Here is a 45,300-nt window from a genome sequence, read left to right as displayed (position 1 = left end):
AGCTTGATGCCGATATCTTCGGAAATGACCTGGCCATTCGTCAGGATGGCGACGTCCTCGAGCATGGCCTTGCGGCGGTCGCCGAAGCCCGGCGCCTTGACGGCGGCGATTTTCAGGCCGCCGCGCAGCTTGTTGACGACGAGCGTCGCCAGGACCTCGCCCTCGACATCCTCCGAGACGATCACCAGCGGCTTGCCGGTCTGGACGACGGCTTCGAGCACCGGCAGGATCGCCTGCAGCGAAGACAATTTCTTTTCGTGAATAAGGATGTAGGGCTCGTCGAACTCGGCGATCATCTTCTCGGCGTTGGTGACGAAATAGGGCGAGAGATAGCCGCGGTCGAACTGCATGCCCTCGACGACGTCGAGTTCGGTATCGAGGCTTTTCGCCTCTTCCACGGTGATGACGCCTTCGTTGCCGACTTTTTGCATCGCCTTGGCGATCATGTCGCCGATCGATTTGTCGCCGTTCGCCGATATGGCGCCAACCTGGGCGATCTCGTCGTTCGAGGTGACCTTCTTCGAATTCTTCTTGAGATCGACGACAACGGCTTCGACGGCCAGATCGATGCCGCGCTTGAGATCCATCGGGTTGAGACCGGCGGCGACCGCCTTGGCGCCTTCGCGCGCAATGGCCGCGGCGAGGACGGTGGCCGTGGTGGTTCCATCGCCCGCGGCGTCATGCTGCTTGTTGGCGACTTCGCGCACGAGCTGGGCGCCGAGGTTTTCGAACCGGTCGGCGAGTTCGATCTCCTTGGCGACGGTGACGCCGTCCTTGGTGATGCGCGGCGCGCCATAGGATTTTTCGATGACGACGTTGCGGCCCTTCGGACCCAAAGTGACTTTCACTGCATTGGTGAGGATTTCGACGCCGCGCAGGATGCGATCGCGCGCGTCGGTGGAGAAACGAATGTCTTTGGCGGCCATGTTGTTTCAACTCCGAAAGAAAACAGGTGCAGGAAAAGCCGGCCGGGTCAGCCAACCACGCCGAGAATGTCGCTTTCCTTCATGATCAGCAGTTCCTGACCGTCGATCTTGACCTCGGTCCCCGACCATTTGCCGAACAGGACGCGATCGCCTGCATTCACGCCGAGCGGAACGAGATTGCCGGCCTCGTCGCGGGCGCCAGGGCCGACGGCGACGACTTCGCCTTCCTGCGGCTTTTCCTTGGCGGTGTCGGGGATGATGATGCCCCCCTTGGACTTTTCTTCGCCATCGAGGCGCCTGAGCACAACCCGGTCATGAAGGGGACGGAACGACATGTTGTTTTCCTCGATAGGGCCCCGGGGGCGCGCTTTCAGCAGGAAGGCGCGCCGGTGGCCAAAGTGTCCGCTGTTAAGCAGTCAAGATTTCTTGACGCTGTGCTGCGCCGCTTCGATCTGCTTTTTCAAGGGATCGAAAGCGGCGGTGAATACGGCGGTCGTCAATTCGGCGATACGGCGGCTATCGCTGACCGCGGTGTCTACGCCGTCCTTGATCAGCTTTTGCTGCAATGCCAAGAACTCTTGGGGGCTTTTCACGGCGGAGAGCGCCTCCAGGGCGGCGGTCAGGTTCTTGACATTGTTTGACGCAAATTCCTGATACGCATCGGTCAAATCCTTGATGGCCGCAGCAGAGCCTTTTCCGCTTTCGGCCAGAGTGTGGGAACTGTCCTTCGCGATCTTTTTCGCAGCCTCGGCGCTCCTGGACAGGGTATCGGCGCCATTTTTGGCGATCTGCTCTACGGTCGGGTTTGCCATGACTCGAAATCCTCGGTTATTGACGCCTGGTTGGGTTTTGTACCGTAACCGTCGGCGAAATGGTCGCGAGGATCGGAAAGTACTCATTTAGGATTGAATTTGGGGCGGTGTCGCGCCGCCCTCGGTCCCGGCGCCGCTCCTGTCACGCGGCTTCGCCAATCGGCTTCTTTGCGAGCGGGAACATGATCGGTCCAAGTAATGAGGGCGCCACGACGGGACCGCGTCATGGCAAGACGAGGCCCGAGTTCGCCCGCAACTGGAGTTCTGAGGCGGGTTTGGCGTCTTCGAGGCCGAGGGCGATCAAGCGTTGCGCCATCGGATGTTGGCTGTCCGAAACCTCCAGGCGCATCAAGCCGGGCAGGCAGAACTGGCCCTTGCCGCGCGTATTGACCAGCGTGCGCAGCATCATTCCCTTGTGCGCGGAGTAGAAAATCAAATACAGCAAGGGGGCTCGGACGCCAGGACCGGCCTGACATGAAAAAGTCAGGATTTTCCTTGTTTCATCGGGATAGGCGACGTCGCCGGCGAAGGCGCCATTGCGCAGGTCGAACCCGATTGGCGTCACGAATCTGGGATAACTCCAGATTTCCCGTCGGGCCGCGCAAGCTGCCGCCGTGGTGACCGGGAGGTCAATGACGTTGAAACCGACGACGCCTTTGTCCAGGCTTCCGAACAAGGAGAAGAGAGCCCACGCAGGCAGAGTGACGCCTTTTGGAGCGCATGCAATAGCGACGCCGACCTCCCGATAAGCCGCGATCGAGGTTTTCCTGTATTCGTAAAGCGAAACAACCGCTAAAGCCTTCCTGCCAAACCGAACGGGCTCCAGGCCACCCTGAATGACGGACCCGGCTTTTTGCGGATCCACCCGGAAGCACGCCATGACGTTGGAATTGTCATATTACCGAAGGGCATTTCGACGTCGCCCTCGCTGGTGGCGACGACGTTGCGCGGATATTGAAAAAAAGGGTCGTTCTGCCTGGGAACGTCATGCCGGAACTGGCGCTCAAGGCGCCTCAGGGCGTGATGCAGACGATCCGCCGCTTTTATTTCGATACGGCGTTGTCGCCTTCGCCTTACGCGCTGGCGGCGCTGCGCGAACTGGTCGACGCCGATCACATATTGTTTGGCAGCGATTTCCCCTTCGCGCCGGCTGTGGTCACCGGCATGGAGACCCGGGCGCTCGATGAGTCCGCCATTTTCGACGCGATGAGGAAAGAGAAAATCAACAGGGGCAACGCGTTGGCGCTTTTTCCGCATTTGGCCAAGGCCACGGCGGGCGAAGCACACGGGTTGGGCAGGATCAGACAGGCGTCGCATGAGGCGGCCGAATTGCTGGCAGGGAAGGTGCGCCAGCGCTGAAACCTGAAAATCACCTGGCCCAAGAAACTGGCCCAAGAAACTGGCCCAAGACTCGATCATTTTGATCGGCTTCATCACGCCGCAGGCGACACCAAGTGCGGGTGTAAAGGGTCATGCCGGCGATTCAAGCACTTGGCGAACGGCTGCTTTGTGTCAATGTTGGTGTGGCTTCGGTGGGGACGGCAAGGTCCGTTGATGGCGCATTGCTGCCGCCAATGAGGTGTCTCGTCGCGTCTATATATAGTGGGTCTTCGTCTTTGCCGGGTAGCGATGGATCAAACCACGCGCAGACTGCTTTCATTCGATTCCGGCAAACCTCGCTCGCCCACCAGCCACTCCCGAAGCTTCGTCCACCGCCGCTTCGCCCCATGGCTACGGACGGCGATCGCCAGCGCCTTGCGCTGCCCGACGATGACGACCAAGCGCTTGCCTCGGGTGACAGCCGTATAAACGAGATTCCTCGCCAGCATGGTGTAATGCTGCTTGGCCAAGGTGATCACCACTGCGGGATATTCCGAGCCCTGCGACTTGTGGATCGTCGTCGCGTAGGCTGGGACGAGCGCGTCGAGTTCGCCGAACGGATATTCGACCTCGCGCCCTTCGAAATCGACGATCAGAACTCCGTCAGTTTGGTCGATGCGCTTGACCCTGCCGAGATCGCCGTTGAACACCTCGCGGTCGTAGTCGTTTTCGGTCTGCATGACCTTGTCGCCGGGAGCGAAGGCCGAGCCGAAACGCTCGATTTTCAGGGCCATGTTCGGATTGAGCGCGTTCTGGAGATCGACGTTGAGCGCACGCGCGCCGAGGGCTCCACGCTGCATCGGGCACAGCACCTGAATGTCGCGGACCGGATCGAGGCCGAAGCGCCGGGGAATTCTGTCGCGTACGATCTGGACCACCTTGGCCGCGCCATCCTCGGGATCGTCGGCCTCGACGAAAAAAAAGTCGGAATCCTCGCCCGCCCTGGTCCACTCCGGCATTTCGCCCTGATTGATGCGATGCGCGTTGACGACGATCCGACTTTCAGCGGCTTGCCGGAAAACTTCGGTCAGCCGTGCGACCGGGATGGCGCCGGAATTGATGATGTCGGCGAGAACCTGGCCGGGACCGACGGATGGAAGCTGGTCGACGTCGCCGACCAAAAGCAACGCCGCCTTGGAGGGAATGGCCTTCACCAGCGCGAACATCAGGGAGGTGTCGAGCATGCTGGTCTCGTCGATGACGAGGAGATCGCATTCAAGCCGGTATTCGGTGTTGCGTTTGAAGCCGCCGTTTTTCGGGTCGGTCTCAAGCAGCCGGTGGATGGTCTTCGCCTCGATGCCGGTCTGCTCGGCCATGCGCTTGGCGGCGCGGCCGGTGGGCGCCGCGAGCAGGATTTTCGTGCCCTTGGCCGCGACGATGCGCAGGATGGCGTCGAGCAGGGTCGTTTTGCCGACGCCGGGACCGCCGGTGACGACCGCAACCTTTGACCGCAGGACCGTCGCGATCACGGCGCGCTGCGACGGCGCCAGCGTCTTGGCAGTCTTTTTTTCGACCCAAGGAATTGCCTTGTCGGCGTCGATCGCCGGCCATGGCGGCTCGCTCCGCCCCAACGCGAGCAGACGTTCGGCGATCCCGCGCTCGCTGAGATACAGCCCCCGCAGGAAGACGCAGGGTCGCCCTTCGATTGTATCCGCCATGACCTCGCCGCCAGCAATCTCATGGGTCAGGGCCACGCCGACGATGCCGGCGTCGACTTCGAGCAGGGTCGTTGCGAGCTTGATGAGCTCCTCCACAGGCAGAGCGCAATGGCCCTCGTCGGTGGCTTCCTGCAACGCGAAGGAGATGCCGGCCCGCACCCTCTGCGGCGCCTCGCGCGTCATGCCGAGTTTCATGGCGATGGCGTCCGCCGTCCGAAACCCGATGCCGCGGATGTCGCGCGCGAGCCGGTAGGGGTCCTCGGTCATCACCTGGATCGCGTCATATCCATAGGTTTTGAAGATGCGGACCGCGCGCGACGTGCCAACTCCATTGGAGTGCAGGAAGAGCATGACGTCGCGGATGGCCTTCTGCTCGGCCCAGCCGGCGGCGATTTTCGCCGCACGGAATTCGCCGATACCGGATACATCCCTGAGCTTCTCCGGGTTGGCTTCAATGATTTCAAACGTGGCCGCGCCGAAGACGGAGACGATCCGCTCCGCGAGCTTCGGGCCGATGCCGCGCACCATCCCGGAACCCAGATATTTCTCGATGCCTTCGGGCGTTGTCGGCGGCGTGGTCTTGAGGAAATCCGCCTTGAATTGAAGACCGTGGGTTCGGTCCGTGATCCAGACACCCACCGCGTGGATAAACTCGCCGGCCGAGATCGACGCCACGTGGCCGACGACCGGCACGAGGTCGCGCTGGCCCCGAGCTTTCGCCTTCAGGACGACGAAGCCGCTGTCCTCGTTGTGGAACGTCACCCGCTCGACCGAGCCGACGAGCGTGTCTCTCGGCGGCGTTGCGTCGGAGGATGGCTTCACGGGAATTGACCGAAATCGGGATGACCAGCGATCAGTGTACCACGAGCTTCCGAAGAGCAACCATTCCCAGGACTTCAACGAGACCGAAGCACGCAGGATTCGGGGTTCTCCACAGCTTGGGTGATCGGGTTAACATCTTGGTGACCTTTTCGGCCCTAGCCTCTGATTGCGCCAACCAAGGGAGGTCATGTATGACAGACGTCGTGGGTATTGCAGGTGACCGGATTCGCTCAATCGTCAAGCGCATCGAGCACATAGAGGAAGAAATCAAGGCACTGAACGAGGGCAAGAAGGAAGTTTTCCAGGAAGCCAAGGGCGAAGGCTTCGACCTTAAAGTTATCAAGGAAATCATCCGCCTGCGTAAGCAGGACAAGGACGAAAGAGATGAGCATGAGTCGCTGCTCGATCTATATCTCAGCGCTATGGCGTCTCCTGAGACCGAACGATCGAAGGCCGCATAGAATTTAGGCTGTCAATCAGCGCGAGGGCGCTCGCGCTGATCGGCGTCCAAACCAAGTTTCGGGTCCTGGCGCAATGCTGCCGCCGCCACGCGAGCACTCTCGCCGCCTTTATATCAGCGGGTGGTGTTTATCTTTGCCGGATAGGCGCGGATCAAACCACCCAACACCAACATTCGCATTTCAGTTTCCCTTCACGTTCAAATTCGGCGCCAGACCCAGGCCGGCCGCCTGGAGCTTCTTCACCAATTCGCCTTCACCGTATGAAAACCGCGCCTTAACGCGCACCAGGGACAATCCAGCCTCAGCGCAGACGCGATCGACCAGAGCGTCGCGCCGCCGCCGGTCCGCTGCCTCGTGCGAGCGGTCGTCGACCTCGATGACCATCACGGGATCCAATGTCGTCCGATGGCAGATCACGAAATCGACGCTCTTGCCGAACACCTGGCTCAATGATTTCCAACGAGCCCTCCGATTTCCAGCGGCCTCGACGCCGATAAGATCAGCCAGACGGACCTGGACGAAGACACGATAACGCGCGCCAACAACGCGATCGAGCTTCCCGAGAAATTCCTTCTCGTTCTGGCTCAAAAACCGCCCACGGCAATATCGAACCGAGCCAGAACCGCCGTAGATGAACTCCAGGCACGCCGCCCCCAAAAAGGCGACGAAAACCAAAAAGACCATCCCTTCAGTCATATCTGGACTCCAAATCACGGCGTCAGGCTAGCGGATCGAGCGACTGGATGTTCTTCCGCATATTCGTTCAGCACCCCATTCAGCTCTCGATCGGCGGCGACGAATTCGCTCCGAAGAATTATTACATCCTCCTTCCCCACCGGCGCGCCCGGCGCGCGGAATCCACCAGCCTTCGCCGCCGCCACAAGCCTGCGAGCCCCCTCGCGCCCGGCTTCAACATCGCCGTCCATGATCGCCTCGACAGCCCCCAGCCTGTTGATCGTCTCCAGATCCGCCGCCTCGATCAGCTCGTCGCCGCCTCGCGGTTCGGCATATCCTCTCTCGTTCGACGTCCTTTCGAACATCGCGGCAAAAATCGTTTCGAACGATTCGTTCGGCGCCGGCGCTTCTTTCGCCCGCTCTCCGACCGCCTGCAGCGCCCCGGCGATACATGCCTCAGCGCTCCGTCCCGCGACCGCCGAACGCGCAAAAGCCTGTATCATCGCATCCAAAGCCGGCGACCGCTCGGCTCGACGGCTGTCGGACGCGAGACCTCTTTCAATTCGGCCAACGAGCGCATCGACCTTCGCCGCATTCGCCTTGATCTTTTTCACATCCGGCGCCGGTAAAGCGAGGCAGCGATTCAACCGCATCGGTCCCTTCACCTTCACGTCTGAATGGAACAGCTTTGCGTGAATACGGCGACCGCCAAAAAGCACGATCGCCTCGCCTTCGATCAACCCTTGCAAATCACGCCAATCGATCCGCGAAGTTTCCCTGAGCTCGGCCGACCGGCCACTCGCGAATTCACCGAAATCATCGGCCTGGAAATTCGAGACCTGCGAGACTGTCGTCCGGCCCGCCGTCCCTTCAATCCATTCTCGCGTGCGGTTCGCATCCTGCAGGCGCATGGCGACCGTCAAATTGGCGTTGCCGAGAAGCGACGCCGTTTTCTCGCCCAGGCGCGCCCAGATGCCCGAAACCTCCTGAAGACCAAGCCAGAACATGAAATTCAGGCCACGCCCCATGGCCAGCATGCGGTCCATGCCCGATGTCGCGTAGCTGGCGACCTCATCGAGGACGACATGAAAAGGCGCGGCTCCCATGCCGGGCTTGTTGGCGACGATCGCGTCATAGTCGCCTTCGAGCCGCGACCCAAGCATCTGCGCCATCATGCCGCGCAGCGATGCGACCACGATCTTGCCGAGCGCGGCAAGCCTGTCGTCCGAGCTTTCGAGCGCCGGCAAGTTCACCACGAGAATCCGCCGGTTCAAGACCACATCGCGCATGTCCACTTCGGACTGCTGCACCTTGAAAATGTGGCCAAGCGAGACGCCCAAAAGCTCGAACGTGCGCGTAAAATAAAAAACCGCGAAACCGTGCTGCTTCGACGGCTCCTCGGTTTTTTGCTTGTTCCAATCCAACGCCATGTCATAGGCCGGCAATTCGCCGAGGTAGGCGCGTAGCGGGTAGATGACGTCCTCGGGAATGTCCGACACGTCGATGTCCAGCGAGTGACCCGTAGCTGGATCGCGCACCTCGAACAGCTTCTTGACCGCGATTTTCCAGATGCAGCGCAGTTCAAAACTGAAACGAATCGTCTCGATATTGAGCGACACGCCCTTGTTGTCCCGCATCCAGACCAGCACCGGCGCCATGGTGCCGACCAACGCGACCGCGCGGTCGCGAAACACCTGGTTTGAGTCTCCCGAGACCGTCTCGCCCAACTGGCTCGAAAGCATTTCGCCAATGGCGTCGGCGTTGCCGACCGCGAAGGGGTTAAAGGTGTTCGATTCCTTTTCGCCCGACGCGGTCATGAAGTTGAGGCACAGAACGTCATCCTCTCGCCCAAACCGCCGCGCCAAGGCGAGCACTTCGCCAAAGAGCTTATTGTCGGCCTTGCCGTCGACCAGCACAAAGCCGCTTCCATGCGCCAGCGCATTGGTCAAAAACCCGACGAGCGCGGTCGTCTTGCCCGCGCCCGTCGTTCCGGGAACCGTCGCATGCTGCCGTCCGTCGTCGGACGAGAGCCAAAGCTCCCGGCCTTTAAGATCGCGTCCAAGATAAATCGTCCCAGCCGCGCGCCTCGGCCGGCGGTCGGCTGGCGACGGATAATTATAATCCTTCATCCGTGCGCTCATCGGCAGGCGCAAAGGCAACGTCACATGCTGGCTGAGGACGATCGCGGCATAAATCACCGAGGCCGGAACAAGGAGATTGACGAGCGCGGGTTCGATCGCCATGGCGACGCCGGCGACGCCCAGCACCAGGCCCGACGCCTCGCTCAGCAAGAATTCCGAGAGCCTGGCCGTCAGAGGCCGCACGTCGCGGCGAAGGCGGCCGCTCGAAACCTCGAACCGATCCTGCGGCCCCACAATTTCACGCTCAAGCACGTTCGTTCCTCCTCTGGTCCCGCGCCTCAGCGAAGACCAAAGGCGGCAGTCCCGCGACTATGGACTCTGGCAGTGCCCTGAGGTGCTTCGGCCTCCACCGCCGGATTCTCAGGACCCGCTCCGTCGACGGCGACCGGCGGCGGCAAACGCGGATGCGGGGCCAACGCCGACACGAGCTCAGCCCGATTGTCCCTGCCCTCACTCAACCGATGGACAAAGCTCGCGCCAACGACCGCCATGGAAACCAGGGCCAAAACCCCAAAGGATTTTGCGACCCATCTGCTTTTTCCCGTCGGCTCGCTGGAGAATCGGGGCGCATTCGGATCGCCGCTCGTCCACGCCGTCCAATCGGGCCGCGACGGCGCGGCAAGCGAAACATGAAAGTGCAACTCCACCTTCACACTCGGCTCGTTCGTCTCAAATTCATTGCTCATGCACATCCTCCGGGATTGGAGCTTCACGATCCGATTGAAAGGCGCGAATTCCAGACGTCGAAATCATCCTCGCAGCCCAATTTTCAGCGCCATCACCGCGCAAGAAAATTCCGGCGCGGCCAAGGCGCGCCCCGCGCCTCTTTCCGCCTCCCAGTGGCTGCGCGCGCCGATCGCTTCAACCCTCGGACAAGGGTGCGGGTGATCGCGCCGCCCCTCGCTCTCGAAACCGAGCGAATGAAGCGCAAACCACAATTCTCGGTCGACGAGTTTCAGGAACGCGAATTGCGCGGGCGCCAGAGCGCCGGCGCGCGCCCGCGCCTCGCACAGGACCGTCATCAAACCCGTCGTCGTGTAAAAATGACGCGCCATGCCATCGAGCGCTTTCCGCACGATCGCGGCGTCATTCAGAACGCGATCGGCAAGCTCGATGATCTCCTTCGAGAAACAGAGCGGGTTTTCCGGTCCAGCCACGCCATCGCGCTTGTTGAAAGGAAGCGAGGACGACAACAGCCCGAGAAGCTCCAACGCTTCCTCGCGTTCGCATTCCCCGTGCAGCGCAAACACCGCCAGCATGCACTTCACGGCCCCCGACGCAGCCTTTACGCCTCGCCAGGGCTCGCCAAGCTGCCGGACAAGCGCCTCGCGCGCCTTCAGCTCATCGAACGCGCCTTCCTTCCCGTCAGCCCAGAGGGCAACCCATTCCGCTGGCCGCAACGCCGGATCTCCAGGACGCGGATTTTTGTCCCGCACGCCCGCAAGCCCGAGCTTCCTGCCGACAGTCCACGAAATGAAAGGAAAACTCGTGGCCTGCTCGCGCATCAGGCCTTCGAGATCGAGCCGCCGCGAAAAGCGCCGATTGCCCGCCCGCGCGAAGCACACAAGCCCGAGAAGCCCCACGATCCCGACGGCCGGATACAGAAAAAACGCGCCAATGTTCCGATACAGCCGGACGAGTTGATCGAACCGCACCAGTTCCCGATTGGCTTTCAGCACCTGGGAGTCGGCAAGCTGGAAGCGATCCGACAGATAACCGATCGCCTGCATTTCCCAATGGGCGAGCCACATCGCAATCGTGCTGATTTCGCCATGATAGACTTGCCACGACGACCAGAGAAGAAAACCCGCGCCCACGATAATGATGACCAAAAAAATCGCGGACGATTCGCCGCCGCGAGCGGAATATCCGGGTTGCGGCGTCATGGCGCCGGCCTCTCTAGCCCCGCGATCGCCCGCTGGCGCAGCCGCATCGCGTGCTCGCGCAGATTCTTGAGATAGATGAGCTTGTACTTGGTGTTATGGGAATGATAGATCGCCACTCCTTCCCAAAAATTGCCCGGCGCTTCGTCCAGCGCCTGCCTCAAAATCCAGGCGCCGGCCTCGACATTGGCGCAAAAATTATCCCGCAACGCCAGATACGCCGCATCCTTCGACGCCTTCCAGCGTTGCGCGATCTTGTCGACCCATATCTCGTTGACCTGCATCGGCCCAATGTCGACCGTTTTATTGCTGTTTGGGCTCACCGCGCCCAGGCGTCCACGCTCGACGTCCAGCAGCAAGACCAAGACGCCGGCGGGAACGCTATGCGCCTCCGCCGCCGCCTTGAGGCACGCTTCGATCATCAGTTCGTCCGCGCTCGCGGGCCGGACCAGCATGATGGCGGTCGCAACCGCCGCGCCGAGAAGAGCCGCGCGCCGCATCATGCCGGCGCCCTCCGCGCCAGCGCCCTGGCGGACGCCTCGTCAAACACCCGAGCCAAGTCAAGAACCATGATCCCGCGCGGTGTCGAAGCCTGCGCCAGCGCCTCCATGGTCGAAAGCAACACTTCCGAGAATGTAGTCGCCGTGATCGATTCGACGCGCCAGGAAAACAGCGCATCGAAATCGCGCTTCAGCTTGAGCCCAAAGCCCTCGCCAAAAGCGTCCAGCGCAAGCGCTTCGCCTGACGACAGAAACACCGGCAAAAGTCCATCCGGCGCGGCCGCCGCATCCGGCGGCACCACAACCATTTCGCCGCCGGCCCTGTCCTCGAGCACCACGTCTCGCCCCGCGTCTTCAAGCAGCTGACGCACGACTCTCGCCACATAGGCGACATCGAGCTCCTTGCTCACGCGAACCTCCGGCGCTTCCACGCGGGAACCGCCGGCCGGAACGGGCCGACAAGGAGGCGGCGAACCATTCGGATCGTGGCGGGAACGGTCATGCCGGCCCAGCTGATCACCGAGAAAAAGACGACGCCGGTCAGAGCGATATAGAAGGTGGTCCACGACCAGTAGACGACGAAGACGAGGACCGGGAGACATGCTCGCGCATCGAGCACCCACACTTTGACCGGCTTTCCAGTATCGCGCCACATGCCTCGCCCTTCCTATTCGATTTCCCGCCGAACCATTTCGGCGGCTTCCTCATCGATCCGGCCCTCTTTGAGCGCGATCTCGATCGTTCTCGCATAGGGCTGACCGGTACGCTCAAGCGCTTCAATCGTGATTTGCGGCCAATCGTCGGCGCTGGCCGTCGCGAGACGCCGCCGAAACTCCGCGTCGCAAACCAGAAACTCGCGCAGAGGCGTCCACCGCCCTTCGGGCGTCGGCACAAGCCTTTGATTGATCACCAACCGAAGCGCCTGCGCCAAGGCGATCATCTGATCCTTCATCTGATCGGGCGGCAGCAGGCTCGCGACGCGCTGCATCGTCAGCGAAATGGTTTCCGCGTGGAGCGTCGTTTGCGTCGCGTGACCGGAAATCGCCGCGTGAATCGTCGCGCGCATATGCTCCGGCTTGCGGCACTCGCCAACGATGATGTCGGTCGGCTGGCGACGCATTGCGCCTTCCATAAAGGCATCAAAACTCGGCAAATTGCGGGGTATTTCGCTTTGCGTGATCGTGCTGGTCGGGCTGCGCACGCGATCGAGCAGAAACTCTATCGGCTCGGCGCATTCGATGATGTTGTGATGCCCATGCGGATCCATGAGCTTCGCCATGGTCATGCCGCCGATCAGCGTCGATTTGCCCGACCCCGTCGCGCCCGACACGATCATCAGGCCTTTGCTCATGCGAAAATTCGCCAAAATGCCGGGCTCGAGATTCTGCTTTTCGAGCGGCGGCGGAAGGTCCTTGACCGGACGAATGACCGCATGAACGCCAGTCCCCTGGCTCGTGACCGACGGCGTGATATTGACGCGGAACCGCAAGACCTCCTTTCGCGGCACGCCGATCACATACATCACGTTGATGTCCTGACCGCTTTGCAGCCGCGCCATCCCGTCGGCGCCATAGAGATGATTGACGATTCCCGCCGCGTCTCTCTCATCGAGAGGCAGCCGCGAAGTGACCTTGTAATTCTTGCCAAAACGCCGGAACGCCGCCGGTTGAAACGTGGCGAACTGGATCTGCTCCGCGCCAAGCCGATGGACATGGCTCATGAAGCTGTCGAGCCCCGGCGCGTCGCGCCGGCTGTCGACCACCCAGCGCGCGCCATTGTCCGACCATTCGATCGATTCAGCGTGATCGACCGCCTTGGGTTCATCCGCGAGCGCACGCATGGGGTTACTTCGGGCAATCGCGAGAGCCACGCGACCAGGGCGATCCGTTCGCTCTCAAACCCGGTTGAGCCGTGATCCGCGCAATACGATCGCCACCGCGCAACTCGGCGCCGCCACCGTCAGCGGCCTTTTCGTTGAGGACAACACGTGGGTTCTCGACGAGGCCCTTCTTCAGCAGCACGCGGTAACGCGCCATCCCGACGATGTCGCGTTGAAGCCGGCCGAGATCGGATAGAAAGATGTCGACCGCCTGCTTTTCGCCACGGCCCCAGCCTTCCGCGACAAACTTGTTCCAATACTGAGCTTCCTGCTCCGTTCTCGGAAGTACGGCATCCGCCGGTTGCTTCGGCCAGCCCCAATCCCGAACGAGATAGGCCCGCCAGTTCGGCGGCGCCGACGCAAAGCGCGCCGCGCGGGTGATCGAATAGACGCACGCTGTCTCGCGCGCGACCTGGCCTTGTTCGGACAAGGCGAACGCCATCTGCGCTTCGGACACGATCGGCGGGACCATAAGAATTTGACTGCCAGGATGGTGAAGCACCACGGCGTTGAATTCATAAACGCGGTCGAGATTGTCCTCGTACCTGCGCAGCATTTCATTGATAGCGAAGGCGCGCGCCGCGAGGCCGCCCTTCGCGCCATAGGTCAGGCCAGCGTCGCGCAACGTCTCCTCGCGACCCGGTTCGAGCGGCGGCGCGCCCGGAATTCCGACAACGCCACCCGGACGCGCGGACTGAAGCGCCTCGAGCGACGGCGGACGCTCGCCGCCCACCGCCTGGGGATCCACCAAGGCGCCGGTCACAGGCTTGTTCAACCCGTTGCCCAGCTCACGCGCCCTGCGATCGACTTCGTCCGGAGATGGGGCGGGCGGGACAGGCATGAGGATGACGCCATCCGGTCGCGGCGGGGTGGGCGCCGGCGACTCCTGAAGAAAAGCCGCAGCCGGGTCCGGTGCTGGCGCCGGGGCGGCCACATCGGCGGCGAACGAAGCGCCCGAGAGCGCGGCCAAAATTGCGGCGGCCGCGCCACCGTTAAGAAGACGACGCTTAGCCAAGATAGACGACCTCCACCAGATGATGCTGCGAGTCGAGACGCACGCCCGCCTGCGATCCGGCTTGCTCGCCGAGCATGCGAAACAGGTCGTAGACGCGGCGCGGCGCGGGATCGATCGACACCTGGACGCGCGGCGTGAAGGGCGAGGCGCCCTTGATTTCGACCGCGTAGCCGACAAGCTTCGCCAATTCCCGGATCGCGTCATCGAGAGAACCGTTCCACTGAAAAGACACCTGGCGATCGAGCTCGCCCGGAACGACGGTCGGCCGATCCGACGCGGCGACTTCCGGTCCCATTTTGCCGATGCGCGCCATTTCCCGACCGACATCGCTCATGCTCTCTTGCAACTCGCGTTCGGCGTTCGGCATGCCGGGCGTCGCCACTGTCGTTGGAATCGGCGTCACCGAAGCGCAGCCGGCGAGGCTCAATGCCGCCAGCGCGACCAAGACCGGTGTTGAAACTCTTTGCCTCATCGTCAATGGCTCCCTCGTCACCACCAACTTCGGCGGCGATGGCGCGAAGTCGAAACGCGTTTTTGAAAAAATGCGGAGCGGTTCAACCCGCTCCTCGGCGACCTATTGCGTGGCGGCCAGCAGCTCCGCGCCGTCTCGCTCATAGGGTCTGAGCTTCAGCGCCACCCCGCGGCCGTCGATCAGTTCGGCCGCCAGATCGTCGACCACGCCCGCTTGCGCCGCCGCTTCCATCGCTCCCGCCTTCAGACGATCGGCCTTGCGGCGTTCGATTTCCTTCAACGACGACCCTTTCGGGAACACCGCCGCCAGCCGGCGAAGCGCTTCCTCGAAGCCCAGGGCTGTGTAAAGACGATTGCGCAACGCGCTGTCGCCGGGCGTCGTCGAATGCGCCCACAGTTCCGCCGGGCCAAGCTGGTTGACCAGCACCTGTTCGTATTTGGCGTTGTCCACATGAAGGACGAACAGAAACGGCGCGCCGTTCGGGCCTGGCCCATGGAGCCCGTGCCGAACGACCTGAGACGCGCCTTCTGACAAATTGAACCGCTCGATCACCTGCTCGGCTTCTTTTTCGTCACCGACGCGCAGGATGAAGCGCCCGGTCGATTGCGCGAGAATCGAATCGCCCATGTCGCCGAGCCGTTGGCTCGAAAAGCCGAGTTGGACATTGTGTTTGCGGCCCTCGCGCGCATCGAGCTCCGCTTGCGCCTGCACAAGCGCGCTGCCCTTGGTTCGATGCCATTCGTCGTAATCGAGACGCTTCACCGATTCATAGACTTCCTGAAACCGCTTCGCGTGATAGGGCCGGACGAATTCGGGCACGTAGCGGAGATAGTCCGGCTTGAGAAAGAAGTTTCGAGCCAGGATGTGACGGCCGAGGAGATACATGATCTCGGTTTGCCGATTCGCCGCCGCCGAGCCGGTCGGCGCCACTTCCTGCAGGTCGAGCACGATGATCCGCGCCGATCCGAAGTCCAGTTTCGTGGGCTGGTTGAGCGTCGGAAAGCGCCGAATGGCGTCACGAATGTAGCGGTCGAAAAGCTGCGACGCCGTCTCGGCGGTCAGATCGATCTTCAACGATTCGAACAGATCGACCACCTGTTCGGAGCGCGCGGCGACAATCAGATCCTCAAGCACCGGCACCGCATGCCGTTGCGCGATTTCCGCCAGGCGATATTGACCGCATTCGCAAAGCGCCGTCACGACGTCACGCCAGATCGGATATTCGGAATGGATTTGTATGTCGTGATTAGCGATCGCGGCGTCGACGAGCGGCTCGACCCCGCGCACATATCGTTTCGGCGTGCCCCCCGGAACGTCCTTGCATCGCCGATAGGCTTCATCGACGACGAGCTTGATCATCTGCGTCACACCCTCGAACGGCTTCGACGTGTCGGCCGGAAGGGTCAGTAGCGACAGAAAGGTCTCCAGAAAGGCGCGTTCGAGCGGAAGGGGATCCTCGCAGCCGACTTGCAGGTCGAACACATTGAACTCATAGCCGGCCGCGAACTGCATCATGACATAAATCGCTTCGTGCTCGCGCTCCGGTCCAAGTTTTTCCCGGATCAGCCGCACAAATCCTTCGGCGGATGGGCCAATGTCGAGCTTGCCGATCATCGGAAGTTTTGGATTGGCGCCGCCGAGCACGGCGGACGACAGGCACAGACCGAGATTGATGGTGTTGGCGATCACGGACTTGCCCGAGCCCGGCGGCGCCACGAACACATCGATCACCACGGGCCGCTTCGACCCGCCCGCCGGATCGTAGGGCCAGATGGCGCCGGACGGCAGCCGGAACAGCACGCTTCCCTCGCTCCACGGCGAAATCGTGTGATTCCATGGCAGCATGGGAAGCGCCTCGCCAAGAAGCGCCAGAGACGGGTTTCCGGTCGAGGCGAGGGCGATGCCGGGGACCGTGCCCATCACGCCGTCGAGGGGATCGCCGGCGATGCGCGCCGACTTGCACCCACCCCAACCCTCGATCCTTTGCGCCAGCGTGGAGGCGCGCCGCCGCAAGGCGCGCGTTTCGCCGGCCTTGGCCCAGGTCGCGAACGACGCGCGCAGCTTGACCGAAATGTGATTGCTTTCTTCCCGCGCCGCGCGCAAAGCGGCAAAACCGCGCTGCAAATCCCGGTTCTGCGGAAAGATGGCCAGAAACGACGCGCCGACTTCCTTTAGCGCCATTCCCGTCTGGCCGCCGCCTTCGAGAATGAAACAGCATCGCCACGGCACTCGGTCCTGGCCCAGCGTCGAGGCCAGTTCAACGAAGGGCCTCGGATCCTCCGGGCCAATCATCAAGTCGACCGGCGCATATTCGTAAGCGCCAAGCTCGACCGCCTGACCGCCGATCGTCACCGCATCCTCGTGAAAAAACTGACTGCGCAACGACGGCCACAACAAGCCCTCCCTGGACGGCTTTTTGACGTCGTCGTCCGGCATCCGCGCCATGACCTTGTCGCCGATCAAGGTCGGCTTCCAGGCCGAGCCCGCCGTCTCGCGGTACATGGCTTCCCGCGCCAGAATCAGCGCTTCCCGCGCGCTCATCTCGGTCGCATTGACATCGATGCCTCGCAACGCCTGAGACACGCGGCTCACGAAGCCGTCGTGATGCGCCGCCATCAGTTCGGAGCGCATGAAAAACCGCTGCGCGTCGCCGATCGAAGGACATTCCCGCGCGGCTGAAGCGCGTTCCTCCTTCATCTGCTTGACTTCTTCCTTGGTGAGGACCGCGCGCCGCGTCCACAAAATCAGGCAGGACGCTTCCCAGCGCATGGTCTTCGACCACAACCTGGCGCGCTCATCGAGCAGATCGCCGAGATCGAGCCCGAGTTCCTTGCCGACCTTGCGGCACGAGGCGAGGCTGACGCGTTCGATTTCCCACTCAGCCATTTCGGGGTCGGAAAGATACCAGCCGACGATCGCGTGACCTTTGTTTTCAAGCGTCCCGGACAATTCGACGCGCAAGGCTTCGGCTAGACGCTCGATGTCTTTTCGCGTCGCTATCCGCTTCATTCCGCCGACGCGGATGAAGCTCAAATAGTCGCCCTGTTTCGTCACCAAGGCGTCGCCATGCGTCGTCTCGACGTCGAAATAACCCGCCAACGGCTGCTTCAACGCCAACGAAATGCCTGCCAAAAAACGAGAGATTGCATCCACGGCCAATCCTCCAAAACGTCAAGAAACAGTTTGCGCCGCCGGCCTCGCGATTCGGCCAAGCGGCATCAGCCGCACGCCATGAAGCCGCCGCGCCCGTTCCGCATAGGTGTTCGCGTTCACTCGCAGGAGCGCCTGCGCCAAGGCTTTCGGCGAGGACGATCCAAGTCGCGCCTCGACTTCATCGACCCGACCTCGCAACGCTGCGATTGCGGCCAAAGCCTCGCGAGTTTCGACAGGGATAAATTCGTCGCCGATCGCCGGACGCCCTACTCCCGCCAAATGCTGCATGCCGTGTTTCACAAGCCGGCGATGACACTCGTGAACGATCGCGATCAACGCCGCCTGCGTCAGCTCAGGGAGCCAGATCAGCACCGCCTCTCCATCGATGTTCGGGCGATCGAGATGCCTCACCAGATGACAAAAGGGACAGGCGCCATCTTCATCCAAAAACGAAAAAAGCTCCCGTGGTTTTGCCGGGGCAGCGCAAAACCGACAGGAGCCTTCGCCGGCGCCGCCATTTTTCCGAATGCTGGCCGACTCCGTCGGCCGACGAACGGAAAGAACGAGCGGCGCCATTTTGGTCATGGTCTTACGGGAAGCTCACGGCGCCCGCGGTGCTGCTGATCGACGCGGCCGAGCCGGTCGCGGTCTGGGCAGCCTTGTTGATCCACGCGCCGCCGGTGACGAGCAGACCGCAGAGAACGAGGCCGGCGAGGCCACGGGCGACCTGACCGCCTTCGCGGTTTTCCGGCTGGCGGGACTGCCAGAGGGCCCATGCGCCGAAGACGAAGGTGATCAGCGCGCCGACATACATCGCGGTGGAGGCGACGAAACCGCCCGTGGTGGACGCTTCCTGCGACATCGTCTGCATCTGCGCGCCGATGGTGCCGCCGGCGGCCTGGGCGAACGCGGCATGGGCCGAGACGACGGCGAGGCCGGCGCCGGCGATCGCGCGACGAGCGAGGCGAGCGACAGGTTTCCTGATATTGAGAACGAAAGGCTTGTCCAATTTATGACTCCTGATTTTGTAAGGCGAGGAAGTCCCTGTTGTCCCCCTCGCCGATGACTGTCGCAGCGACCGGCGCGAAGTTGATTTGGAAAAATTCAGGTGGTCTGAAAAATTTGTGTGAGCCAGGTTGTGACCGTCAGGATGTTCATGAGCATCACCCCGAAGGCGAATTGCACGAAGCAACCGCCCTGGGTCCGGTTGTTCTGCCCATTGACGATTCCTCGCCAGGCGATCGTTGCGAAGAGGCACGCCATGGCGCCAAAGCTCTGGAAAAACCCTTGAAACAAAGCCACGACGTTCACGATGGCGTCGCCGGGCCCACTTCCGAGCACAGTGCCGACAGTCGGCGGCGTATAGCTCGTCAATGACCCGATCGAGACCTGAAGACCCGTCCCCGCGCTCCCGTTGGCCAATGTGAGCACGCGGTCGAAGCTCGCGAAGGCGCCCGAGAGAATGAGGGACACGAGCGGGATCCATGGCCGCCCGCGAAACGGATTTGTCGGGTCGGTCTGCATCCAGAAGCCCCAGGCGGCGAACAGGAAGCAGAAAAGCGCCATCAAATAGCAAATCGTCGGTATGAAAACCGCGATCGCATTCCCGATGTCGCCGGCAAAATTGACCAATCCCTGCATGGACGTTCTCCGTTATTGAATGACGCCCCCGGCGGTCACGACCACCCACGTCTGCCCACGCTGCTCAATCTTGCTGACGCGGCCCCACCCTGGGACGGTTGCGCCAGGCGTAACCTCCAGCGGCGGCTCGTTGCCGCCTGTCCCGAGCATGGCGAGGCTCGGCGACGCCGCCTGAACCCGATAAGGCCGCTTCTCACCCAGGCTCTCGACCGACGCCGCCGGTCCCGTCTTCATGACGACCCGCGCCGGGACGCGCGATTCGATCGGATTCGCCACGGCCAAGGACTGGAAATGACGCGCATCCTGCGCCTTTGCCGCCGCATCGAGCTCCTTGCCCGATTCGGCCAGGGCCATTCGCCGCTGGAGATCGGCGTATCGCTCCTCCGTTCCCGACGACAGTTTTGCCTGCGCGCTTTGGAGCCTGTTCACCTGATCGTTGAGATGGGCGACGAGCGCCGCCAGTTGCGTCACGCGTTCAAGAAGCGCGGTTTCCGTCCGCAATGCCTCGACACGATCTTGCGGGCTTGGCGCCGGTTCCTTCACGGTCGCAACTTGGGTTCGAAACGCATCGACCTGCTCACCCGGCTTGGCGTCGACCATGCCGACTTCCGCCACGCTTCGCGGGCGCTGCGCTTCGACGGCCGGCTTCGCCACCATCTTTTCCGGCAGATTAGCGTTCGGTTTCTCCGCAACCGTCGGCGCCGAAGCTCCTTTCTGTACCCCATCATCGACGCGCGCCGCCTTATCCTCGGCCGGCTTTGGACCGGCGCCCTTCGCCGCCGACGGATCGTCCCGCTGTCCGAGCGCCAGTATTTCCTTCAACGGATCGCCGCTTTTCGACGGGAGCTCCGGCGCCGGACTGATCTCGGGCTTGGGCACGGACGCCAGAGACGCCGCCGGCGCCAACAACGGCTGCGCCGCCATTCCCTGCTCCGCGACCACGGGCTTTTTCGGGCTCGAGGGCCACAACGCCACTCCCGCCATGACAACCGCGACCGCCCCGGCCGCAATGCCGCCAAGCAACACGCGCTGATCGATCTTCCTTTTGCCGCCGGCCTTGGCGTCGCCCTCGCTCTCGATCGCTCCGTCGCTGCCTTCTTCTTCCGAAGGCCCTTCGACCGCGCCGTGATCGACCGCTTTCGGCGACTCTTCATCCTGACCGTCAACGCCGGCGACTTCTCCTTCCGACTTCGACGTTTTCCGCCGAGCGAGCGCGCCGCGAAAGTTCGCCAGCACGCCTTCGAAAACATCGGCCGCGCCACGATTTTTCTCTTCGCGGCCCTCATCCTCGGCGAGCGTGACTTCCGGCGCACTCTCGCCCGGAAGGCCGAACGGCGCGTCGCCATCGACTGGAATTCCATGGTCGCCATCCTCTCGGTCGAGGCGCTGGCGGACATTCCTATGCACATTCATAACAAGCTCCATCGGTAGGAGCTCACAGCATGCCAAGCATTGGCGCGAAGAAATGCAGCAAAAAACCGGCAGCCTCACGACCGCCGGTTTTCGCTCTCACGTTCGTCCCGATGCGAACGGGTTACTTTTCGACGACGTTTTCGAGAAACATGACGCCCACACCGATGTTCGCGTCGAGATGAATTGTCGGCCCCTTTGGGGTCGACTGAGTGAACTCATGGCCGACAGCTTGAGCCGCCGCGCCGGCGCCGATCCACGCCTGTTGAGCCACGGTCATCGGCCCGATCGCCGAAGTCATCCCGCCATAGGGTGAGACGGTTGTCGCCGTGTTGCTCATCGCCGCCGCTTGTCCAAGGCCCTGAATGAACGCCGCCGCCGCCGGCAAAGCGAAGCGCTCGATGTAATGCTGGTCGATGTTCGACGCGACCGAGGTTTCCATCGACTCGGGCGCGATAACCAAGGCCGCCACGTCAAGCGACTCACCACGATGCTCGACTCTCGAGATACGCACGACGAGCCGGTCATTGCCGGATTTCGCGAACGTGCCGATCATCCGATCGCCCGTGAGCGGCCCGGTGTCGGCTTCAAGCACAATCGGGCCGCCCGAATCCGAATTCACGGAAAGAACCGTATGCGCGTAGATGCGGCGACCGGCGGGAACGAGCACCTTGCCTCTATTCGGCGCGGCGGCGGTCGAAACCGCCTCGCGTTCGTTTTGAATACGCGCCGCCGCTTCCGCTCGATCTTCCGACACATGCTCCGGCAACACCACGATCGTGCGCGGCGCCTGAATGTCATATTGCGCCATCGTGTTCTCATAGGCCCTGCGTTGCTCCGCCGTCAGGCCGACATCGGGGACTGTATCCTGGGTCGTCATCGCAACCCGCTGAACCTTTGCCTCCTCCTCAAATATGGCGTTGTCCGCAGTTCGCGGCGCGGGCTTCTCCGGCGGGGTGTATTTAGGCGCCTCCGGCACAACGATCCGGATCGGCGCCACCGCCGGCTGATCCGCGACGGCGGGCTTCTCCAGTCCAGCTTCATGCACGGGCAATAGCTGCGAGCCCGGCATCGACGGCGTGTAGGATTTGGCCTGCGCCTCCGCCTTATCCGCTTCCGCATCCGCGTGCTTTTTCCGCAACGCTTCCTGTGCCGGCGTGCTTTTCAATCCGCCCGGCAGAAGGTTCATCGGCGCCATTTTGGCTACCTGCGAATCGGTATTGTTCTTCTCGTGCCGAATCGACAACGCGACGACCAAACCGACCATCGCAACGACGGAAACGACGATTGCGACAAGGCGCGTCGGGCCGCCTTTGCCGGCGTTACTTAGAAACCCTCGCTTGAGCCGGCGAGGGGGATTTGACTTCACGGGCTGCGGATTGGTCATTTTTCAAGGCTCCGAAAGCGAGGCCGAGACAGTCGAGCCATTCTTCGAAAGAAGAACGACCGGCGTCGACGGCAGCGAATAGACGGTAACGCCCCCCTCGGCCGCCTCCGAGGCGAACCATTCGGGCGAGACCAGTTGATAGACCGTGCGAATGACGACGCGCTCGCCGACCTTCCACGCCCTGAGATCGTCCGGGCTCACGCCCGCGACATTCAGAGGCACGGCATCGGCGGGCGGCGCGCCCTGAAGCATCGACGTGAGGAAGGGCGAGGCCGTGTCGGGGGCAGCCGGAGGGGCGACGGGGCCGCGCGCGTTCGGGCCGCGTTTCCCGACATGGACCGTGAGATCGGCGTCATAGACCCCGCCGCCGCTCACGAGCAGAAACGAAATCGGCTTTGGCGCGCCTTTGAGATTGACCACCAAGCCGCCGCGCGGCTCGATCGACGCCGGCGAAATCTGCAAGACATTGCTGCCAACGGTCGGTGTGCAGACATAAAAACCCACCGTCGCCACGCCCGGACCGCCTCCGCCAGCGGGCGTCTGGCTGCAGGTCGACCCCCCTCCCCCGCCGGCCGGATTGGTATTGGTGTTCCATTCAATCGGCCAGGGTTCGCCCGTGTCGTCGAAAAACGAGATCGCCGTCGGATAGCCCTTGACCAGCCGAATGATCGGCGTCGTCTGGCCAGGCGTGAAGCCAACATTGACGCGCGTCGCCTGCGGCGCGGCCTGTTGCGTGTTGACCTCCTCCTGCGCGCGGCGCGTGTCGCCGACGCGCCTGCCGAGATCGCGGATCATGTCAGGGGTCAGTGGAATGCCGTCTTCCGCTTTCCCCGGATGTCCCGCCGCATTGGCGGTCTGCTGCGCGAGCGCGCTCAGGGGCGCAATCAGCCCCCCGCAAAGGGACAGGCAAAGAACAATCGCTCTCATATTTGGTCGCTTTCTAAAGGGCTTTGGCCACAAGCTGATCGACCACGAGCCCTTCGGAGTGGTCCTCGGCGTTGGTGCGCTTGATCAGGGCGGTCAGCAGCATTTTCTGCGAATTGGCTTCCTGCGAGTTCTGACAGGTCTGGACCACGGGAACCTGCACCCGATAGGCCAGCGCGCCGCCCTCGAATAGGGTTTCGGTGACGATCGCCGCGCGCTGTTGCTGCGCGAAGCAAAGCAACATTCCCTTCTTCATGGCTTCGTAATTGCCGCTGGAAATGTAGCTTGAGGCAAATGACTGCCAGCCCTTTGACGAGAATTTACGACCTGCCCGGTTCAATTGCTCGGCATAATCGTGATAATTGACGTTATAAGGCGCAAGAATGGCCGTGACCGTCCAGTTGAGCAGTTGCGTGTCGTCCATGATCGGACTGTCAACGGGCTTCACCTCCTTGGGAGGATTCTTCACGTCGACAATGAAATATTTCGGGGTCGGCGGATTCGCCCAAAGATAGGCGTCGTGCGCGACGAAGGCGGTGAGAAGGGCGCAAAGCCCCATCACGAGAGCAAGACTCTTGTTGACGAGCCCCGCCTGAAAGTCGGGATCGGATAGTTTTCGCATGATCGCAGCGCTCTGGTTGTCCATGCTTCAACCCTCGGCGCCGATGGCGCGAACTCGAATAAGTTTTGTGAACTATCCTGAAAACTGCGGGTAACGCAGTTTGGGGGAGTGGCGGACCCGAGGCGGGCGCGCCAATTGTATTGACAATTGCATATGCAAAACGATATGCATTTAACTGTGGGGACCAATGGAATTCGACGGCTTTAATTAGGACAGTGGCAATCGCGACAAATGCCAAAAACATGGCGTCCCGCTTGCCAAGATCGAAAGCCTGTTTGGAGGCGCGCCACTCGTCGGGCCAGACGTCAATCATTCGAACGTGGAACAACGATTCCGCGCCGTGGGCGTCACAGCGCTAGGCCGCAATCTGTTTGTCGTTTTCACCTTGAGGCGAAAAAGCGCCGACATTTTGATTCGGCCCCTGAGCGCCCGTTACATGCACAAGAAGGAGGTTGAAGCCCATGAAAAAGAAATTCCCGGAATTTAAGACGGATGCCGAAGCCGAAGAATTTGTCGCAACGGCGGACCTCGGCGAATTCGATTTTTCAGACATGAAGCCCATGCGGTTCGAACTGCGGCGCAAGGACAAATCCGTCAGCCTGCGCTTGCCCGAACAGCTTCTTGACGAAGTGCGAACCACGGCGAGGCGAGCCGGAATGCCCTATCAGCGTTTCATTCGCATGGCGATCGAGCGCGCCTTGCACGAGACGAAATAGAAGGCGCGCGGCCCTGCCGATGAAGAACCCGGCGCATCCTGGCGAAATGATTGGCGGCCGCCTGGAGGAGATGGTCGTGTCGATCGATGCTTGAGCCAGAAAATGCTGTTTTTTATTGACTTTCTCTTTCAGGCGATACCGAACCGCGCCGCGCATTCCCGCTCCTGCCGCTTGTTCCTGAATTTCCGACGCTGGAATTCGCGGCATGTGTTGCGCGGGCCACCGCGCAGGCGCGAATACCAGAAATAGTGGTTCGTACCTTCGCACTTGCGCCACTGAAGCGCCCATAGCGCGATATGGGCCGCCGCGCGGGACTCGATCTCATCGTCGCCGATGTCAGGAAGCGCTCGGATCGAACGATCGCGAATCGCCTGGACGCGGGACAATTGATCGGCGACCGCCTTTTCGCTGAATTCGATGCCAAATTCCGCGCTCATTCGCGCCGCCGCCGCCGCATTGCTCAATCCGGCGAACGCCAGATACGAGCACCTCTTGCTCCGTTCCGGATTCCACTTGTCTTGCTGCTTCGGCCGCGGTTGCAGGGTCGAGGGGAGGTTTTTAATCGGACCAGCGATGACATCGGCCACCGGCGCCGGCAACCAAAAGATCCGGGTCGCCGCGCAGGCTTCAACCGAACGCTCCCGCAGTTCCGAAAGCTTTCTGGGCTCAAGACCCAGCCACTTGCGTTTGTAATAAAGACTGCCCTTCGATCGCCCAATCGCCGCGGCTATCGACTTCGTCGCCACATTCTCTATCCAGAGAGCGATAAAACGGCGCACGTCGTCGATCGACCATCCGCGCGGGCCTGGCTTGCGCATCGGCCGGTCATGCGGAGGAGGCAGATCGAGCGCCGCCGCGCGCTCCTCCACGGCCTGCGGCGTCAGTCCGAGAAAAGCGGCAATCGCGGCGACGCCAAGGCCGCGATGCGCCATTCCGCGGAACAGGTGATCCAGCAAGATGTTTTGAAGCACCGCGTCGATCGAATGCTCGAGAGCGCCACTTTGTGGGTGCTGCGTCTGGAATGATTGGACAAAAGGTTGAACGGTCATAGGGAGCCCCGTATTGGAACGAGGGCACCGTGTTACGGCACAGCGTAACAGGCAAGTGTTACGGTGCAGCGTAACACCAAAAAAATGCGTCCCTTTTGACCAAAGCGCCATTTTCTCATGGTGCAGTGATGTTTTTGCCACAGCGCGGGCCTCCATTTCAGGAGGCTCAAGCGGGATCTGGACGAACGCGGTATTATAGCGACAGCGCTCGACGATCGGATGACCGACCCACGGACTGACAGCGGTTGGGGCCACACGCTTTCATCGCGCTGCCGGCAATCGGCTCGAACGCGTCAATCAAGCTCTGCTCGCAATGGCCGCTGCAACGTCGTCAGCGGCCTTTTTTCGGCTTCGGTCGAACGCTTTTTCGTGACCGATGCTGTTGAAAAACTCGGTTGCCCGGTTGCCTTGAGCGGGTCGGCGTGATTCCATTTTCTCGTGATTTGCGAGGGGATTCCGCCGATGATGGGACGCCAGTCCGCCGATCAGGCCCAATTCTTTTATGCGTTTAATCTCGATGCGCGCGTTCCCGAAACTCACCTGTTGCGCCGGATTGACGTGTTCGTCAGGCAGGCGTTGGCGGATGTTCATTCGGAGATGGCGGAGTTCTACAGCCACACCGGCCGACCTTCGATCGATCCCGAATTGCTGATGCGGATACTGATCATTGGCTATTGCTATGGCATACGCTCCGAGCGGAAGCTGTGCGAAGAAGTATCCCTGAACCTGGCCTATCGCTGGTTTTGCAGACTCGACCTTGATGACGCAGTTCCCAACCACTCGAGTTTTTCGAAGAACCGCCACGGCCGGTTCCGCGACAGCGATCTCTTGCGCGGGGTTTTCGAGCGCGTGGTCGGAGTTTGCTTGGCGGTCGGCCTGATCAAAGGCGACGGCTTTTCGGTCGATGCGAGCGTGATCGAAGCCGACGCCAGCCGCTACCATGGTCTCGCGCCCGAGAAGATCGACTGGAGCACGGTCAAGAAGCCGTCGCGCGCCGTGCGGGAATATCTTGAGGCCCTCGATGAAGCGGAGGAGCCGGAGGAAGGCCGCAAAGCGCCTAAAGTGATATCGCCGTCCGACCCTGCATCCGCCTGGACCGCCAAGGCGAACAAGCGGGTTCAGTTCGGCTATGGGCTCAACTATCTGATCGACAACGAGCACGCCTTCATCGTCGATGTCGAGCCGACGCCGGCCCGGACCTTCGATGAAGTGCGAGCGACTGCCGTCATGATCGAGCGCACAGAGGAACGGTTCGGTCTAAAGCCCAAGCGCCTCGCGGCTGACACCGCTTACGGCACGGGCAAATTCCTCGGCTGGCTGGCGCAGGAAAAGATCGCCCCGCACATTCCTGTCTGGGACAGAAGCACGCGCGAGGACGGGACTTTCAGCCGCGCCGACTTCGCCTTCGATCCCGAAAAGAATCAATACTCTTGTCCGGCGGGCAAACCGCTCAAGCAGTTCAATCGCGTCTACTCGAAGCCGCGCTCGGGCATCACGCATGCGGGGCAGATGATTTACCGCGCGAGCAAACTGGACTGCGATGCGTGCGAACTCAAGGCCCGCTGCTGCCCGAACGCTTCACCTCGAAAAGTCCCAAGAAGCGTCCATGAAGACGCTCGCGATGAGGCCCGCCAGCTTGCGGGCACGCCGGAGTTCGAACGGTCACGAAACGAGCGGAAGAAGGTCGAGATGCTGTTCGCGCATCTGAAGACCACGCTTCGTTTTGAGCGAATGAGGCTCCGAGGCCTCAGCGGCGCGCGAGATGAGTTTCTCTTGGCCGGCATAGCGCAAAACCTCAGGCGCCTCGTCAGACTGACGACACCCGCTGAACCCCAAGCGATCTGAAAGGGGGAGCAAAGCAAGCACGACGGGGGAAGGCAGAGCAAAAACCATCCGTCTCGCGTCAATCTCATCGCCCCGCCGCTGGGACGCCGGAAATATCGCCCAGTTTTTCAACGGCATCGACCCCAAGCGGCCAGTCGCCAAACTTATCTTGCGTTTCAAACAACGGCTGAAGGCCGCGGTTGCTATCACAATGGTAGTCGCCAACAATGTGATGGCTTGAGTCGCATTTTCTTGCGCCAGACATATTAATCCGATAATCTAGATATATGAAAGAAACATCCGCTCTTGCCGCTCTCGCGGCTCTCTCGCAGGCGACCCGTCTGCAAACATTCCGACTTCTCGTCGCGCGCGAGCCCGATGGCATCCCCGCCGGCGAATTGGCGCGGCTGGTGGGCGTTCCGCAGAACACGATGTCGGCGCATCTGTCGATTTTGGCCAACGCCGGGCTGGCCAACGGCGAGCGCCAAAGTCGGTCGATCATTTATCGCGCCGATCTCGCCTTGTTTCGGGAGGTCGTCCTTTTCCTGCTGAAGGATTGTTGCGGCGGTCGTTCGGACGTCTGCGCGCCGGTTCTAGCCGATCTCATGCCCTGTTGTCCGCCCGGGTCTCACACGGACGACCTCGATCATCAATGATCGCGCGGCCGGCGATCGCTGGCCGCAACCCCATGCTCCCAAGTGGATGCGCCCGTCTTGCTCCGACCCGTCGATGTTCGAACTCAACCGCAGGCGGACTGGTCCGTGTCCCCGGAGTGAAGTCATGTCGAAATTCGAACGCTACCTGACTCTCTGGGTCCTGCTCTGCATCGTCGCGGGCATCGGCCTCGGTCAATTCCTTCCCGGCGTGTTTCAGGCCATCGGCGCCGCCGAAATCGCCAAGGTCAATCTGCCCGTCGCCTTGCTGATCTGGTTGATGATCATCCCGATGCTGGTCAAGATCGACTTCGCCGCGCTCTCGCAGGTCGCGCAGCATTGGCGCGGCATTGGCGTGACCCTGTTCATCAACTGGGCGGTGAAACCGTTTTCGATGGCCCTGCTCGGCTGGTTCTTCATCGGCTGGCTGTTCAAGCCTTATCTGCCCGCCGATCAGGTCGACTCCTATATCGCCGGTCTCATTCTGTTGGCTGCGGCGCCCTGCACCGCCATGGTCTTCGTCTGGAGCAACCTCTGCAAGGGCGAGCCGCATTTCACGCTGAGCCAGGTCGCCCTCAACGACGTCATCATGATCGTCGCCTTCGCGCCCATCGTCGGTCTGCTGCTGGGTCTGTCCGCGATCACCGTGCCGTGGGATACGCTGCTTCTGTCGGTGGCGCTTTATATCGTCGTTCCCGTCATCCTGGCGCAGATCGTGCGGCGCATTTTGCTCGCGCGGGGCGGCGACTCGGCCTTGCAAGGCTTGCTCGACACCTTGCAGCCATTGTCGCTCGTCGCTCTTCTGGCGACATTGGTTCTGCTGTTTGGTTTTCAGGGCCAGCAGATTCTGGCGCAGCCCTTGATCATCGCGATACTGGCCGTCCCGATCCTGATCCAGGTCTATTTCAATTCGGGACTAGCTTATCTGCTTAACCGCGCGTCCGGCGAAGCCCATTGCGTCGCCGGTCCCTCGGCGCTGATCGGCGCGAGCAACTTCTTCGAACTGGCCGTCGCCGCCGCCATCAGCCTGTTTGGTTTCCATTCTGGCGCGGCTCTGGCCACGGTCGACGGCGTGCTGATCGAAGTGCCGGTGATGCTTTCGGTGGTCAAGATCGTGAACAGCACACAGGGCTGGTATAACTCCGGCGCCGCCGTCCGTCGTGTCGCTGCCGAAAATCTCAGGGAGAAGATCGTTGGCTGAGGAAATGCAGGTGGTCATCCACCACAATCCCGATTGCGGCACGTCCCGCAACGTCCTCGCCATCATCGAGGCGGCGGACTACAAGCCGACGGTGATCGAATATCTCAAGACCGGCTGGAGCCGGCCGCAACTCGAAGGCCTGTTCGCCGCCGCTGGCCTGACCCCGCGCGAGGCTTTGCGGACGTCGAAATCGCCCGCCGCCGAACTTGGCCTGCTCGATTTGGCCGTCGATGACGAGACGCTGCTTGCTGCGATGATCGCGCATCCGGTGCAGGTCAACCGGCCTATCGTCTGCACGGCGAAAGGCGTCAAGCTGTGCCGCCCCAGCGAGGTTGTGCTGGATCTTCTCGATCGCCTGCCGCCGGGTCCGCTGGCCAAGGAAGATGGCGAACTCCTGATCGACGCGGAGGGCCGTCGCGTTGGCTGATCCTCTGGACCCGACTCCGAATCTCGACGAAGCCTGTTTCCAGCCTGTCGACGAAAAAGCGCTGTTCGACGCGCCGCGCGAAAAACATGCGCCGCGCATCCTGCTGCTTTATGGTTCTTTGCGGAAACGATCCTTCAGCCGCTTGTTGAGCGAAGAGGCTGCCCGAATTTTGCATCGCTTCGGCGCAGAGACGCGAACCTATTGCCCAAGCGGCCTGCCTCTGCCCGACGATTCCGAGGCCGACCATCCCAAGGTGCAGGAATTGCGCGATCTCGTCGCCTGGTGTGAAGGCATGGTCTGGTGCTCGCCCGAGCGCCATGGGGCGATGACGGGCGTCATGAAGGCGCAGATCGACTGGATTCCGCTGACCCTTGGCGCCGTGCGGCCAACGCAGGGCAAGACGCTGGCGGTGATGCAGGTCTCGGGCGGCTCGCAGTCCTTCAATGCGCTCAATCAGATGCGCATCCTCGGGCGCTGGATGCGGATGATCACCATTCCCAACCAATCGTCGGTCGCCAAGGCCTTCATGGAATTTGGCGACGATGACCGGATGAAGCCCTCGGCCTATTACGACCGCGTCGTCGACGTCATGGAGGAATTGGTCAAATTCACGCTCCTGACCCGCGGCCGTTCGGATTATCTCGTCGATCGTTATTCCGAGCGCAAGGAGAGCGCCGAGGCGCTGTCGAAAAGAGTGAATCAGCGGTCCATTTGAAGCCCTTCGATCCGTCCCTGGCGACATACCTCCGATTGCCCTGATGCAAACACGCAGCGGCGTCACACTCGCCATCGCTCGATAAATCGGGCGCGCCCCTTGGCTGCAACCGACTCCAAATATTTATCCCTGTCGCTTATCTGTCATTTATATCTGAAAATCTGGATACCTGGATTAACTGGGGCAATGCCCACTCGACTGACTGGCCAAGAGTTTGAGGAGGAATAGCATGAAATTGAATGTTTTCGTCGCGGCGACCGTCGCGATTATGGCGGCAACCAATATGGCCTTCGCGCTTGACGGTTCGCTTCCCGATTATCAATCCGTTGGCAGCCTTTCTGGCGAAATCAAATCGGTCGGTTCGGACACGTTGAACAACGAGATGACCGCCTGGTCCGAGGCCTTCAAGGCGAAATATCCGGGCGTCAAATTCGAGATCGAAGGCAAGGGATCGGCCACCGCGCCAGCGGCGCTGCTTGCCGGCGCTTCGCAGTTCGCGCCGATGTCGCGTCCGATGACGTCAGATGAGATCGACGCCTTCGAAAAGAAATTCGGCTACAAGCCCGCCCACTTCCGGGTCGTGATCGATGCCCTTGCTATTTACGTCAACAAGGACAATCCGATCAAATGTCTCTCCCAGATGCAGATCGACCGTATGTTTTCATCGACGCGCAAGGGCAGCGGCGGCAGGGACATCTCGACCTGGGGCGACGTCGGGTTAGCTGGCGATTGGTCGTCGAAGCCGATCACTTTCTAAGGGCGCAACATCTTGTCGGGCACCTATGAATTTTTCCGGACGCATGTCCTGTATGGCGGCGACTATAAGCCGAGCGTGAATCAGCAGGTCGGCTCCGCCGCCGTCGTCGCGGGCGTGGCGGGCGACAAGTTCGGCATCGGATATTCCGGCCTTGGCTACAAGACAGAAGGCGTTCGCGCAGTTTCTGTGGCGGCCTACGACGGCGGCGAATGCTACGAGACATCGGCGGAATTGGTTCGCGCCGGCAAATACCCGATTGCGCGCTATCTCGAAATTTACGTGAACCGGAAGCCGACCGAGGCGCTCGATCCATTGCGGGCCGAGTTCATCAAATTCATACTGTCGAAGGATGGCCAGGCCCTGACGGAAAAGGGCGGCTAGTATTCGATCGACAGCGAAGAGCGCCAGACCGACCTGGGTCGCCTCGGCATTTCCGCAGGCGGACAATGATCGCTGGCGGCGGTCGATCGAACCCACGTTTACAATCGGCCGCCATTTCGAAGTCCCTTGCCGTCCTGCAAAATATCCGATAATCTGGATATATAGATAAAATTAAGGATGGGCGTCGGGTTTTGGTTATGACGCTCCGCTTCCTGCCATTTATCCGATCGCGGCCGGTCATGTCTCGCCGATGTCCGCGGACTTTCAATCGCCGTTATCCGAAAGGGCTCAAATCATGTCCGACCGCATCTTCAATGCTTTGTTCCTATGTACGGGAAACAGCGCCCGATCCATTCTCGCGGAAAGCATCCTCCGCAAGGACGGCGCGGGCCGATTCAACGCCTTTTCGGCGGGAAGCCATCCCAAGGGCGAAATCAACCCCCTGGCGATCAAGACTCTCGCCAACTATGAATATCCGACCGACGGGTTTCGGTCGAAGAACTGGGAAGAGTTCGCAGCCCCGGGATCGCCAAATCTGGATTTCGTTTTCACGGTCTGCGACAACGCCGCGGGTGAAGCCTGTCCGATCTGGCCGGGACAGCCGATGACGGCGCATTGGGGCATTGAAGACCCTGCCGCCGTCGAAGGCACGGACATCGAGAAACAGCGCGCGTTCAATCTGGCGTTTCGCTACCTCAAGAACCGCATCTCCTTGCTGCTCGCTTTGCCGATGCACCGGCTCGACAAACTCGCTTTGTCGAAGAAATTGGAAGAGATCGGCGAAACCGAAGGCGCTACCCATCTGGCGCAAGGAGAAGTCAAGTGAAGACGATTCAGGTGTTTGACCCCGCGCTGTGCTGTAGCACGGGCGTGTGCGGCGTCGATGTCGATCAAGCCATCGTCACCTTTTCAGCGGATGTGGACTGGGCGAAGCAGAATGGCGCGCAAATCGAGCGGTTCAATCTGGCCCAGCAACCCATGGCTTTCGCAGAAAACGCCACGGCGAAAGGCTTTCTGGAGCGCTCCGGCCAGGAAGGCCTGCCCTTGATCCTTGTCGATGGCGAAATCGCCCTTGCCGGCCGATACCCGAACCGGACGGAACTGGCGCGGTGGACCGATCTCGCGGAAACCCCGGCGGAATCCAAGCCTGGCGGCTGTTGCGGGGGCAAAAGCTGCTGAAGTTTCAAAGAGGCCAAAAAAGTTCATTTGCTTCGAGCCGCGCTTCTTTTTCTCACCGGCAATGCCGGGGTGGGCAAGACCGAGATCGCCTGCGCAACGGCGATTCAACGCGCTAAAGCAGGGCGCCTCGGCAAGTGGTCCAACAAGAGGTTGCGCGCTCAACAACCTTGTAAATGGGGGAGATCGCCATGCTCACACGTCGAATGGCTCTTCGTAACTCGTTATTGGCGAGCGGGGCCGCTCTGATGGGCTCAACGCTCGCGGAATACAGCGCGGAAGCGGATGAAAACCTTTCCTTGCATGGCGCGGGATCGACGTTTTCAGCCCCGCTTTATAAAAAGTGGATCGAGGCCTATCAGCAAGACCACAAGGATGTTTCGTTGAGTTATGACGTCGTAGGCAGCGGCTTGGGCGTCTCGCGCTTTGTCCATGGCGCCGTCGATTTCGGCGCGACCGACGTTTTGCCGGGCGGGTTCATTCTTTCCACCGTCAAGCGCGGCGTCATCGCCGTGCCCGTGACCGCCGGCATGATCGTCCTCGCTTACAATATCCCCGGCCTGGGGGGCGTTCTGAATCTGCCGAAGGATGTTTACGCGGACATCTTCACCGGACACATCAAAGTCTGGAACGACGCTCGAATTGTTCAGGCAAACAAGGATCTTCATCTGCCTAACCGCGACATCGCCGTCGTGGTGCGGCAGGACAGCAGCGGGACGACCGCCGCTTTTACCCGCAATCTCGTCGCGATCAGTCCGAACTGGGCGGCGACCGGCGCCGGCGACGGTTTTACCATCGATTGGCCGACGGCGGCGATGCTCGGCAAGGGCAACGAGGGCGTGGCGCAAAAGATCAAGATCAGCGAAGGCTCGATCGGCTTCGTCGAATATGGTTTCGCTAAACGCCTCGGGCTGTCGATGGCGATTCTCGAAAACGACGCCGGGAAATTCGTTTCCGCGAGCGAAGCCTCCGGGACGGCGGCCTTGCTGGCATCGGAACGCGCCTCGGTTGCCAACCCGCTGGTATCGGTAGACGATGTGACCGCGAACCCGCCAGGAGACGCCTCCTACCCGATCGTCACTTTGAGCTATTTGCTTCTCTACAGGAAATATGCCGACGCCAGGAAAGCTTCCGCGCTGAAGGATTGGGTCAAATGGGGGCTTACGACGGGCCAGACCTTCGCGTCAGGCCTGGGCTATATCGCCTTGCCTGCCGAAACAGCGGCGCACGCCGGGCGGGCTTTGGACAGCCTTTCCTGAAGATATTAACGCCTTGGGGGGGTCGCAGGCGCTTCGCCGTCCAGGTCGACTGCGAAGCGGTTCGGCAAGCCGGTCGCCCCGAAAGGCGCCGAACGACCCGTTGGAACGGCGCCGTCGAAACACCCGCCGAAGCGAAACAGAGCCGTTGTTGCGGCGGAAAAAGCTGCTGAACGCAGCGAGGAGTCGTCATGAAGTTTCTGGAGCAGCCGCCGCGCTTCCTGTTTTTCACTGGCAAGGGCGGCGTCGGCAAAACGTCGATCGCCTGCGCGACGGCGATCCAGCTTGCCGAAGGCGGCGCCGAGGTTCTGCTGGTTAGCACCGATCCAGCGTCCAATGTCGGGCAGGTTTTCGGCGTCCGAATCGGCAATCGGATCACGGCGATTTCCGACGTGCCGAGCCTTTCCGCCCTTGAAATCGACCCGCAGGCGGCGGCTCAGGCCTATCGGGACCGCATCGTCGGACCTGTGCGCGGCGTCCTGCCTGACGCCGTGGTGAAGAGCATCGAAGAGCAGCTTTCCGGCGGCTGCACGACGGAAATCGCCGCCTTCGACGAATTCACCGGCCTGCTCGTCGATTCCGCGCTGACCGCCGGTTTCGACCATATTGTCTTCGACACGGCTCCGACCGGCCATACGATCCGGATGTTGCAACTGCCCGGCGCCTGGAGCGGCTTTCTGGAAGAGGGCAAGGGCGACGCCTCCTGTCTCGGTCCGCTCGCCGGTCTCGAAAAGCAGCACGCGCAATATCATGCCGCGGTGGAGGCTCTGGCCGATGAAAAACGGACGCGCCTGATTCTGGTCGCCCGCGCCCAGCCCTCCACTTTGCGAGAAGCCGCCCGCACCCGGACGGAACTCGCCGCAGTCGGGCTTGGTCGGCAATATCTGGTGGTCAACGGACTGTTGCCGCGATCGGAAGCAGCGCTGGATCCGCTCGCCGCCGCCATCTACCAGCGCGAACAGGCGGCGTTGGCGGCCATTCCCGACGCGCTTGCGAAGCTGCCGCGCGATGATATTGCGCTTCTTCCCTTCAACCTTGTCGGCGTCCCGGCCTTGCGGAGACTGCTTGCAGGAACGGCGGCGCCCCTCGTCGCCGACGACGGCGAACCGGTCGCGCTCGAAGCGCCCGGTCTTTCCCGACTGGTCGACGGCATCGCCGCCGACGGTCATGGGCTGGTCATGCTGATGGGCAAGGGCGGCGTCGGCAAAACCACCGTGGCCGCCGCCATTGCGGTCGAACTGGCCCGGCGCGGGTTCCCGGTGCATCTCACCACCTCCGACCCCGCCGCCAATCTGTTGGAAACGCTGCACGCCTCGCTCGACCATCTGACGGTGAGCCGCATCGATCCCCATGTCGAAATCGAGCGCTATCGCCGGGAGGTAATGGCGACCAAGGGCGCGGCGCTGGACGCCGAAGGCCGGGCGCTGCTCGAAGAGGATTTGCGCTCGCCCTGCACCGAGGAAATCGCGGTCTTTCAGGCTTTTTCGCGCGTCATCCGCGAGGCGGGCAAGAAATTCGTGGTGATGGACACCGCGCCGACCGGCCACACTTTGTTGCTGCTCGACGCCACCGGCGCCTATCATCGGGAAGTCGTCCGCCATGTCGGCGACAAAGGCGGCCATTACATCACGCCGATGATGCAGTTGCAGGACCCGAAGCAAACCAAGGTCCTATTGGTCACTCTGGCCGAAACCACGCCCGTCCTTGAGGCGGCAAGCCTGCAAGAAGATCTGCGCCGGGCTGAAATCGAGCCATGGGCCTGGATCGTCAACAACAGCGTGGCGGCGGCGCAACCGCATTCGCCTTTGCTGCGCCAGCGCGCTCGCAACGAATTGCGCGAGATCGAGGCCGTGGCGACCCGTTACGCCTCGCGCTATGCGGTCGTGCCATTGTTGAAGGACGAGCCCGTCGGCGTCGAACGGCTATTGGAATTGTGCGGCCACGTGACGGAAACGGCTTGACGACGCCCACGGGTCAATCAGCGATCCATCTGGCAAGGTTGGCGGGTCGTGGCATCATTGAATGCATTTAGACCAAGCTTGCCGATTGAATGAAGGCACAACGTAGCGGGTTCGTTCAATCGGCGGCCAGATCATGGCGGCGTGGTAGGCAATTTCGTTTCAGCTGGCGCAGCGTCGTTTAGCAATCGAGAAGCGCGATGGATGGCGCCGCCGCTTTTTGGCGCATTCTGAGGCCCGCGTTTCGGCTTCGGCAACAAAAGATGCGGCGCGCCGCCTCATGATTGATGTCCGCAAACCACCTAAAATATAAACTCTTTAAGCCGAAGACGAATGCCCGCTTATTGGCGCCGAGCCGTATATGGCGGTCGCAAGCGAATGGCGGCTTACTTACCGAACTTTGCCGGTTACGTCGACCGACGGCTTCTCTTGGGCTGCGGCCTTTGCACGACCGGGTAATTGTGCCCCGTTGGAGCCGTTTGTCCCTTGGGGGTCGAGGGTTTGGTGACTGCTCAAATCGGTCCTTCGCATCCTGCCGGCGCTTCACCAATGAGCGAATTTGCTTCTCGCCGCGCCCGATGAGCAAATTCGACCAGCGCGTTTCCGACCCAGCATACTGGACGGCGTCCTGCAAATGGCGGCAATTGATGAGGCTGTCGACGAAACATTTGGGTCGTTTCCAACGAATAGGGTCATATGTCTCTAAAAGGATTTCCAAGGATGAGCGCCGGACTGACCAACGCCCAATGCGCCAGTGGCGAGGTCGGCGAACAGGAACCGAGGGAGCCGCAGGCCGCGCCCCGAGTCTTGTCGACGCAAAAATTCCTGGATCCGGAATGGACGGCGAAGGGCGACAGGCGGGCGTCCGTCGCGTTGGTCCGCCTGGAGACGCTGTGGTTCAACACCGGAACCTTGTGCAATCTGGCTTGCGAAAATTGCTACATCGAGTCGTCGCCCAAGAACGACCGACTTGCCTATCTCACTCGTGCAGACGTCCGCGCCTACCTCGACGAGATCAGGACCTTGGCCCTTCCCCTCGGGGAAATTGGCTTTACGGGCGGCGAACCCTTTATGAATCCCGATATTCTCGGCATGATCGAGGACAGCCTTGAATTCGGCGCCCGCGTGCTGGTCCTGACCAATGCGATGAAGCCTTTGCAACATCTCAAGTCGCCCCTGCTCGACCTCGACAGGCGTTTTCCCGGGCGTCTGGCCCTGCGCGTTTCGCTCGACCACTATGAAGCGACGGGTCACGAAAAAATTCGCGGCGCTGGCTCCTGGGCGCCGGCGATAGAAGGCTTGCGCTGGTTGGCCGAGAATCAGTTCGACCTGGCGCTGGCCAGCCGCAAGCTCTGGCATGAGAGCGAGGCAGAGTTGCGCGATGGCTTTCGACAGCTTTGCGTGGAACAGGGCCTGCCGATCGACACGGGGGATCCGTCGCGTCTGGTGCTTTTTCCCGAAATGGAAGCCCATGAGGACGTTCCCGAAATCAGCGAAGGCTGCTGGGCCATTCTCGGCAAGAGCCCCGACCAGGTCATGTGCGCCACATCGCGCATGGTGGTGCGGCGCAAGGGCGCTTCCAGCCCCGTTGTGATCGCCTGCACGCTCCTGCCTTACGATCCAGGGTTCGAGATGGGCGCGACGCTCGACAAAGCTTCCCGACCGATTCAGCTCAATCATTCACATTGCGCCCGCTTCTGCGTCCTCGGCGGCGCCTCCTGTAGCCCCCGGAGCTGACGCCATGGCGGAAAGGATCATCGCCGACCTGTGCATCATAGGTGGCGGTTCCGCCGGATTGTCGGTGGCGGCCGGCGCGGCGCAAATGGGGGCGCGAACGGTGCTGATCGAAGCCGCGCGCATGGGCGGCGATTGCCTCAACACCGGCTGCGTCCCCTCCAAGGCCTTGCTCGCGGCGGCCAACGCCGCGCAAAACGCCCGCGAGGCGCGGAAATTTGGCGTCTTTCCGCAAGGGCTGAAGGTGGATTACGCGCTGGCGCAAAAACATGTGCGCGAGACCATCGATGGCATTGCGCCGCATGATTCCGTCGAAAGGTTCACGGGTCTCGGCTGTACCGTGATCCAGGCGTGGGCGCGTTTCACCGATGACCGGACGGTCGAGGCCGGCGGGAAGTCCGTCGGCGCGCGCCGCTTCGTGATCGCGACAGGCAGCCGCGCCGCCGTTCCGTCGATACCAGGGCTGGCCGAGACGCCCTTTTTCACCAATGAAAACCTGTTCGAAAACACCGTCCTTCCGGCCCATCTGATCGTTATCGGCGCGGGCCCGATCGGCTGCGAAATGGCGCAGGCGCATCGCCGGCTAGGTGCGGAGGTGACGCTGATCGACATGGGGCCGTTGCTGCCCAAGGACGATCCCGACGCTGTGGCCGTGGTGCGGCGCAAATTTCTCGGCGAGGGAATCGCCCTGAACGAAGGCGCGAAGATCGCCCGCGTCGAAAAGCGCGAAGGCGGCGTCGCCGTTGCGCTTTTTGAGGGCGCGGACGAACGCTGGATCGAAGGGTCGCATCTGCTGGTCGCGGCAGGCCGCAAGGCCAATGTCGAAAATCTCGGCCTCGAGGCGGCGGGGGTCAAATTTTCCGGCAGGGGCGTCGAAGTCGACGGCCGCCTGCGTTCCAGCAACAAGCGCATTTACGTTGCGGGCGATGTCGCGGGCGGCCTTCAGTTCACCCATCTGGCCAGCTATCACGCCGGGGTCATCCTTCGCAACGCGCTGTTTCGCCTGCCGGCCAAGGCCGCGCCAAAGGCGCTACCCTGGGTAACCTATTGCGATCCCGAACTGGCGCAGGTCGGACTGACGCAGGAACAGGCAGCAAAACTTCATGGTGCGGCGATCCGCGTCCTGCGCGCCGAATTTGCCGACAATGACCGAGCCCGCGCCGAAAAAATCCGTGAAGGCTTTCTCAAGGCTATCGTGGGCAAGCGCGGCGCGATCCTCGGCTGCACCATTGTCGGGCCAGACGCCGGCGACTTGATCCAGCCCTGGGTCCTGGCCATGAGCCAGGGGATGAAAATTGGCGCTCTGGCCTCGATGATCGCGCCCTATCCGACGCTCGGCGAAATCAGCAAGCGGGCGGCGGGCTCCTTTTACACGCCCAGCCTGTTCTCGCCGCGCACGCGAAAACTGGTGCGCTTCCTGGGACTGTTCGGATGAACGCCAAAAGCGTCCTGATCATAGCGGTTTTCGTCGCCTTGGCGGCGGCGAGCTACGCGCTGGACCTGCGCCAATATCTCACGCTCGATTCCCTGCGCGACCATCGCGCCGCTCTTCTGGCTTTCGTCGAGGTTCACGGTCTGGGCGCGGCGCTTCTGTTCATTACAGCCTATACGCTGGTGGTCGCCTTCTCGATACCGGGCGCGGCGATCATGACTTTGGCAGGCGGCCTGCTGTTCGGCGCGGTCGTTGGCGCGCTGTTCAGCGTCATTGGCGCGACATTTGGATCCTCCATCCTGTTTCTGGCGGCGCGCACCGCGCTTGGCGACCTGCTCAGGCGAAAGGCCGGTCCATTAGTCACGCAAATGGCCGAAGGCTTCCAGCGCAACGCCTTCAATTACCTTTTGTTCTTGCGGCTGGTCCCGGCCTTTCCCTTCTGGGCGGTCAATCTCGCCGCCGCTTTGCTAGGCATGGGCTTCACGCAATTCCTTCTCGCGACATTCCTGGGAATCATCCCGGCCAGCGCCGTCTTTTCGTCCTTCGGCGCCGGCCTCGGAAGGGTTTTCGACGCTGGCGGCGCGGTCACGCTGTCCTCCGCGCTCAGCCCGCAACTCCTCGCAGGTCTGATAGGCCTCGGGCTGCTGGCTCTCGTTCCCGTCATCGTCGAGCGGATGCGGCGGCCGTCATGACTTTGTCGGTCGTCGTCCCCATGCTCAACGCCGCCGGCGGCCTTTCGGCGACGCTGGCGCCGTTGCAGGGCGTCGATGAGATCGTTGCGGTTGACGGCGGCTCCACCGACGATGGGCCGGAACTTGCGAAAAGCCTTGGCGCCAAAGTGATCGCGGCGCCGCGCGGACGCGGCGGGCAGTTGCAGGCAGGGGCCGCGGCGGCCACGTCGGATTGGCTGCTGTTTCTGCATGCGGATACGGTTCTGGCTCACGATTGGCGCGTCTGTGCTGCCGCCTTCATTGCCGATCCCGCCAATCGCGATAAAGCCGCCGTCTTTCGTTTCGCCCTCGATGACGATGGCCTTGCGGCGCGGCGGCTTGAGGCTATGGTCGCCTGGCGCGTCAAATGGCTCGGCCTGCCCTATGGCGATCAGGGCTTGCTGATTCACCGCGATCTTTATGATCGGTTGGGCGGCATAAAGCCGCTGCCGTTGATGGAGGATGTCGAATTTGTCCGGCGCATAGGCGCCGCCAATATAGTTCGTCTGCCCGCCGTCGCGCGAACCTCGGCGACGCGTTGGCGGCGCGACGGCTGGCTGCGTCGAAGCGCGCGTAATCTTGCCTGTCTTGGCCTCTATTTCGTCGGCGTCCCGCCCCGCCTCCTCAAGAAGCTCTATGATTGAGCCATGGCCCTTGCGCGTCACCTCGTCCTTTTCACCCGCTGTCCGCGTCTCGGCGCGGGCAAGAAGCGGCTTGCGGCCGGCATCGGCCAGATGCAGGCCCTGCGCTTCCAGCGGGTGATGCTTGCGCAGGCGGTCCTGCGTCTTGGTCGTGATTCGCGCTGGACGACATGGCTGGCGGTGACGCCCGACAGGTCCGGCCCCTGGCCTTCGAATATCGGCATTCTGCCACAGGGCGGGGGCGACCTTGGAGCGCGCATGGCGTCTTGCGCTCGACGGCTTCCGCCCGGACCGGTCCTGATCATCGGCGCCGATATTCCCGGAATTTCAGCCGGCGAAATCAATCGGGCCTTTCGCCTGCTGAGGGACCGGACGGCGGTGTTTGGTCCGGCCGCGGACGGCGGCTATTGGGCGGTCGGCCTGCGCCGCCGTCCTCACTTCATCGATCCGTTCAGGGAGGTGCGCTGGTCCAGCCCACATGCGCTTGCCGATACAATGGCGAACCTGCGCGGCGAGCCCGTCGCGATGCTGGAGGTTCTGGAAGACGTCGACGACGCCGCATCCCTGGCGCGGCAAGCCGACTGGGAGAGCCTTTTCGCTCGCCGGCCCCGACGCAAGGTCCAGACGTTTCAGCAACAGCCGCCGCCATCGTAAAACCAGGTCGAGTCCGACACGTAAAGATCGTCGCGTCCAAGCCGGCCGAGCGCCGCCGTTATCTTGTCGCTGACCGCCAGAGGCTGGTTCTGCGAAAAGACATGGCCTTTCCCGTCGTCGAAAAATTCCTCGTCGCCGTGATAGATCGCAGTCTTCCCGGTAAAGACGCAAGTTCCCTAAAAAGCATTGGATACTTGGCCAAGGGACGCTCAGGATCCGACGCGCCGCCGGTTGATTGGAGTTTGGTCTTCGGCTGCGATCAGGGGCTGGACAAGCATCCGATCGAGCCGTAGTTGGGCTGGATCGCGAAAGTTCTCAAGTCCGATCGTCATGCCTTGTTGGCCTGCAGCCGGTTCTTCTCGATACGTGCCAAGCAACCGGTCCCACCAAGGCAAGTTGAAGCCGAAATTGCTGTTGGTTTCGTCCGGCACGGTCGAATGATGAACACGATGCATGTCCGGGGTGACGACAAACCGGCGCAAAATCCTGTCCAGCCGTGCGGGCAATTCGACATTGCCGTGGTTGAACATCGCTGTGGCGTTGAGCAGGACTTCGAAGATCAGCACGGCGAGCGCGGAGGCGCCCAGCGCAGCAACCGCCGCAAGCTTGATCATCATGGACAGAATGATCTCGACGGGATGAAACCGTGCGCCCGTCGTCACGTCAAAATCGATATCGGCATGGTGCATCCTATGCAGCCGCCAAAGCGCCGGCACGGCATGGAACATCACGTGTTGCAGGTAGATGACCAGATCAAGAAGGGCTACGGCGACAATTACCTTCACCCAGCCGGGAAACACAAAATTGTTGAACAGTCCCCATCCGCGCTGTTCCCCGAGCGTCGCAATCCCCACCGCCGCCATCGGAAAGATCGCCCGGACGGCTGCGGTATTCAGCGCGACGATGGCCAGATTGCTCGGCCAGCGCGTCCAGCGGGAAACGAGACGGCTGCGCCGGGGACTGAACGCTTCCCAGGTTGCCATGCCGGCCAAAACGCTGGCGAAAATGCTCAGTCGAATGAATGGTTCATGGACAAGCAAGAAATTCGGCATTCGGTCAATTCCAGCTCAAGAGCGGATCGTTCGTTTTGGATTACTGCGGAAGGGAAGGCATAGGGCGTCGCCGAGATCTCATCCCAGCCTTCACGATACGAAAAATTGCAAGAATTGTCACAGGACCGAAACGCCCTTCAACCGACGGAGATCCGCTTTCCCGTGACCGATCGGACCGTTCGGGCTGTCCACGATTGTCTGATTCTGCTCCCGTATTGTCGGCGCTTTAAAGTTGGCCCGGCGCCAGGGCGGCCAGCACTTCCTCCGCGGCGCGAAAGCCGCTGTGATAGGCGCCGTGCGCGGTCGAGAAATCATGCGGGTGCGTCGCCTCGCCAGCAAAGAATATGCGCTGTTCGAACGGACGCGCCAGAACCGCCCGCTCCGCCGCATGTCCGGGGAGCGCATAGCTGTAGGCGCCGCCAATAAATGTCGTGCGCCCCCAACAGGTCGCGATGAGCGGATGCAGGCGGCGGCGCACGCTTGATCCAAACAGCGCGACGAGTTGATCGGCCGCATATTCGAATCCGGCGGCCGGCCCCGCGTCTTCGATGATCCCGGCGCCTTCGCCGCCCAGAAAACATTCGATGACGGGCCTGCCAAAGGGGCGGATGAAGTAAGAGCCGGTGCGAGGGTCGCACGGGTTTCCGAGTGCGTGCGTTTCTGGTTCGAACGGGCTGTCGCCGACAATTTCCAGAAAAGCCTTTTCATTGCGTCCAAGAGGCAGGAGGGCTGCGGCGCGGCGCCAGGCTTCAAGACAGGACGGAAGCTTGATCGCTCCGCCAGCCAGCGCCGCCGTCGAGACGGTGAGGAGTGCGGTCCGCGCGCGAATGGCGCCAGCCGGCGTCTCCAACTTCACCCCTTTGCGATCCAGTTCGATCGACTCGACCGGGGTCGAAAGACGGAGGTCGATGGGACGAGGCAGGCTTGAGGCGATGAGCGCGCCATATCCGGCTGGCGCGCGCCAATTATTGTCGGTCGAAGCCTCATCATAGGCGACGAAATCTTTGGCGGAGAGGCGGTTCGGCGCGGCGCCGCTGATAAAGCCGCTCATGGCCTCTATAAACGCGTTCCACTCGCCGTCGGGATCCAGCGCATCCGCAGCGCAGTCGCTTGGCGGCGGGGCCGACATCAGCCGTGCGCTCCACGCAGCGAAAGCCTGACTGGCCGCTGACTGTTCAGTTTGAGTGAAGCCGAGGTCGCGGTACTGGGAGACCCAGGCCGGATCGCGTTGATCGATGGCGTATCCGGACGCTTCGGCGAGGCGTGTCCAATGGTTCCGGTCAGCGGAATGGAGCCATTCGCAGCCGAGGTCGAGAGGCATGTTCGCGATGTTGCAAGTCGAGGCCCTGCCGCCGACCCGCGCCGTCGCCTCGATCAGCAGGACCGACAACATTGTTGGCGCCAGCCGTCGCGCCGCGGCGATTCCGGCGGCGCCGGCTCCGACAATCACGACGTCGATATCGGCGCTCATAGAACTGGCTCCGGTTTTAAGAAGAATGGCTCGCCCTTAAGCCCGCGTGAGGTCGTTTAGGCGTCGAACGCCTTGAGGCCGACATACGCGACGCGGCCGCCGTCCCGACTTTCCTCGATCTGAAATCTATGGAGACTTCCATCCAGCAAGGGTTTTGGATTGAAATTCTTCACGCTGCGGCGGCCAAGGTGCAGCAGGTCGACGATGAGATCGCCGATCGCGTCACCAGCGTCGGTTCCGGTTCTGTTACGAAATGTATCGATGGCGGCTTTTGCCCAATCAGCTCGGTCTTCGTTGACGTTGGCATCGTTGTTATTTGATTTGGACATGGCTTTCCCCGTGGAGGTGGTTGAGGGGCCGTGAGTGCACGGCCGATGGCCAGGCTTTCAACGGGTATCCCCTCCCTTAGGAGCTGGGAGTCCGACCGAAGTATGGCCGCACGTAAAATGGTCGGATACAGAAAACGGAGCGTGCATTTCGATCAACAATCTCTCACCCGCGGGTCGGGCAGCATGACCTTGCTTTGATTGGGGGTGCCTCTGTTTAGCTGGCGAGCGCTAGCGACGGGCTCAGTGCGGGGTTTGAAGGTTTTGTCGCGAAGCTGTCCGTCCACGCCTTCCAGCGCGGCGCGCCACTTCCAACATCGGCAATCGCTTGCAGGAGAAGATCACGATTTTGGCGCGCTGCAAGTGTTTGAGGGAACAGCTGCGATTACCGGACGATCTCCTTCAGGCGATGTGCGTCGCCGGCGCTCAAGAGGATGCTGATTGTCTTGGCCATGGCCCCACTTGAGAAAAACCTTTGAGAGCTCGCCGGATTACAAGCCCGTTGCCCGCCGGAGCGCATCGTTGATTCGCTCCTGCCAACCCGGCCCATCCTCTTGAAAATGTGCAATCAAATCGCTGTCGAGCTTGATCGACACCAATTCTTTGGAGACGGGAACGCCGCCTTTTCCTTGCGCGCGGACGGGCTCGGCCGATGGCGGTGTCGCTGGTTTGAACACAGCTTCGGCTATGGACAGGGCGTCGGTCGGTCGATATCGGTTCGGTGGTCTCGTCATGCGAATTCTTCCGTTACGATTCTATCCGATACGGCTTGGCCACGCCCTGCAACCAATGGGAGCCGGAGGCAATGGTGATGATAGATTATACCGGAACGTGTGTGGACGCCCCCACGAATGTGAGCAGAATCTTTAACTAGCAGGACAAAGTGGTCGGGTGAGCGCGCACGAAAACGTAACGACATCAGTCGTTCCTGTCCTGGCGCAGCCTACCAATCGATCAGCAATGGACAGGACTCCGAGCGCGTCATGGAGGGCAAGCCAACGAGCTGGCGGCCAGAGTCAGGATGTCGCGCCTATCCAAGGTGTAATACCGTCTTGAAGATCGTCAGCAGGATCGCCGCCCCGACGAAGAGGAGCCACGCCCTGCGCGAGTCCTTGCGGGCCCGCATCTCCCGCCAAACGGGTTCAAATTTCGGAGGCGATTCACGCGTGTTCGAATAGGTTCCGAATCGGCTCGAACGCTTATTCCAAACTTTTTCCCGCTACGGCCGGTGCAACGTCGTCAGCGGACTTTCCCGACTTCGGTCGAAAGCGTGTTCGTGACCCTGAACGGACTCAACACCACTTTCACCAAGTCATTCGGAACGACGGGCGACCGTTTCACCCCACATTTGTGCAAACAGAGCATCGGGGTTGGCAGCCCATGCTCGCAAGCAGGCCGCTCCTTCT

General features: G+C 61.6%; 45 protein-coding genes and 2 pseudogenes. 21 read left to right on the top strand and 26 right to left on the bottom strand.

All coding sequences use genetic code 11. The features are described 5' to 3' along the window. From groEL to QZY01_RS02310, 4 genes are all read right to left on the bottom strand, one after another. Positions 1-926, bottom strand: a 926-nt coding sequence (gene groEL, locus QZY01_RS02325; protein ID WP_294532835.1) for a chaperonin GroEL, incomplete at its 3' end; no start/stop codon positions are given. 47 nt (positions 927-973) lie between these two features. Next, entirely contained in the window at positions 974-1,261 is a 288-nt protein-coding gene (groES, locus tag QZY01_RS02320; RefSeq protein WP_294532833.1) for a co-chaperone GroES, read from the bottom strand. An 81-nt stretch (positions 1,262-1,342) separates the two neighbouring features. Next, complete coding sequence (locus tag QZY01_RS02315; protein WP_294532831.1) at positions 1,343-1,825, bottom strand: phasin family protein; 483 nt, start codon at positions 1,823-1,825, stop codon at positions 1,343-1,345. A gap of 136 nt (positions 1,826-1,961) precedes the next feature. Next, entirely contained in the window at positions 1,962-2,618 is a 657-nt protein-coding gene (locus tag QZY01_RS02310) for an acetoacetate decarboxylase family protein (protein WP_294532829.1), read from the bottom strand. A 107-nt stretch (positions 2,619-2,725) separates the two neighbouring features. Here QZY01_RS02310 and QZY01_RS02305 point away from each other — a divergent pair, with 107 nt between their 5' ends. Then, positions 2,726-3,097, top strand: coding sequence for an amidohydrolase family protein (locus tag QZY01_RS02305; RefSeq protein ID WP_294532826.1), 372 nt, complete (start codon positions 2,726-2,728; stop codon positions 3,095-3,097). 275 nt (positions 3,098-3,372) lie between these two features. Here the strand turns inward: QZY01_RS02305 and QZY01_RS02300 are convergent, their stop codons facing one another. Continuing rightward, entirely contained in the window at positions 3,373-5,598 is a 2,226-nt protein-coding gene (locus QZY01_RS02300; protein WP_294532825.1) for an ATP-dependent RecD-like DNA helicase, read from the bottom strand. Between the two features lie 191 nt (positions 5,599-5,789). Here QZY01_RS02300 and QZY01_RS02295 point away from each other — a divergent pair, with 191 nt between their 5' ends. Beyond that, positions 5,790-6,059, top strand: a complete 270-nt coding sequence (locus QZY01_RS02295) for a DUF2312 domain-containing protein (protein ID WP_294532822.1) — start codon at positions 5,790-5,792, stop codon at positions 6,057-6,059. 180 nt (positions 6,060-6,239) lie between these two features. Here the strand turns inward: QZY01_RS02295 and QZY01_RS02290 are convergent, their stop codons facing one another. From QZY01_RS02290 to QZY01_RS02240, 11 genes are all read right to left on the bottom strand, one after another. Beyond that, positions 6,240-6,755, bottom strand: coding sequence for a DUF2726 domain-containing protein (locus tag QZY01_RS02290; protein ID WP_294532820.1), 516 nt, complete (start codon positions 6,753-6,755; stop codon positions 6,240-6,242). A 14-nt stretch (positions 6,756-6,769) separates the two neighbouring features. Continuing rightward, entirely contained in the window at positions 6,770-9,127 is a 2,358-nt protein-coding gene (locus QZY01_RS02285; protein ID WP_294532817.1) for a TraM recognition domain-containing protein, read from the bottom strand. A gap of 26 nt (positions 9,128-9,153) precedes the next feature. Further along, positions 9,154-9,561, bottom strand: a complete 408-nt coding sequence (locus QZY01_RS02280; RefSeq protein ID WP_294532814.1) for a hypothetical protein — start codon at positions 9,559-9,561, stop codon at positions 9,154-9,156. A gap of 63 nt (positions 9,562-9,624) precedes the next feature. Then, positions 9,625-10,761: a hypothetical protein gene (locus QZY01_RS02275; protein ID WP_294532811.1), complete on the bottom strand. Its 1,137-nt coding sequence runs from the start codon at positions 10,759-10,761 to the stop codon at positions 9,625-9,627. After that, the gene (locus QZY01_RS02270; RefSeq protein WP_294532808.1) at positions 10,758-11,261 is read right to left on the bottom strand and encodes a lytic transglycosylase domain-containing protein; all 504 of its coding nucleotides are present in this window, start codon (positions 11,259-11,261) and stop codon (positions 10,758-10,760) included. The genes QZY01_RS02275 and QZY01_RS02270 overlap by 4 nt, the downstream gene beginning before the upstream one ends. Continuing rightward, positions 11,258-11,668, bottom strand: coding sequence for a hypothetical protein (locus QZY01_RS02265; RefSeq protein ID WP_294532807.1), 411 nt, complete (start codon positions 11,666-11,668; stop codon positions 11,258-11,260). Before QZY01_RS02265 ends, QZY01_RS02270 begins: the two co-directional genes overlap by 4 nt. Next, positions 11,665-11,913 (bottom strand): IcmT/TraK family protein, encoded by a 249-nt coding sequence (gene icmT, locus QZY01_RS02260; RefSeq protein ID WP_294532805.1) that lies wholly within the window; start codon positions 11,911-11,913, stop codon positions 11,665-11,667. The genes QZY01_RS02265 and icmT overlap by 4 nt, the downstream gene beginning before the upstream one ends. Before the next feature lie 12 nt (positions 11,914-11,925). Then, entirely contained in the window at positions 11,926-13,098 is a 1,173-nt protein-coding gene (locus QZY01_RS02255; protein WP_294532802.1) for an ATPase, T2SS/T4P/T4SS family, read from the bottom strand. Between the two features lie 4 nt (positions 13,099-13,102). Further along, on the bottom strand, positions 13,103-14,107 hold the full coding sequence (locus tag QZY01_RS02250; protein WP_294532800.1) for a type IV secretory system conjugative DNA transfer family protein: 1,005 nt from the start codon (positions 14,105-14,107) through the stop codon (positions 13,103-13,105). 37 nt (positions 14,108-14,144) lie between these two features. Then, the gene (locus QZY01_RS02245) at positions 14,145-14,624 is read right to left on the bottom strand and encodes a DotD/TraH family lipoprotein (protein ID WP_294532798.1); all 480 of its coding nucleotides are present in this window, start codon (positions 14,622-14,624) and stop codon (positions 14,145-14,147) included. 102 nt (positions 14,625-14,726) lie between these two features. Further along, complete coding sequence (locus tag QZY01_RS02240) at positions 14,727-17,723, bottom strand: ATP-binding protein (protein WP_294532796.1); 2,997 nt, start codon at positions 17,721-17,723, stop codon at positions 14,727-14,729. On the opposite strand from QZY01_RS02240, the gene QZY01_RS02235 reads away from it, so the two are divergent. Further along, positions 17,691-18,401, top strand: a complete 711-nt coding sequence (locus QZY01_RS02235; RefSeq protein WP_294532795.1) for a hypothetical protein — start codon at positions 17,691-17,693, stop codon at positions 18,399-18,401. The genes QZY01_RS02240 and QZY01_RS02235 overlap by 33 nt on opposite strands. Here QZY01_RS02235 and QZY01_RS02230 read toward each other — a convergent pair. Continuing rightward, positions 18,367-18,786, bottom strand: a complete 420-nt coding sequence (locus QZY01_RS02230; RefSeq protein ID WP_294532793.1) for a hypothetical protein — start codon at positions 18,784-18,786, stop codon at positions 18,367-18,369. The genes QZY01_RS02235 and QZY01_RS02230 overlap by 35 nt on opposite strands. Before the next feature lie 95 nt (positions 18,787-18,881). Beyond that, positions 18,882-19,418 carry a hypothetical protein gene (locus QZY01_RS02225; protein ID WP_294532791.1) on the bottom strand — a complete coding sequence of 179 codons (537 nt, stop codon included), beginning with the start codon at positions 19,416-19,418 and terminating at the stop codon, positions 18,882-18,884. A gap of 291 nt (positions 19,419-19,709) precedes the next feature. Here QZY01_RS02225 and QZY01_RS02220 point away from each other — a divergent pair, with 291 nt between their 5' ends. Beyond that, complete coding sequence (locus tag QZY01_RS02220; RefSeq protein WP_294532789.1) at positions 19,710-20,849, top strand: hypothetical protein; 1,140 nt, start codon at positions 19,710-19,712, stop codon at positions 20,847-20,849. Positions 20,850-20,952: 103 nt separating this feature from the next. Here the strand turns inward: QZY01_RS02220 and QZY01_RS02215 are convergent, their stop codons facing one another. From QZY01_RS02215 to QZY01_RS02205, 3 genes are read right to left on the bottom strand one after another with little or no spacing between them, the layout of a single operon-like run. Next, the gene (locus tag QZY01_RS02215; RefSeq protein ID WP_294532788.1) at positions 20,953-22,215 is read right to left on the bottom strand and encodes a DotG/IcmE/VirB10 family protein; all 1,263 of its coding nucleotides are present in this window, start codon (positions 22,213-22,215) and stop codon (positions 20,953-20,955) included. A 3-nt stretch (positions 22,216-22,218) separates the two neighbouring features. Continuing rightward, on the bottom strand, positions 22,219-23,142 hold the full coding sequence (locus QZY01_RS02210; RefSeq protein ID WP_294532786.1) for a DotH/IcmK family type IV secretion protein: 924 nt from the start codon (positions 23,140-23,142) through the stop codon (positions 22,219-22,221). Positions 23,143-23,155: 13 nt separating this feature from the next. After that, complete coding sequence (locus QZY01_RS02205) at positions 23,156-23,785, bottom strand: DotI/IcmL/TraM family protein (RefSeq protein ID WP_294532783.1); 630 nt, start codon at positions 23,783-23,785, stop codon at positions 23,156-23,158. A 208-nt stretch (positions 23,786-23,993) separates the two neighbouring features. Between QZY01_RS02205 and QZY01_RS02200 the strand changes: the two are divergent. Both QZY01_RS02200 and QZY01_RS02195 read left to right on the top strand, forming a co-directional pair. After that, a pseudogene (locus tag QZY01_RS02200) lies at positions 23,994-24,248 on the top strand (BrnT family toxin); the annotation flags it as partial. Beyond that, the gene (locus QZY01_RS02195; protein WP_294532780.1) at positions 24,223-24,477 is read left to right on the top strand and encodes a BrnA antitoxin family protein; all 255 of its coding nucleotides are present in this window, start codon (positions 24,223-24,225) and stop codon (positions 24,475-24,477) included. The pseudogene QZY01_RS02200 and the gene QZY01_RS02195, both read left to right, overlap by 26 nt. Positions 24,478-24,605: 128 nt before the next feature. On the opposite strand, the gene QZY01_RS02190 is transcribed toward QZY01_RS02195, so the two are convergent. Beyond that, positions 24,606-25,781, bottom strand: a complete 1,176-nt coding sequence (locus QZY01_RS02190) for a hypothetical protein (RefSeq protein WP_294532777.1) — start codon at positions 25,779-25,781, stop codon at positions 24,606-24,608. 207 nt (positions 25,782-25,988) lie between these two features. Between QZY01_RS02190 and QZY01_RS02185 the strand changes: the two genes are divergently transcribed. The 15 genes and pseudogenes from QZY01_RS02185 (at position 25,989) to QZY01_RS02110 (ending at position 41,045) form a co-directional block, all read left to right on the top strand. Next, complete coding sequence (locus QZY01_RS02185; protein WP_294532776.1) at positions 25,989-27,371, top strand: IS1182 family transposase; 1,383 nt, start codon at positions 25,989-25,991, stop codon at positions 27,369-27,371. A gap of 266 nt (positions 27,372-27,637) precedes the next feature. Then, the gene (locus QZY01_RS02180; protein WP_294532774.1) at positions 27,638-28,006 is read left to right on the top strand and encodes a metalloregulator ArsR/SmtB family transcription factor; all 369 of its coding nucleotides are present in this window, start codon (positions 27,638-27,640) and stop codon (positions 28,004-28,006) included. Between the two features lie 124 nt (positions 28,007-28,130). Then, complete coding sequence (arsB, locus tag QZY01_RS02175) at positions 28,131-29,204, top strand: ACR3 family arsenite efflux transporter (RefSeq protein ID WP_294532772.1); 1,074 nt, start codon at positions 28,131-28,133, stop codon at positions 29,202-29,204. 4 nt (positions 29,205-29,208) lie between these two features. Further along, positions 29,209-29,631: an arsenate reductase (glutaredoxin) gene (arsC, locus tag QZY01_RS02170; RefSeq protein ID WP_294532838.1), complete on the top strand. Its 423-nt coding sequence runs from the start codon at positions 29,209-29,211 to the stop codon at positions 29,629-29,631. Further along, positions 29,624-30,346 (top strand): arsenical resistance protein ArsH, encoded by a 723-nt coding sequence (arsH, locus tag QZY01_RS02165; protein WP_294532769.1) that lies wholly within the window; start codon positions 29,624-29,626, stop codon positions 30,344-30,346. The genes arsC and arsH overlap by 8 nt, the downstream gene beginning before the upstream one ends. 229 nt (positions 30,347-30,575) lie before the next feature. Then, positions 30,576-31,484, top strand: a pseudogene (locus QZY01_RS23835) (PstS family phosphate ABC transporter substrate-binding protein). A gap of 295 nt (positions 31,485-31,779) precedes the next feature. Continuing rightward, positions 31,780-32,310 carry an arsenate reductase ArsC gene (locus QZY01_RS02150; RefSeq protein WP_294532761.1) on the top strand — a complete coding sequence of 177 codons (531 nt, stop codon included), beginning with the start codon at positions 31,780-31,782 and terminating at the stop codon, positions 32,308-32,310. Then, a complete protein-coding gene (gene arsD, locus QZY01_RS02145) occupies positions 32,307-32,663 on the top strand; it encodes an arsenite efflux transporter metallochaperone ArsD (RefSeq protein WP_294532758.1) in 357 nt (118 codons plus the stop codon). Before QZY01_RS02150 ends, arsD begins: the two co-directional genes overlap by 4 nt. Positions 32,664-32,851: 188 nt before the next feature. Further along, a complete protein-coding gene (gene pstS, locus QZY01_RS02140) occupies positions 32,852-33,919 on the top strand; it encodes a phosphate ABC transporter substrate-binding protein PstS (protein WP_294532757.1) in 1,068 nt (355 codons plus the stop codon). A gap of 188 nt (positions 33,920-34,107) precedes the next feature. Beyond that, a complete protein-coding gene (gene arsA / locus QZY01_RS02135) occupies positions 34,108-35,877 on the top strand; it encodes an arsenical pump-driving ATPase (RefSeq protein ID WP_294532755.1) in 1,770 nt (589 codons plus the stop codon). 717 nt (positions 35,878-36,594) lie between these two features. Next, positions 36,595-37,611, top strand: a complete 1,017-nt coding sequence (locus QZY01_RS02130) for a radical SAM protein (RefSeq protein WP_294532753.1) — start codon at positions 36,595-36,597, stop codon at positions 37,609-37,611. A 4-nt stretch (positions 37,612-37,615) separates the two neighbouring features. Next, on the top strand, positions 37,616-39,043 hold the full coding sequence (locus QZY01_RS02125) for an FAD-dependent oxidoreductase (protein ID WP_294532751.1): 1,428 nt from the start codon (positions 37,616-37,618) through the stop codon (positions 39,041-39,043). Then, a complete protein-coding gene (locus QZY01_RS02120) occupies positions 39,040-39,732 on the top strand; it encodes a TVP38/TMEM64 family protein (protein WP_294532749.1) in 693 nt (230 codons plus the stop codon). Before QZY01_RS02125 ends, QZY01_RS02120 begins: the two co-directional genes overlap by 4 nt. Continuing rightward, the gene (locus QZY01_RS02115) at positions 39,729-40,394 is read left to right on the top strand and encodes a TIGR04283 family arsenosugar biosynthesis glycosyltransferase (RefSeq protein WP_294532747.1); all 666 of its coding nucleotides are present in this window, start codon (positions 39,729-39,731) and stop codon (positions 40,392-40,394) included. Before QZY01_RS02120 ends, QZY01_RS02115 begins: the two co-directional genes overlap by 4 nt. A gap of 3 nt (positions 40,395-40,397) precedes the next feature. Then, on the top strand, positions 40,398-41,045 hold the full coding sequence (locus QZY01_RS02110) for a TIGR04282 family arsenosugar biosynthesis glycosyltransferase (RefSeq protein WP_294532744.1): 648 nt from the start codon (positions 40,398-40,400) through the stop codon (positions 41,043-41,045). 209 nt (positions 41,046-41,254) lie between these two features. Here the strand turns inward: QZY01_RS02110 and QZY01_RS02105 are convergent, their stop codons facing one another. From QZY01_RS02105 to QZY01_RS02090, 4 genes are all read right to left on the bottom strand, one after another. Then, positions 41,255-42,097 carry a sterol desaturase family protein gene (locus QZY01_RS02105; RefSeq protein ID WP_294532742.1) on the bottom strand — a complete coding sequence of 281 codons (843 nt, stop codon included), beginning with the start codon at positions 42,095-42,097 and terminating at the stop codon, positions 41,255-41,257. Between the two features lie 226 nt (positions 42,098-42,323). Further along, on the bottom strand, positions 42,324-43,568 hold the full coding sequence (locus QZY01_RS02100; RefSeq protein ID WP_294532740.1) for an FAD-dependent oxidoreductase: 1,245 nt from the start codon (positions 43,566-43,568) through the stop codon (positions 42,324-42,326). Between the two features lie 56 nt (positions 43,569-43,624). After that, the gene (locus tag QZY01_RS02095; protein ID WP_294532738.1) at positions 43,625-43,897 is read right to left on the bottom strand and encodes a hypothetical protein; all 273 of its coding nucleotides are present in this window, start codon (positions 43,895-43,897) and stop codon (positions 43,625-43,627) included. Between the two features lie 488 nt (positions 43,898-44,385). Further along, positions 44,386-44,628 (bottom strand): BrnA antitoxin family protein, encoded by a 243-nt coding sequence (locus QZY01_RS02090; RefSeq protein WP_294532736.1) that lies wholly within the window; start codon positions 44,626-44,628, stop codon positions 44,386-44,388. Positions 44,629-45,300 lie beyond the last annotated feature (672 nt).

This window comes from uncultured Rhodoblastus sp., assembly GCF_903903185.1.
Lineage (GTDB): Bacteria > Pseudomonadota > Alphaproteobacteria > Rhizobiales > Beijerinckiaceae > Rhodoblastus.
The sequence above is the reverse complement of the archived record's forward strand: the minus strand, read 5'-3'. Positions and strand labels throughout refer to the sequence as shown.

Coding starts and splice junctions, on each gene's coding strand:
- QZY01_RS02220 (WP_294532789.1), top strand. CDS start 19,710: ATGACGCGCATCCTGCGCCTTTGCCGCCGCATCGAGCTCCTTGCCCGA.
- QZY01_RS02100 (WP_294532740.1), bottom strand. CDS start 43,568: ATGAGCGCCGATATCGACGTCGTGATTGTCGGAGCCGGCGCCGCCGGA.
- QZY01_RS02150 (WP_294532761.1), top strand. CDS start 31,780: ATGTCCGACCGCATCTTCAATGCTTTGTTCCTATGTACGGGAAACAGC.
- QZY01_RS02245 (WP_294532798.1), bottom strand. CDS start 14,624: ATGAGGCAAAGAGTTTCAACACCGGTCTTGGTCGCGCTGGCGGCATTG.
- QZY01_RS02295 (WP_294532822.1), top strand. CDS start 5,790: ATGACAGACGTCGTGGGTATTGCAGGTGACCGGATTCGCTCAATCGTC.
- QZY01_RS02115 (WP_294532747.1), top strand. CDS start 39,729: ATGACTTTGTCGGTCGTCGTCCCCATGCTCAACGCCGCCGGCGGCCTT.
- QZY01_RS02210 (WP_294532786.1), bottom strand. CDS start 23,142: ATGAGAGCGATTGTTCTTTGCCTGTCCCTTTGCGGGGGGCTGATTGCG.
- QZY01_RS02310 (WP_294532829.1), bottom strand. CDS start 2,618: ATGGCGTGCTTCCGGGTGGATCCGCAAAAAGCCGGGTCCGTCATTCAG.
- QZY01_RS02290 (WP_294532820.1), bottom strand. CDS start 6,755: ATGACTGAAGGGATGGTCTTTTTGGTTTTCGTCGCCTTTTTGGGGGCG.
- icmT (WP_294532805.1), bottom strand. CDS start 11,913: ATGTGGCGCGATACTGGAAAGCCGGTCAAAGTGTGGGTGCTCGATGCG.
- QZY01_RS02235 (WP_294532795.1), top strand. CDS start 17,691: ATGCGTCGTCTCGACGTCGAAATAACCCGCCAACGGCTGCTTCAACGC.
- QZY01_RS02090 (WP_294532736.1), bottom strand. CDS start 44,628: ATGACGAGACCACCGAACCGATATCGACCGACCGACGCCCTGTCCATA.
- QZY01_RS02280 (WP_294532814.1), bottom strand. CDS start 9,561: ATGAGCAATGAATTTGAGACGAACGAGCCGAGTGTGAAGGTGGAGTTG.
- QZY01_RS02315 (WP_294532831.1), bottom strand. CDS start 1,825: ATGAGTACTTTCCGATCCTCGCGACCATTTCGCCGACGGTTACGGTAC.
- QZY01_RS02185 (WP_294532776.1), top strand. CDS start 25,989: ATGATGGGACGCCAGTCCGCCGATCAGGCCCAATTCTTTTATGCGTTT.
- QZY01_RS02130 (WP_294532753.1), top strand. CDS start 36,595: ATGAGCGCCGGACTGACCAACGCCCAATGCGCCAGTGGCGAGGTCGGC.
- QZY01_RS02305 (WP_294532826.1), top strand. CDS start 2,726: ATGCCGGAACTGGCGCTCAAGGCGCCTCAGGGCGTGATGCAGACGATC.
- groES (WP_294532833.1), bottom strand. CDS start 1,261: ATGTCGTTCCGTCCCCTTCATGACCGGGTTGTGCTCAGGCGCCTCGAT.
- arsA (WP_294532755.1), top strand. CDS start 34,108: ATGAAGTTTCTGGAGCAGCCGCCGCGCTTCCTGTTTTTCACTGGCAAG.
- QZY01_RS02215 (WP_294532788.1), bottom strand. CDS start 22,215: ATGACCAATCCGCAGCCCGTGAAGTCAAATCCCCCTCGCCGGCTCAAG.
- QZY01_RS02110 (WP_294532744.1), top strand. CDS start 40,398: ATGGCCCTTGCGCGTCACCTCGTCCTTTTCACCCGCTGTCCGCGTCTC.
- arsC (WP_294532838.1), top strand. CDS start 29,209: ATGCAGGTGGTCATCCACCACAATCCCGATTGCGGCACGTCCCGCAAC.
- QZY01_RS02195 (WP_294532780.1), top strand. CDS start 24,223: ATGAAAAAGAAATTCCCGGAATTTAAGACGGATGCCGAAGCCGAAGAA.
- QZY01_RS02275 (WP_294532811.1), bottom strand. CDS start 10,761: ATGACGCCGCAACCCGGATATTCCGCTCGCGGCGGCGAATCGTCCGCG.
- QZY01_RS02225 (WP_294532791.1), bottom strand. CDS start 19,418: ATGCAGGGATTGGTCAATTTTGCCGGCGACATCGGGAATGCGATCGCG.
- QZY01_RS02125 (WP_294532751.1), top strand. CDS start 37,616: ATGGCGGAAAGGATCATCGCCGACCTGTGCATCATAGGTGGCGGTTCC.
- QZY01_RS02180 (WP_294532774.1), top strand. CDS start 27,638: ATGAAAGAAACATCCGCTCTTGCCGCTCTCGCGGCTCTCTCGCAGGCG.
- QZY01_RS02255 (WP_294532802.1), bottom strand. CDS start 13,098: ATGCGTGCGCTCGCGGATGAACCCAAGGCGGTCGATCACGCTGAATCG.
- QZY01_RS02270 (WP_294532808.1), bottom strand. CDS start 11,261: ATGATGCGGCGCGCGGCTCTTCTCGGCGCGGCGGTTGCGACCGCCATC.
- QZY01_RS02205 (WP_294532783.1), bottom strand. CDS start 23,785: ATGGACAACCAGAGCGCTGCGATCATGCGAAAACTATCCGATCCCGAC.
- QZY01_RS02095 (WP_294532738.1), bottom strand. CDS start 43,897: ATGTCCAAATCAAATAACAACGATGCCAACGTCAACGAAGACCGAGCT.
- QZY01_RS02105 (WP_294532742.1), bottom strand. CDS start 42,097: ATGCCGAATTTCTTGCTTGTCCATGAACCATTCATTCGACTGAGCATT.
- arsB (WP_294532772.1), top strand. CDS start 28,131: ATGTCGAAATTCGAACGCTACCTGACTCTCTGGGTCCTGCTCTGCATC.
- pstS (WP_294532757.1), top strand. CDS start 32,852: ATGCTCACACGTCGAATGGCTCTTCGTAACTCGTTATTGGCGAGCGGG.
- QZY01_RS02120 (WP_294532749.1), top strand. CDS start 39,040: ATGAACGCCAAAAGCGTCCTGATCATAGCGGTTTTCGTCGCCTTGGCG.